59 protein-coding genes are annotated in these 56,107 nt (G+C 57.0%); 30 read left to right on the top strand and 29 right to left on the bottom strand.

Annotation, left to right across the window (positions count from 1 at the left end; all coding sequences use genetic code 11):
* The first annotated feature begins 57 nt into the window (after positions 1-57).
* Positions 58-759 carry a hypothetical protein gene (locus MOV14_RS00605; RefSeq protein ID WP_318537290.1) on the top strand — a complete coding sequence of 234 codons (702 nt, stop codon included), beginning with the start codon at positions 58-60 and terminating at the stop codon, positions 757-759.
* Here the strand turns inward: MOV14_RS00605 and MOV14_RS00600 are convergent.
* Both MOV14_RS00600 and MOV14_RS00595 read right to left on the bottom strand, forming a co-directional pair.
* The gene (locus tag MOV14_RS00600) at positions 709-1,803 is read right to left on the bottom strand and encodes a M42 family metallopeptidase (RefSeq protein WP_318537289.1); all 1,095 of its coding nucleotides are present in this window, start codon (positions 1,801-1,803) and stop codon (positions 709-711) included. The genes MOV14_RS00605 and MOV14_RS00600 overlap by 51 nt on opposite strands.
* Before the next feature lie 144 nt (positions 1,804-1,947).
* Entirely contained in the window at positions 1,948-2,259 is a 312-nt protein-coding gene (locus MOV14_RS00595; RefSeq protein WP_318537288.1) for a PH domain-containing protein, read from the bottom strand.
* A gap of 235 nt (positions 2,260-2,494) precedes the next feature.
* On the opposite strand from MOV14_RS00595, the gene MOV14_RS00590 reads away from it, so the two are divergent.
* The gene (locus tag MOV14_RS00590; RefSeq protein WP_318537287.1) at positions 2,495-3,073 is read left to right on the top strand and encodes an O-methyltransferase; all 579 of its coding nucleotides are present in this window, start codon (positions 2,495-2,497) and stop codon (positions 3,071-3,073) included.
* Between the two features lie 235 nt (positions 3,074-3,308).
* On the opposite strand, the gene MOV14_RS00585 is transcribed toward MOV14_RS00590, so the two are convergent.
* Positions 3,309-3,767, bottom strand: coding sequence for a hypothetical protein (locus tag MOV14_RS00585; protein WP_318537286.1), 459 nt, complete (start codon positions 3,765-3,767; stop codon positions 3,309-3,311).
* A 237-nt stretch (positions 3,768-4,004) separates the two neighbouring features.
* On the opposite strand from MOV14_RS00585, the gene MOV14_RS00580 reads away from it, so the two are divergent.
* Positions 4,005-4,547 carry a flavin reductase family protein gene (locus tag MOV14_RS00580; protein ID WP_318537285.1) on the top strand — a complete coding sequence of 181 codons (543 nt, stop codon included), beginning with the start codon at positions 4,005-4,007 and terminating at the stop codon, positions 4,545-4,547.
* A 265-nt stretch (positions 4,548-4,812) separates the two neighbouring features.
* Here the strand turns inward: MOV14_RS00580 and MOV14_RS00575 are convergent, their stop codons facing one another.
* From MOV14_RS00575 to MOV14_RS00560, 4 genes are all read right to left on the bottom strand, one after another.
* Positions 4,813-5,325, bottom strand: coding sequence for an LEA type 2 family protein (locus tag MOV14_RS00575; RefSeq protein ID WP_318537284.1), 513 nt, complete (start codon positions 5,323-5,325; stop codon positions 4,813-4,815).
* A 133-nt stretch (positions 5,326-5,458) separates the two neighbouring features.
* Positions 5,459-6,022, bottom strand: a complete 564-nt coding sequence (locus MOV14_RS00570) for a type II toxin-antitoxin system VapC family toxin (RefSeq protein ID WP_318537283.1) — start codon at positions 6,020-6,022, stop codon at positions 5,459-5,461.
* A gap of 29 nt (positions 6,023-6,051) precedes the next feature.
* Positions 6,052-6,579 (bottom strand): hypothetical protein, encoded by a 528-nt coding sequence (locus MOV14_RS00565; protein WP_318537282.1) that lies wholly within the window; start codon positions 6,577-6,579, stop codon positions 6,052-6,054.
* 13 nt (positions 6,580-6,592) lie between these two features.
* The gene (locus MOV14_RS00560; protein ID WP_318537281.1) at positions 6,593-7,267 is read right to left on the bottom strand and encodes a hypothetical protein; all 675 of its coding nucleotides are present in this window, start codon (positions 7,265-7,267) and stop codon (positions 6,593-6,595) included.
* A 495-nt stretch (positions 7,268-7,762) separates the two neighbouring features.
* Here MOV14_RS00560 and MOV14_RS00555 point away from each other — a divergent pair, with 495 nt between their 5' ends.
* Complete coding sequence (locus MOV14_RS00555) at positions 7,763-8,167, top strand: hypothetical protein (protein ID WP_318537280.1); 405 nt, start codon at positions 7,763-7,765, stop codon at positions 8,165-8,167.
* A gap of 509 nt (positions 8,168-8,676) precedes the next feature.
* Positions 8,677-12,273 carry a hypothetical protein gene (locus MOV14_RS00550; protein WP_318537279.1) on the top strand — a complete coding sequence of 1,199 codons (3,597 nt, stop codon included), beginning with the start codon at positions 8,677-8,679 and terminating at the stop codon, positions 12,271-12,273.
* Between the two features lie 477 nt (positions 12,274-12,750).
* Here MOV14_RS00550 and MOV14_RS00545 read toward each other — a convergent pair whose 3' ends face one another.
* On the bottom strand, positions 12,751-13,092 hold the full coding sequence (locus MOV14_RS00545; protein ID WP_318537278.1) for a hypothetical protein: 342 nt from the start codon (positions 13,090-13,092) through the stop codon (positions 12,751-12,753).
* The gene (locus tag MOV14_RS00540) at positions 13,089-13,340 is read right to left on the bottom strand and encodes a hypothetical protein (RefSeq protein ID WP_318537277.1); all 252 of its coding nucleotides are present in this window, start codon (positions 13,338-13,340) and stop codon (positions 13,089-13,091) included. Before MOV14_RS00540 ends, MOV14_RS00545 begins: the two co-directional genes overlap by 4 nt.
* A 291-nt stretch (positions 13,341-13,631) precedes the next feature.
* Here MOV14_RS00540 and MOV14_RS00535 point away from each other — a divergent pair, with 291 nt between their 5' ends.
* Positions 13,632-14,297, top strand: a complete 666-nt coding sequence (locus MOV14_RS00535; protein WP_318537276.1) for a hypothetical protein — start codon at positions 13,632-13,634, stop codon at positions 14,295-14,297.
* Between the two features lie 103 nt (positions 14,298-14,400).
* On the opposite strand, the gene MOV14_RS00530 is transcribed toward MOV14_RS00535, so the two are convergent.
* Positions 14,401-15,123, bottom strand: a complete 723-nt coding sequence (locus tag MOV14_RS00530; RefSeq protein ID WP_318537275.1) for a hypothetical protein — start codon at positions 15,121-15,123, stop codon at positions 14,401-14,403.
* Positions 15,124-15,351: 228 nt separating this feature from the next.
* Here MOV14_RS00530 and MOV14_RS00525 point away from each other — a divergent pair, with 228 nt between their 5' ends.
* The 5 genes from MOV14_RS00525 to MOV14_RS00505 all read left to right on the top strand — a co-directional run bounded on the left by MOV14_RS00525 (position 15,352) and on the right by MOV14_RS00505 (position 20,116).
* Positions 15,352-15,792, top strand: a complete 441-nt coding sequence (locus MOV14_RS00525; RefSeq protein ID WP_318537274.1) for a hypothetical protein — start codon at positions 15,352-15,354, stop codon at positions 15,790-15,792.
* A 4-nt stretch (positions 15,793-15,796) separates the two neighbouring features.
* Entirely contained in the window at positions 15,797-16,294 is a 498-nt protein-coding gene (locus tag MOV14_RS00520; protein WP_318537273.1) for a hypothetical protein, read from the top strand.
* A gap of 269 nt (positions 16,295-16,563) precedes the next feature.
* A complete protein-coding gene (locus MOV14_RS00515; RefSeq protein ID WP_318537272.1) occupies positions 16,564-16,821 on the top strand; it encodes a DUF1156 domain-containing protein in 258 nt (85 codons plus the stop codon).
* Between the two features lie 489 nt (positions 16,822-17,310).
* The gene (locus MOV14_RS00510) at positions 17,311-18,783 is read left to right on the top strand and encodes an AAA family ATPase (protein WP_318537271.1); all 1,473 of its coding nucleotides are present in this window, start codon (positions 17,311-17,313) and stop codon (positions 18,781-18,783) included.
* The gene (locus tag MOV14_RS00505; RefSeq protein WP_318537270.1) at positions 18,719-20,116 is read left to right on the top strand and encodes a hypothetical protein; all 1,398 of its coding nucleotides are present in this window, start codon (positions 18,719-18,721) and stop codon (positions 20,114-20,116) included. The genes MOV14_RS00510 and MOV14_RS00505 overlap by 65 nt, the downstream gene beginning before the upstream one ends.
* Here the strand turns inward: MOV14_RS00505 and MOV14_RS00500 are convergent.
* Complete coding sequence (locus tag MOV14_RS00500) at positions 20,081-21,193, bottom strand: SPL family radical SAM protein (RefSeq protein ID WP_318537269.1); 1,113 nt, start codon at positions 21,191-21,193, stop codon at positions 20,081-20,083. The genes MOV14_RS00505 and MOV14_RS00500 overlap by 36 nt on opposite strands.
* 469 nt (positions 21,194-21,662) lie before the next feature.
* Between MOV14_RS00500 and MOV14_RS09915 the strand changes: the two genes are divergently transcribed.
* Positions 21,663-21,797, top strand: coding sequence for a hypothetical protein (locus MOV14_RS09915; RefSeq protein ID WP_326403746.1), 135 nt, complete (start codon positions 21,663-21,665; stop codon positions 21,795-21,797).
* Positions 21,798-22,302: 505 nt separating this feature from the next.
* Here the strand turns inward: MOV14_RS09915 and MOV14_RS00495 are convergent.
* The gene (locus tag MOV14_RS00495) at positions 22,303-23,103 is read right to left on the bottom strand and encodes a hypothetical protein (RefSeq protein WP_318537268.1); all 801 of its coding nucleotides are present in this window, start codon (positions 23,101-23,103) and stop codon (positions 22,303-22,305) included.
* A gap of 125 nt (positions 23,104-23,228) precedes the next feature.
* Between MOV14_RS00495 and MOV14_RS00490 the strand changes: the two genes are divergently transcribed.
* Positions 23,229-23,516, top strand: a complete 288-nt coding sequence (locus MOV14_RS00490; RefSeq protein WP_318537267.1) for an ATP-binding cassette domain-containing protein — start codon at positions 23,229-23,231, stop codon at positions 23,514-23,516.
* Positions 23,517-23,855: 339 nt separating this feature from the next.
* On the opposite strand, the gene MOV14_RS00485 is transcribed toward MOV14_RS00490, so the two are convergent.
* The 4 genes from MOV14_RS00485 to MOV14_RS00470 form a co-directional block, all read right to left on the bottom strand.
* A complete protein-coding gene (locus MOV14_RS00485) occupies positions 23,856-24,248 on the bottom strand; it encodes a hypothetical protein (RefSeq protein WP_318537266.1) in 393 nt (130 codons plus the stop codon).
* A gap of 32 nt (positions 24,249-24,280) precedes the next feature.
* The gene (locus tag MOV14_RS00480; RefSeq protein ID WP_318537265.1) at positions 24,281-24,802 is read right to left on the bottom strand and encodes a hypothetical protein; all 522 of its coding nucleotides are present in this window, start codon (positions 24,800-24,802) and stop codon (positions 24,281-24,283) included.
* A 182-nt stretch (positions 24,803-24,984) separates the two neighbouring features.
* Entirely contained in the window at positions 24,985-25,164 is a 180-nt protein-coding gene (locus tag MOV14_RS00475) for a DUF5817 domain-containing protein (protein WP_318537264.1), read from the bottom strand.
* Between the two features lie 29 nt (positions 25,165-25,193).
* The gene (locus MOV14_RS00470; RefSeq protein ID WP_318537263.1) at positions 25,194-25,589 is read right to left on the bottom strand and encodes a nucleotide pyrophosphohydrolase; all 396 of its coding nucleotides are present in this window, start codon (positions 25,587-25,589) and stop codon (positions 25,194-25,196) included.
* 55 nt (positions 25,590-25,644) lie between these two features.
* Here MOV14_RS00470 and MOV14_RS00465 point away from each other — a divergent pair, with 55 nt between their 5' ends.
* Entirely contained in the window at positions 25,645-26,508 is an 864-nt protein-coding gene (locus MOV14_RS00465; RefSeq protein WP_318537262.1) for a DMT family transporter, read from the top strand.
* A gap of 6 nt (positions 26,509-26,514) precedes the next feature.
* Here MOV14_RS00465 and MOV14_RS00460 read toward each other — a convergent pair whose 3' ends face one another.
* Positions 26,515-27,528: a hypothetical protein gene (locus MOV14_RS00460; protein ID WP_318537261.1), complete on the bottom strand. Its 1,014-nt coding sequence runs from the start codon at positions 27,526-27,528 to the stop codon at positions 26,515-26,517.
* A gap of 435 nt (positions 27,529-27,963) precedes the next feature.
* Between MOV14_RS00460 and MOV14_RS00455 the strand changes: the two genes are divergently transcribed.
* On the top strand, positions 27,964-28,668 hold the full coding sequence (locus tag MOV14_RS00455) for an acetate--CoA ligase family protein (protein WP_318537260.1): 705 nt from the start codon (positions 27,964-27,966) through the stop codon (positions 28,666-28,668).
* A gap of 6 nt (positions 28,669-28,674) precedes the next feature.
* Positions 28,675-30,114: an acetate--CoA ligase family protein gene (locus tag MOV14_RS00450; protein ID WP_318537259.1), complete on the top strand. Its 1,440-nt coding sequence runs from the start codon at positions 28,675-28,677 to the stop codon at positions 30,112-30,114.
* Positions 30,115-30,118: 4 nt separating this feature from the next.
* Here MOV14_RS00450 and MOV14_RS00445 read toward each other — a convergent pair whose 3' ends face one another.
* On the bottom strand, positions 30,119-31,867 hold the full coding sequence (locus MOV14_RS00445) for an alpha/beta hydrolase family protein (protein ID WP_318537258.1): 1,749 nt from the start codon (positions 31,865-31,867) through the stop codon (positions 30,119-30,121).
* An 87-nt stretch (positions 31,868-31,954) separates the two neighbouring features.
* On the opposite strand from MOV14_RS00445, the gene MOV14_RS00440 reads away from it, so the two are divergent.
* The 3 genes from MOV14_RS00440 (at position 31,955) to fabG (ending at position 34,819) form a co-directional block, all read left to right on the top strand.
* A complete protein-coding gene (locus tag MOV14_RS00440) occupies positions 31,955-32,569 on the top strand; it encodes a YiiX/YebB-like N1pC/P60 family cysteine hydrolase (protein WP_318537257.1) in 615 nt (204 codons plus the stop codon).
* 103 nt (positions 32,570-32,672) lie between these two features.
* Entirely contained in the window at positions 32,673-33,845 is a 1,173-nt protein-coding gene (locus tag MOV14_RS00435) for a thiolase family protein (RefSeq protein ID WP_318537256.1), read from the top strand.
* Between the two features lie 5 nt (positions 33,846-33,850).
* Positions 33,851-34,819, top strand: a complete 969-nt coding sequence (gene fabG / locus MOV14_RS00430) for a 3-oxoacyl-ACP reductase FabG (RefSeq protein WP_318537255.1) — start codon at positions 33,851-33,853, stop codon at positions 34,817-34,819.
* A gap of 6 nt (positions 34,820-34,825) precedes the next feature.
* On the opposite strand, the gene MOV14_RS00425 is transcribed toward fabG, so the two are convergent.
* Positions 34,826-35,557 carry a helix-turn-helix domain-containing protein gene (locus tag MOV14_RS00425; protein WP_318537254.1) on the bottom strand — a complete coding sequence of 244 codons (732 nt, stop codon included), beginning with the start codon at positions 35,555-35,557 and terminating at the stop codon, positions 34,826-34,828.
* A 120-nt stretch (positions 35,558-35,677) separates the two neighbouring features.
* Here MOV14_RS00425 and MOV14_RS00420 point away from each other — a divergent pair, with 120 nt between their 5' ends.
* From MOV14_RS00420 to MOV14_RS00370, 11 genes are all read left to right on the top strand, one after another.
* Complete coding sequence (locus MOV14_RS00420; RefSeq protein WP_318537253.1) at positions 35,678-36,733, top strand: alpha/beta hydrolase; 1,056 nt, start codon at positions 35,678-35,680, stop codon at positions 36,731-36,733.
* A gap of 82 nt (positions 36,734-36,815) precedes the next feature.
* The gene (locus MOV14_RS00415) at positions 36,816-38,351 is read left to right on the top strand and encodes a class I adenylate-forming enzyme family protein (RefSeq protein WP_318537252.1); all 1,536 of its coding nucleotides are present in this window, start codon (positions 36,816-36,818) and stop codon (positions 38,349-38,351) included.
* A gap of 4 nt (positions 38,352-38,355) precedes the next feature.
* Complete coding sequence (locus MOV14_RS00410) at positions 38,356-39,141, top strand: alpha/beta fold hydrolase (RefSeq protein ID WP_318537251.1); 786 nt, start codon at positions 38,356-38,358, stop codon at positions 39,139-39,141.
* Positions 39,142-39,148: 7 nt separating this feature from the next.
* Positions 39,149-39,940: an alpha/beta fold hydrolase gene (locus MOV14_RS00405; protein ID WP_318537250.1), complete on the top strand. Its 792-nt coding sequence runs from the start codon at positions 39,149-39,151 to the stop codon at positions 39,938-39,940.
* Positions 39,933-40,694: an ABC transporter ATP-binding protein gene (locus MOV14_RS00400; RefSeq protein WP_318537249.1), complete on the top strand. Its 762-nt coding sequence runs from the start codon at positions 39,933-39,935 to the stop codon at positions 40,692-40,694. The genes MOV14_RS00405 and MOV14_RS00400 overlap by 8 nt, the downstream gene beginning before the upstream one ends.
* A 1-nt stretch (position 40,695) precedes the next feature.
* A complete protein-coding gene (locus tag MOV14_RS00395) occupies positions 40,696-41,415 on the top strand; it encodes an ABC transporter ATP-binding protein (protein WP_318537248.1) in 720 nt (239 codons plus the stop codon).
* 9 nt (positions 41,416-41,424) lie between these two features.
* On the top strand, positions 41,425-42,288 hold the full coding sequence (locus MOV14_RS00390) for a branched-chain amino acid ABC transporter permease (protein WP_318537247.1): 864 nt from the start codon (positions 41,425-41,427) through the stop codon (positions 42,286-42,288).
* A gap of 5 nt (positions 42,289-42,293) precedes the next feature.
* Positions 42,294-43,538: a branched-chain amino acid ABC transporter permease gene (locus tag MOV14_RS00385; RefSeq protein WP_318537246.1), complete on the top strand. Its 1,245-nt coding sequence runs from the start codon at positions 42,294-42,296 to the stop codon at positions 43,536-43,538.
* Positions 43,539-43,578: 40 nt separating this feature from the next.
* Positions 43,579-44,595: a 3-oxoacyl-ACP synthase III family protein gene (locus MOV14_RS00380; protein ID WP_318537245.1), complete on the top strand. Its 1,017-nt coding sequence runs from the start codon at positions 43,579-43,581 to the stop codon at positions 44,593-44,595.
* 68 nt (positions 44,596-44,663) lie between these two features.
* On the top strand, positions 44,664-46,172 hold the full coding sequence (locus MOV14_RS00375; protein WP_318537244.1) for a substrate-binding domain-containing protein: 1,509 nt from the start codon (positions 44,664-44,666) through the stop codon (positions 46,170-46,172).
* A 120-nt stretch (positions 46,173-46,292) separates the two neighbouring features.
* Entirely contained in the window at positions 46,293-46,664 is a 372-nt protein-coding gene (locus MOV14_RS00370; protein ID WP_318537243.1) for a DNA polymerase ligase N-terminal domain-containing protein, read from the top strand.
* A gap of 90 nt (positions 46,665-46,754) precedes the next feature.
* On the opposite strand, the gene MOV14_RS00365 is transcribed toward MOV14_RS00370, so the two are convergent.
* The 10 genes from MOV14_RS00365 to MOV14_RS00320 form a co-directional block, all read right to left on the bottom strand.
* On the bottom strand, positions 46,755-46,955 hold the full coding sequence (locus MOV14_RS00365; protein WP_318537242.1) for a hypothetical protein: 201 nt from the start codon (positions 46,953-46,955) through the stop codon (positions 46,755-46,757).
* A 60-nt stretch (positions 46,956-47,015) separates the two neighbouring features.
* Positions 47,016-47,858 carry a uridine phosphorylase gene (udp, locus tag MOV14_RS00360; protein ID WP_318537241.1) on the bottom strand — a complete coding sequence of 281 codons (843 nt, stop codon included), beginning with the start codon at positions 47,856-47,858 and terminating at the stop codon, positions 47,016-47,018.
* Between the two features lie 114 nt (positions 47,859-47,972).
* The gene (locus tag MOV14_RS00355) at positions 47,973-48,740 is read right to left on the bottom strand and encodes an ABC transporter permease (protein ID WP_318537240.1); all 768 of its coding nucleotides are present in this window, start codon (positions 48,738-48,740) and stop codon (positions 47,973-47,975) included.
* Between the two features lie 3 nt (positions 48,741-48,743).
* Positions 48,744-49,721 (bottom strand): ATP-binding cassette domain-containing protein, encoded by a 978-nt coding sequence (locus tag MOV14_RS00350; RefSeq protein WP_318537239.1) that lies wholly within the window; start codon positions 49,719-49,721, stop codon positions 48,744-48,746.
* Positions 49,714-50,190: a PadR family transcriptional regulator gene (locus MOV14_RS00345; RefSeq protein ID WP_318537238.1), complete on the bottom strand. Its 477-nt coding sequence runs from the start codon at positions 50,188-50,190 to the stop codon at positions 49,714-49,716. Before MOV14_RS00345 ends, MOV14_RS00350 begins: the two co-directional genes overlap by 8 nt.
* 595 nt (positions 50,191-50,785) lie before the next feature.
* The gene (locus MOV14_RS00340; RefSeq protein WP_318537237.1) at positions 50,786-52,606 is read right to left on the bottom strand and encodes an aldehyde ferredoxin oxidoreductase family protein; all 1,821 of its coding nucleotides are present in this window, start codon (positions 52,604-52,606) and stop codon (positions 50,786-50,788) included.
* Positions 52,603-53,253, bottom strand: a complete 651-nt coding sequence (locus tag MOV14_RS00335; protein ID WP_318537236.1) for a class II aldolase/adducin family protein — start codon at positions 53,251-53,253, stop codon at positions 52,603-52,605. Before MOV14_RS00335 ends, MOV14_RS00340 begins: the two co-directional genes overlap by 4 nt.
* Entirely contained in the window at positions 53,254-54,744 is a 1,491-nt protein-coding gene (locus MOV14_RS00330) for a xylulokinase (RefSeq protein WP_318537235.1), read from the bottom strand.
* Entirely contained in the window at positions 54,720-55,748 is a 1,029-nt protein-coding gene (locus MOV14_RS00325; RefSeq protein ID WP_318537234.1) for an NAD(P)-dependent oxidoreductase, read from the bottom strand. The genes MOV14_RS00330 and MOV14_RS00325 overlap by 25 nt, the downstream gene beginning before the upstream one ends.
* A gap of 6 nt (positions 55,749-55,754) precedes the next feature.
* On the bottom strand, positions 55,755-56,087 hold the full coding sequence (locus tag MOV14_RS00320) for an SCP2 sterol-binding domain-containing protein (RefSeq protein WP_318537233.1): 333 nt from the start codon (positions 56,085-56,087) through the stop codon (positions 55,755-55,757).
* Positions 56,088-56,107 lie beyond the last annotated feature (20 nt).

Genomic DNA, 56,107 nt, shown 5'->3' with positions numbered 1-56,107 from the left:
TCTTTGGGGCCAGCAAACAGGGTGTATTTATATAAGCTTTCTCACCGAAAAATCGTCATGTTTTCATGCGAAAGAGTCTTCCCGCACTTTTACCTTAAGGGGGTTGTAAAGCTAGGGGTAGCAGAGATCCCTGTTGCAATTGATACAACGCTCCTTAGGGTGCTATCGTACAAGCCTCTGCGCTTGCTCAGCGTTAGGAGGAGCGTGACGCCCGACCCTCCTGAGAAGTGCAGGGCGTCCCTGGGCGCAGGAACCCCTGTCGACCCCCTGCAGGACGCTGAGGAAGTCGTAAGCGCGCTGGCAGAATCCTACAGCGCGTCCCTCGAAGCGCTCAGGGAAAAAGCGGGGATGTACGCCGAGTACGCGGAGAAGTCGGCGCGCAGCAGAATACTCCGCTTCTTCCTGCTCCCCGCTCCCAGGGACCCGCTCACCCAAGACCCCGCTACCGCTGACCCGAAGTTCAGCCTCGCACTCCTCGCCTACTCCCTCGCAAGGGAGCTCCTGCACGCTGACGACCCCTCCCGCCTCGCTCGCGCGCAGCTACACGTCGAGAGAGCGTTCTGCCACCTGTACAAGTACGCTTTGAGGGGCGGTAAGGTAGCAGTGGTGGACCTCGCGTCCTCCTCGGAAGATCGCCTTTACACGGCCCTAGCCAACACCGATAAGGGCTACAGGGGCTTTGTCGAGCGAGTTCTCCTCAAGCCCTGCCTAGAAAAGGAGCAGTTCAGGCCTGAACCTCCCGAGCGCGGAAGCGATTAGCCGCGAAGCGTTCACAGCGTCCTCGAGCGAGAAAACCTCCGAGGGTGAGTGCGCGTACCTCGTGGGGATTGAAACCACGCCCGACGGCACGCCCTCGCGCGTCAAGTGTATTGTGCTAGCGTCGGTCGTGCCGCCCACAAGCACCTCAAGCTGGTACGGGATTCCCTCCTCCTCGGCTACCCTGACCAGGAACTCCCTGACCTTAGGGTGAGCTATGAGCCCGAGGAAGGACGTGCGCGTCGCGTCCATAACCTTGATCGCCGGCCCCCTCCCCACCCGCACCACGTAGTCCTGCTCACTAACGCCTGCTACGTCGTTCGCGGTGGTGATATCCACAGCTATAGCCATCGTCGGTTTGATCGCGAATGCCGCGACCTGAGCACCCCTGCACCCAACCTCCTCCTGCACCGTAGCGACCGCGTAGACGCTGCAAGGCAGCTTCGACCCGTAAACCCTGCTCAGCGCGTCGATGAGCACCGCCACGCCGATCCTGTCGTCCGCAGCCCTGCTCGCGACGAGCCTCCCATTAAGCCTCTCGGCCGACCTGTCCACGACGGCAACGTCCCCAACCCTTACCCCCATCTTCTCGGCCTCTTCCCGCGAGGAGGCGCCTATGTCGATGAACAGCTCCTTCAACTCCGGCACCTTCTTGGCTTCCTCAGGCGACATCAGGTGCCAGGGCTTCACCCCGACAACCCCCTTAATTTTGCCGCTCCGCGCCTTGACCCAGACCCTGTTCCCGATCAGCGTAGCCGGGTTCACCCCGCCGACAGCCGTAAACCTCAGGAAACCGTTGCTCTCGATGTGAGACACCATGAGCCCTATCTCGTCCATGTGGGCGGCGAGCATCACCTTGCAGTTCTCATCCTCCCCCTTAATCGAGGCGACAACGTTCCCCAGCGAGTCCACCTTGACGGCGTCGGCGTGCGGCTTGAACTTCTCGGCTACGAGCCCCCTAACCTCGTCCTCGAAGCCCGAAACGCCCAGCGCGTCGACCAGCTCCTTGAAGAGCTGAAAAAGCCTCTCGTACTCCGCCTCGCTCATATCGCTTCCACGCAACCTCAAAAGCTGTTAAATCGCTTACGCCCAGCCCGCCGAAGAGTTTACACAGACATCCCCAGGAAGGCGTGTAAACTTTGAAAAAGTAACCACCCGCAGGCGAAGCTCGCGGCAAGCCTTACAGGTGCGTTACGCGGGGGGCCTGTGCCTGAGCCTAGCGTCCTCGATGAGCGCTCTAACCCTCAACGGGTCAGCAACGTCCGCGAGCACCACGCTACCGGCGTAGTGTCCGGGGGCGCTGAGTATAACGGTGCCGTAGTTCAGCACCCTCCCGAATAGCCCCTGAGACACGATCGAGCCCGTGATGCTGTCGAGCCGCACCTCGACCACCCTCCTGCCGATCAAGCCGTACTTGGCGTAGACGCGGAGGTTGGTGAGCAGGTACTCGGTGGAGCGGACCCGCAGGTAAGCCCAGAGGAGGAACAGGAACCCGAGGCCCAAGATCCAGAAGGTGAGCAGGAAGAGAAGTAGGAGAGGCCAGTTCGCCTTTCAGCTCCTCCTCCCGTACCAGAGCGGCTGCTCGCCCTCCAGCAGGTGGAAGTCGGCCGGTAAGACAACCACCCTGCCGTCCACAGGGGAACGCCCACAGATCTCGCGCTGAGCCTCCATAAATGCTTAGCCCCGGAATGCTCACTGCAACGCTCAGGCATCAGTTTTTTACAGCCACACGGGTTAAATGAGCGTGGGCTATAGTCTCGACGAGGCGCTGGAGCGGCTCGAGGCCCTCTCCGACTCCCTCGGCATCCCCAGGATCACCCGCTGCGACGGCCTAGTTCTCTACGCGCTAGCATACACGTACTCCACCCGCAGAAGCAGCGTCCTCGCAGTCGACGCCGGGGCAGGCGTAGGCTACTCCACCCTCTGGATCGCCAAAGCACTCGCCGACGCCGCCGTAAGGGACGGGAGGGTATACGCGGTCGAGTCAAACCCATCCCGGTGCGCCAGGCTCAGCCAAGCCCTCGCCACCCTGAACGCGCCCCTGCAGCTAAAGGCCGTCTGCGGCGACGCCGTTTCGTTCCTTGAGGGGCTGCAGGAGCCCGTCGACATCCTCTTCGTCGACGTCGACAAGCACCTCTACACCCGCACTTGGGAGCTGGCCAGCCCAAAGCTCAGGCCAGGCGGCATAGCACTCTACCACAACGCCCACACGCCCCCAGCCAGGAGAGTACTCCAGCTCGCCAGGGAAGCAGGCTGGGCAGCCACAACCGTCGACACCGACCCCGGCCTCCTCATAGCAATCAAGCCTGAAAAATAGAGCCCAATTTTTTAGTATCACGATCATTAAGATAACGATAATTAGTATAAGGATACTAACATGCGCGGCAGGTTCGTGGACAGGGAGGAGGAGCTCGAGTACCTCGTGAGGCTATACTCACTAGTTATTATCCACCGTGCTCCCATAATTATTTTACCCTAGCTGAATACCTGACTCGTTGAGAACCTTTCGCCGCAGTGGAGAGACCAATCGATGAATGAAGGGTGCTGAGCGACTAGTCACGGGGATCGGAAAGCGAGACTCCAAACAGCTCACGCGCGATCTCCTCTAATACTTCGCGTTTCAGGCGCTCCACCGTCGCGTACTCTTCGATAAGCTTTTCGACGAATTGCCTCGAGAGCGAGCCGCCTTTTCGAGTGTGAGCGAGAAGCTTGAGGGCGAACGAGCGGTAGGCTACACGATTAACACCGATGATGTTGTTCCTGGTGAGCAGCTCGCCGAGCCTCTTGTCAAGCTCCGCCTGCTGATCGAATGCTTCGAGCTTAGACTCATCAACCCTGCTTAAGCCCTCCTCGTACCTCTTCACAGCCCTTTCGATCTCTTCATCGCTGAGCGTGCCGGCACTCTTGAGGGCTAGCTTGTACCGCATAACCATGATGTCCTTTACTGCAAGGTAGCGCCTCTTCCTCTCTTTACCTGAGACGGGTTCCTTGGGCGTTATCTTGATCGGCATAACACTCTAAACTTCGCAAACGATATAAAAATACTCTACGCTCACAGACACCAAGCCTCCAAGGCCATTGGAAAAAGCATGAAGCCAGCAGGTGAAGAGAACAGAATAGGCTTAAGGCCCTGAAAAGTCAGGAACCCCTCCTCAAGGACACACGCTCCCAAGAGAGCCGGCGCTGTCGAAGCCTCACGGGTATTCACCGGAGAGGGGTTTATTTACCACATCCTCGGGTTAGGGCTTATGGACGTCGGCAGGTTCTACCTCCTGCTGCACCCGAGGCCCGCGTACCTGATCGGGAGCGGGCGCTGGGGGGAGGCGGTGAACTTCATGGCCGCGAGCTGGGTGACGCCCATAGCCGAGGAGCCCCCGCTGGTCGGCGTGGCCGTGGGCGTGGAGAGCTACACGTTCGAGCTGATCGAGAGGTACAGGGAGTTCACGGTGAACGTCCTCCCGATGAGCCTCCTCGACAAGCTGTACCTCGCCGGGACCACGAGCGGGAGGGAGCTCGACAAGGCCTCCGCGATAGGCGCGGTGAAGGGCGAGAAGGTCTCAGCCCCCGTCGCCAGGGACGCGGTCGGCGTCCTGGAGTGCAGGGTGGTGGACGAGGTCGAGGCGAGGGACGTGAAGTTCTTCGTAGGCGAGGTGCTCGCCGCCAGGGCAGACGAGAGGCTCTTCAGCGAGAAGACCGGCTGGCGCATCGGCGAGGTCGACATACCGCTACACAACTGGGGCGCGGGCTTCTACGGCGTCGGGAAGTTCAGGCTCGCCAGGAAGAGCGCCTAGCACACCAAGCGAAACACTTTTCCCCTCGAGCAGGTTTAACGCATGCGGTGATGAGCAATCCCGATACCGACGGGTGCGGAGAGCGGCCGTAGCTGAGCCCGCGTGTGCGTTTGAGGCGCAGTCTCGGGGCCTTACCCCTCACTGTACCCCGCATGTGCAGGAGGCGCTGGCGCCTACACGCTATGTTTCTGAGGCGCTCGGAGCTTTCAGCCTGCGCGTAGAGAGCTGAGGTAGAATTCTCCTCGGACAAGCTGAGGATGGCTAGCTAGGGGTCTGCCTGCAACACCTTGGAGAACGGGAGGCTCAGGCGGCCTAGCGGCGTCTCGAGGACGGCGTTGCCCCTTACCTCCATGTGCACCCTGCCTCCCCTCAGCTTCGCCTCGATTATAGCCTGCGCGGCCTGGGCGGCCCTGGCGTACTCCACCTCCACTTGGCTCGAAACGCTCGCGTAGTCCCCGGGCGGCACCTCGAGCGCCGGCGCTGAGCCGCTAGCCGCGTACGCGCCCTCCACGTAGACGTCGTAAGCGATCGACGTCGACCTCGCGGCGACGGGATTCGGGTTCCTGACGGTGAGCACCACCTCTAGCTTGGCACTCCTGAGCCCGACCGACACGACCCTGACGTCACTGACCTCCACCTCGCAGGGCTTCAGCACCTCCACGCCCCCGAGCCTCAGGCCCGTCAAGGCGAACAACCCCAGGACGTATAGCCCGGCTAGGGCGGCGAGCAGGAGAGCCAGCGCAACCGCGACGAGCCTAAGCGCCTTCGAGCGAGGCACGCCGCACCCCACCCCAGAGGCGCGGAACCGGGATATAGGGCTTCCGCGGCTCAAAGCTTTTAATTGCGAAGACGTGTACGCCCCCCTCCCAACGGATCGTCGCGGGGACCGTGAGGCAGGCTCGCAGGCATTATCATTCCTCCTTGATAACCATAACCGTTATTCCTAAGAGCTTTTGAGCCACATTCCTCACTTCCTCGTTGAAATTCTCCGCGTCGAGAGTTAGGAAATACCTTACACCGCAGTTCTTCGATAGGATAAGCGCATATGCTAGGTGCAAAAGATCCTTGACCCTGATAGGAAGCTTAAACGAGAGTTCTATCGATTCCTTGAACAGCCTCGGTATACTTAGATCCTCGAAAATTTGTTCGAAGCTATAAAATTCCTCTGAGTCTAAGAATTGGACATTGAGACGATTTTTAATGAAGTAAATGACCAAGCTTGACAGAAACCTGCACTTATCTTCAGGACTCGCATATCCGCTAATGTCCTGAGAGGGCAACGCCACGAGCTTCCAACCTTTCTCTCGGGAAATTTTCCTGCAAAGGACGTCGCATGCTTCGGTAAGCACAAGGGAGGAGGCGCACAGCTTCTTTCCCTCACTAGTTAAGCTTTCCAGGATCTCTTTCGAGCGTCTGTGGTAAGGATCTGACTCAAATACGTAGGAAAGAAGCACGTTGGTATCCACGTAGTACATTTTACAACCACGCGAAATAAGCTAGCAAGCTAAGAACCCCATGCTTCCTTTAGGGCTGCCACTACATCAATGGGCTCTCGGGTCTTCAGAAAGACGCCCATTAGCGCGAGCGCCTTGCCCACATAGGCTCCGTGCTCCTCTGGCTTAAGGTCGTTGTACCCCGTCCAGGTAACAAATACCGGTATCCCTAACATCTTCACCTGTTCCGCAATCTTCAACCAATACTGCATTGCTTCTCTAGCGTTACAATCAAGAATAACCATTGCATAGAGCCCCAACTCCTCACTATCCCGTATTTCCACGTGCAGTAAGGGGGCACCTAGCTTTTGTAGGACGTCACTTATCGCTTCCCTTAAGGACTCCTCCATGCTAGGTGATGCATATAGCTCTGATGAGGCGAGGGCCATTATTACGGAGGTGTGGTCGATGCCTGTGACGAGCATGGGTAGCTGAGGACTTTTTGCCGCTGAACTGCTAGCGGGATCGAGCAACGTTGCCACGGGAGAGCCTTTCCTGCTACGGCTTTCTAAGAGAAGGTAGCTGGGCGGGCTCGACATCGTCATCACCTTACTACGAAGCGAGCCTAAGAGCTTCGTTTATTGCCACTATAATATCGTTTAAGATCTTATTAAAATTGCTTACGATGCCTAGCAGTTTTTCCCTAGTGTCTCTGCAGATGAAAATTAGTTCGTAGTAGACTTTCCCGCTTGACCAGCTTGACCAGATGGGTTTCACATCAAGATGAAGCCATTGAGTAGAGTTAGGGTCACCATTAGCCAGAACAAATGTTGTAGGCACGACCAGGAGCTCCACACCCATACTATCCCCCATTTTCACAGGTTTTCCAAATGTAAACCTGCTACCGCTCAGCTTGGCTTTAGCAGTCAATTCATAGAAGAGAACGCCTTTAGCTGGGTCATTACCTAAACTCTTGAGAATCTCCTCGACCTCGTCAAACACTTTTACAAGTACACCAGGATCTGAGCTCTCAACGCTGAGGGAGCGTTTAACAAGATCATAGAGTACAGAGGTAGAGCCCTTTATCGCCACGACATTTGGCTCAATGGAGAGAATGTTATAACCGCCTGTGCTAACAGGCTTTACTCTTGCTGTGATATAACCGCGCTTTCCCAGTTCGTTGAGAAGCTCTGGCAAGAGGGGATCAAGCATCCATTTGCTCATTAGGCTGATCACTTCTATAGACTCTACTTTTAACTCTACCTTCAGCGCAGAATTCGAAAACACTTCAGCTCACAGTAAGCATACTTGGCAAAACTTAATAAAGTTCACCTCGCATGTTCTCGTTTTTAACGACCACCACTCTTCTAAGCAAGCGAAGGATGAGCCCCCTCAGCCATCCACACAGCGGTCAGGCTCTCCATCCTCAGCCAGCATACATGAAGCCTAAAATGATATCTTATGAAATTTATGACCAGTTATCGTCAAAGCTGGTTGAGCACAGGTCCAGACGAAGGTCCAATGGCAAGCGAGGCGTCTCGAAGACAGGGAAACCCCCATGCCCACACTCGTTTCTGCTCAGTAAGCACGACTGGGGGGACGCCTGAGACTCGGGACTGCCGGTAATTCCTGAAAAGTGAAATCGCAGCTTAGGTCTCGCTAGAAGCGTTGCCGGGTTAGGTCCCTTGGGTGCGAGCGCTAAGCCACAACCGTGTGGCTTTCTGCGCGCCGCGCTCAGCCGCGCAACGCGTTAATCCCATGTATCTATCTATTTCTATAGTTGTGATAGTAGTGCAGAAAGAGCATAGCGAGAGTGAGGGAAAAGAGGAAAAACATGAGAGCTACGCGATACGAGAAGCCAAGCCTGCAGTAAAGAGAAGACCTAGGAGAAAACCCGCTCACCGCTCTGGGGGTCTAGGTACACCGCCGACGAGAGGTGATACCGGCATCACTCCTGTGCTGATCTATAAACCGTTCTCCAACCACCCCGAATACGGCTTCATCTACCACCGGGAGAGGGTAGCGTCCAGGACTCCTGACTTCGTGAAAATAACTGTTAAGCCTAGAAAGCTCACTCCCAGGCAGGAGAGAATAATAATCGCGGTAGCAAAGGCACTAGAGTGGCTATTCATAGGCTTCATGGTATTCTGGTTTTTTGCACTGCTATTCCACATATCACTCTTTTAACGCATTTCCTCCTCCATTCCTTTATTGAAAGAGAAGCCGCGAGTCGGGCCACTCGGGGGCGTTTTTCCCATAAATCTACGCGGATTTGAGCGCAGTGCTTGCCGGAGGCACGCTTCTGTACCCTTTGCTTTCCGCTTCTCTCATCTGTCGCCAGAGGTCGAAGCTAAGAAGCCGCGCTACGCGGGATACAGTTACTACTGGTGCCAGAGAGCTGATGTTGAAGTGGATTAAAGATTGGCATAATACGGGAGAGACGGTGGGCCTCTCACCCCTTAGTCAGGGTGAGCCTCGTCGCGATCGTAGTGACCCTAGCCTCCACCGTTTTTAGGCTACTGACGTCGAGATGTTTCGAGACAACCAGTATGAAAGGTAGTAAGTATAGATGGTGGCTTAACGTCTATTCCGAGTTTTAAAATCTAATTAAATTTAAAATTACTGGTAAGCCGTGTCAGTTTGCGAATGATTATTAGGAGAAAGGAATAAATTTTAGTGTAAAATTTTTAACACGTATGCAGAGATTTTACTCTGCATACAGAATCATTATTTTACTTTTCCTATCCATCTTGCTCCTCGTCAGCATTGTCGTCACGCAACAACAGCCGGTAGTCCCTTCTGCTCAAATCACAATTCACGACTATGTTAAAGTCGATTTAACCAGAGGATCTGACTCTGATGGCGACGGGCTGAGAGAGTTTGTCGTTGAAATAAGCATACCGAGTCTCCCGTCCGGCTCCTACGTTGACGTTATAGTTGAGAGAGAGACAGCGCAGGCTGTTTCCGCTACACTAGTTAGTCCCGACGGCAAGAGGCTCTCACCATCTGCAGTGTGGGATGGTAACTACAAGTGGACTTTGCCCTCGCCGCGTAGCGGGACATACAAGCTGTACCTAGAGGAGGCTCAGAGGGGCTCAGGAGGCGTTGTGCGGGTGATGGCCCCGGTTTATGCTATTCAAGGCGACCTCATTGCTACACCTGTCGGGAATACCGGTGCCCCGGCGAAGTGGAGTTGCTACGATCTCTTCACATCGATAGACGAGGAGGGTTACTCGCCCGTTGTCTGGCAGGTCAGCCCGCAGACGGTCAACGTGAACCCTGGTCAGGAGTTCGAGCTGAGTATAAAGCTAGATATCAGACAGTTCAGCTACCTCCCGCCTGGAATTATCTGGCAGGTCTTCCTCGTCTACTCCTGGGCCCCAAGCTGGCCGCCCCCAGAGGGCTACTACGTTAAGTTGTTCGATGGGATTCCCACCTACGGAGGTACAACTATTGCTACGTTTGTCAAGGTGAAGGCCCCCCAAGAGCCAGGGACGTACTACATCTACATCTGCGTGAACCAGCATTACGGAATACGGTACGCGCTCCAGGGAGTCACAAGGCAACCCCAGCCCCCTGCTCACGCCAAAGTGATAGTGCAACAAGCGCCACAACCACCGTCCCCCTCAATAGCCTGCGGTGGTCAGGAGTCCATTGCTACGGATAAGAGCACGTACCTACTCGGGGAAAACATCCAGATTAAGATCAACCCAACCCCCTTGTATTCGGCACCTTTACTGTATTTCATAAAGGTGTTCGGACCAGACGGAAGGGAAATACAGACAATCAACACAAGGGTGGGAGTAAACACGTATTCGCTACAAGCTGGGCCTACTCCTGGACGATACAGAGCTGAGCTCTGGCTCTGTTTGATGCACCCTCTTCAGGAGGAGCAGTGCAAAACGTGCGCATACACGTACTTTGACGTTGTCAACCCCACTAGGTCTTTGATCGTCAGGATTCACAACGCACCGGGCCTGAGGATGCCCAGCGGTGGAAGCCTAGAGATTACGCTTTACAAGTCCACCGGGAGTCGGTGGGCTTTCGTCGAGAGTAGAGTTCTCGACTACTCAGGAGGCGTTGAGTATGTTCCCGTCTCACTTTCCAACATTGAGCTCAACTCTCAGTACCTCATCGAGGTCGTCCACAGACCGTCATCGGGGCTTAGACTCCGAGAGTACTGGGGGTGGTATGAGTTCAAGTTAACAGCGAGTAACTCGACAGCTATTTTGGACTTTTACCGAATGAGACCATACATCGTGAGCGTCGTGTACCCCACTTCAGTACAACCCGACTCAACTATGTCGTTTGAAGTAACCGTGAGGAACCTCGACGTGAGGACCAGAGACCTCTACATCACGGCCATCCTCGACAAAGACCTCTCACAGCCCTTTGACGTGATGCAAAACTCCTCGGTTTTCTCTCTCTCACCTGGTGAAACGAAGACAGTCAAGGTTACGCTCAAGGCACCTAAAAGCCCAGGCCGTTATACTCCCTACGTAGTGCTAAGCCTCTACTACCCATCGGACCCCAGCGCCCACGGGACAGTGTATGATCAGTTCAACGGGATCACAAACCAGGTGGAAGTTCAAAGCCCGGCAAACAAACCCCCCGTAGCGTACATAGACTCCGTCTCGCCAAACCCTGCGACCGAGGGGGATGTTGTGAGATTCAGGGGACACGGCTATGACCCGGACGGCCAGGTCGTAGAGTGCGAGTGGCGGTCAAGCCTGGACGGCTTCCTCAGCAGCGCGTGCTCCTTTGAGACCTCAAAGCTGTCCGCAGGCACACACACCATCTACTTTAGGGTTAAGGACGACAGCGGGGCGTGGTCAAACCCCGTAAGCGTAGAGCTGACCGTTAGAAAGAAGCAAAGCCCGGCACCTCCGTCTCCCTCAAGCAAGCTCTCGGTTCAGATCCTCTCCCCGAAGGCGGACGACACCATTTACCTGCAGTCCATTTTAGTTGTCACCAGAGTTCTCGACGCCAACGGACAACCTGCGGGGGGAGTGCGTGTGCAGTTTGAGCTATCAAAGGATGGAACCATAATTGGCAGAAGCTCCAGTAAAACCAACTACGATGGCTACACGTATTCAGCCTTTGAGCTAAGTGGGAGCGGCAGCTACATTCTCTCCGTTTACGCAGTGAGCGGAGACGCGTCTGGCGTAGCTACCGTCAGCTTTAGAGCCAGACCCATAAGCATACTGGTTAAGTGGACAGAGGGCTCCGGAGGGATCATGGGTCTTAGTGCCAACGATGTCTCAGTGTTTAGTGGTAAATTAGACGACCGTCTTCAATATATTTACATAAGCGATGTCGCGAATGAGTGGGTTGAGTGGGAGCATCCCGTTCTCGGCAATCCCTCCTTAGCCTCAAAGCTTATTACAGCGCTTAACAGAGCGATAGCGAGCGGGAAGATAAGGGTCAAGGTATCGGCTAATGCCTATCAAACATTCTGCGAAGACTTTGAGTTCACGCTCAACCTCGCCGATGCGTTGTCCTCAGGATCCAGTGAGGTCGCTGTAGGTATAGGCGTTAAAGAATATACGTTGCTGAGTTGCAAACTTAAGGTAACAAGCATCAGCCCCGAGGGCGCCTACGAGGCCGCGAGAAACCTAGCGATAAAGAACATCAAGATCACAGGCGACTTGTGGAACTGGCTGAGAAGCCTCTTCGGTTGGCCGAGGGTTTACTACCTAACGCTAGAGATTCAGAACACCGGTTCTGCGACAACGGTCATCCCCACCGCAGTGCTCGTAAGCGCCAGCAAGCCGAACGCGATGCGAATAGAGGAAGCCCGGATCACCAAAGCCCCCGACGTAGGGGGTGAGGTCATGAGGCTCTACAGGGAGTTGGGCAAGCTCGCGTTCGGGATGGGGCCCGTTTCAGATCTACAAGATCTCGCTGAAAGTATCGAGAGTTACATTAAGTACGGCTCAGAGGCTTTCAAGTATGCCGTCTCCATGAAGATCGCTAACAACATTATCAACGATATGGTCTTGAAGGAAGAGCCCTATATCTGGGCCCCTGAAGCCAGAACGCGTGATGGCTTAGAGACTTTTGCTCCCCTGAGGCCAGGTGACTCCCTCGAAGTCGTCTTCAAAATCGTGGAGACAAAATCCAAGTCGCTTGAAGGCAGTGAAATTAAAGTCCTTGTGAGTTACGTTGAAATCGAGAGAGTAGCGATAATAGACGAGTTCCCCCTGCTCGAGCACATAACTAACCTGATAATGCGGGACTTAGGGTTAACCGAACAGCAAGTCGGGACAGTGTCTAAGAGCATCAATGTGTAGGTAGAACACCTGTTGTCGGTCAAAGGCACTCCCTTGGGCTAAAAGAACAGAAAAACAAACTTTTCTGTCTTCTTTTCTCGCTTTGAAACGCGTAGCCCAGGAGTAATTATTTCGCACGGCCAGAGATTTGATAGAAACCGAACAATTATTTTTCCCGAATTTCCGTTTCGGGGAATGTTGTAAGCAAGCGATAACTATTTGTCTACGATGAGTCAAGGTCCCCCTTCAGGGAGGTGAATGAGTTCCCGGTAAAGGATATGCCCCTCACAGCCCCCCACACAGCGGCCAAACTCGCTATCCTCAGCCAGCATACATGTAGCCTAGACTATTATCTATATTATTTGCGGTTATCGTCAACGCAGGTTGTGCACCGGTCCAGACGAAGGGCCCGACAGCGAACGATGTGCCTCGCAGACCGGGAAAGTCACCCTCCCCCGCACCCGCCTCAGCTTAACATGTTTTACCTCATTTTCGTTATCAGGGAGATTCAGGCGCTGGAGACTCCGGCCGGAAGACGGCCCCGTCCTTCACTCTTAAGGGCTTGTCTCCCGCCAGTCCGAGCCTAGCACCACGGATCTGCGAATCTTCCACCAGTTGTACTCGTCGACCAGCTTGGCCAGCGTCCTGCCGCCGTGCTCCTCCGAGAGCCTCCGCGCGCCTACGCTCGTCCTCCTCCACGATGAACTGGAAGGCGCACTGCTCCCTCAAGTGCCTGCTAATCTTTTCCTCCTGCTCGCGGCTTAGCCTAGCCTTCCTGTCGGCTGGGTCGGCGAACCCCAGATCCCACGACAGGGCTCTCCTGAGCCAGCTACCTTTCACGTTGCCTGCAGGTGATCCCCGAGGAGCCTGCGCTTAAGGTCGCTCGAGGAGCCGACGTAGATCACCTCGCGGCCACGCCACACAACGTAAACACCCGGCTTGCTAGGCACGGGAGCCCCCGGGCTGAAAGCCAGCTTTGGTGAGGACAACAGCTCCCTCAGCTTGCCCCCGTAGACCTCCAGCCTTTCAAACAACCCGGGATCCCCGGCGAGCCTTGCCAGTTCCTCCAGATCCTTCAAACCCTCCACGGCTCTGAAACCAGTACTTGTGCATAAATCAGTTGTGCGCGGCTAAGGGTTTCACAGGGAAGATTGCTTACCAATTCAGGCGTTTTAAGGACATGTTTCATGCTCAATTGGTCCAAGTTGGGGGGAACGCGCGGAGGGGAAATATCCTGGTCTCCGGGCCACGTGACCTTCTCAAAGCAATCGGCCTCTGTACTAATTTGGTTACGCAAATATTTGTGAAAACCCTGAAGAGCAAGTTGTATCGAGCCTTCTACTCAACTCCTGAAAGGACCGAAGCAAAGTGGAGAACTCATGATTCCTGAAAGTTTTTTAAGAAAAAAAGTAAAATTATTAATCATGCAGTATTTAGAAATGGATGCCGAAAAGAGGCTCAAAGAAGCACTTTATCATCTTAGGAACATGGAGCAGATGTATGCAATCGACCAAGAACGCTTTATCTATGAGTTAAATTGCTTTCTCATCACACTGCGAAGCATACCTGATGTTCTCCTCGAGGACTTCAACAAGAAGTACGGCCTAGGGATTAGCTTAGATGAAGAGCTAACTCCTCAGGTCTTTGAGAGGAGGGCGCAGGAGTTAAACAAGAAGGATGCTCTCTGCTTCATTGAGTGGTGGAATAAACGGGTAGGCTCGATGAGGAAAGACAGGTACGGCTCTGTCCTCTTCCGCAAAAGAAATATCTCTGTACATAGGAGAGTAGTCACTCCCGATTCCATACAAATCACACTAACGGAAACTATCCACCTTACGGACTCAGTGTCCATTAAAGTATACGACGAGAGCGGAAACCTCGTCCGCGAAGAGGAGCCCTCCCCGCCAACAACACCAGTTGTGGAAAATAGACCTCCTGAGGTGGATTGGTTCTTTAAAGAGATTCCGAAGGAAAATGTGCTTGATGTATGCAGAAAACTGTTTCAGATGCTTAAGGATTTCGTCACAGAGGCAAAAGCTTTTTAACGAACTTCTGTGAAGTCTTAATAATAATTTAATGAAAACTGGAAAACTAACATTAAGAGTTGAGGAGCTGCTGAAAATGTTTACAGCAGAGTAAACTTAGTTGTTATAGAAATGGGTCGGCTTCCTTCCAGCGTTCCTCGAAAAGCTCTCGAATAAGCCGGCAGACCTCACTTACATCCTTGATTAATGTATCTTTCTTGCCCAAATCCTTGATGCTTGTTCCAATGTGCCAGCACTTTTTACCTGCGATGATGTATCTGTCGTGAATTTTCCCACATATCTTTCTAACCTCCACTTTTAACTTTGCTTCATGCTGCAGCTTCATAGCATATTCTTTGAATACCTCAGCATCTTGAATATTGCAAGTCAGTATCCGTATTCTACTAACTTTACCCTTTAACGAAAGTAAAGGAAACAGTGTAGACTGGGAAATATAAGGATCACAGAGGAGTACTTCATCCGCCTCAACGTTCTTTTGGAGCAACTCTTCGAGAATTCTTATAGCGAAAAAGGGCTCTCCAGCCTTCATTATAATATGCCCAGAACTATCTACATCTCGTAACAACTCCTTCACTTTTTCCATACCCTTTGCCGTTAACCTTAACTGCTTATCCCTCTTATCAATTAAAGACTTCTTTTTAGCTATGAAAACAGCTTTGCTAAAACTACTTTCTTTCCTACCTAGACGGTGAACATAGAATTGCTTCGCGTGTTTATAATTCGTGCTTAATTTATGCTTCTTATGTGTGAGATAGTATATGGTAATTAGAAGAGCATCGACATTGGTTAACTGGCTAGTTCTACTTGAGTCGAGCATTTCCTCCATGTATCCACCTTATCATGAAAATAAGGGCTATGGGCATAAAAAAGTATCGATTTCACGGTTTCACAGTCATTTTCTATCCAAGAAGAAATTGAGAAATTCTCTGATACCCAGCGTTACAGGTATAGGATCTAACTGTGTATTTGAAATAAATTAATGACTACGTTGTATGGGAGCATTTCCTTGGACGTAATATTTATTAGCGACACGACTCACATAATATACTGTCGGATGAGATACATGTTGAAAAGTGACGACGTAGAGGCGTTAAAAAGAGAGTTTATAATTACAAAGGAGGAGGAAGAAGAGCGACTCAAAGAAATTCTCAAAAAAATCGTCAAGTTTGTTAAAGTCACCGAAGAAGGAGCAATAGTGTTTGAAATCAAGAACTTAGCAGGTATTGATCGAATAGGTTTGGCGCTTGCAGCACGATATGTTGCCGGAAAGCTTGTCGAAAACATTCGGCAAGAAGTTTCTTTAGATGAACTATCCCAAATAACCGGGCTTCAGGAGAAAGTCGCTTCGGCTCGAGTAAAAGACCTTGTAAATGAAGGTTTGGTTGAGCGTCTCGGTAGAGGATTGTATAGAGCACGAGGGCTTTTTGCTGTGGAAAAAATAATTGAAAAAGTTACTGAAAAATACACCCTCGGAGATTTAGAATCAGAGGAGTGATAATATGGAAGAAGAGACACAGGAAATGTTAAAGAAAATCGCCAGACAGGTTGCGGAGATAGCCAATAACGTAGGTGAAGAGTACAGGAAAGAGGCATTCGCAATAATACTTGAGTTTTTACTGCAATTAAAGAAAGATGAGTTAATACAACGTGCAAAAACACCATTAGCCATGATTCCAGCAAGCAGAGGTATAGACTTGCAACGCCTAACTCTCGTTGAGTTTCTGAAGCGAGTAGACGTGGAGTCTAATCCAGAACGCATGGTGGCAATAGCCTACTATATGAAACATAAGGAAAATATTGAGGAATTCACACTAAATGATTTACTTGAAAGGTGGAAGATAGCCGGACTTAAGATGCCTGGTAACCCCCATAGGGATTTTAAGGAAGCGATAAAAAAAGCATGGATCTCTCCAACTATGGAGGGTAAAAAATACTACATTACTAATGACGGAATTACCTTTATCGAAAGCCGTCTTGGAAGCGAAGAATCGACTTAGCTAATAGTCATAGTGGACAGATCAGCGGCTATATTCTTGGAACAAACATAAAGTATGATGAGAAAGTTTAAGGCTACTTCCGCTACTTTAAGCTGTACTCTTTATATTCACTCCGACGACTTATACTCCATGATGACCTGTGCATTGTAGTCTACAAACTCTCGTTTAATAGGGGCGACGTATATCCAAGTCCGATTGACCTATAGTATAGGCTTCCCGAATTCCCGATTTGGGAAATGTTATAGGTAAGCGATAAGTATTTATCTGCGATGAGTCAAAGGCGCAGGTTTATTGAGACGGAAGGTTTCCCCGTCAGGGAGGTGAACGAGTTCTCGGCGAAGGAGAAGGCTGGCGGCGCTAGGCCACCATTCTGGGAGATGGTCTTCTGGTGTACTAGGAAGCCCCTCATAGGCGCTAGGGCTGTCGTCGCGGCCTCACTGCTCCCCGAGGGCACGGGCCTGCGCGTGTTCAAGAGGCTGATCGGCCTCGAGAACAGGCACGCGACGCCGCACAGGAACAACCCCTGAGGATCCAGGGGTCAGCGAGGCCTTCGCCAGGGCGAGGCTCCTAGACCTCTTCGCGGGCTTTGGCTCCATACTCCTTTAAATAGTCGAGTACAGCGCGAGAAAGGCTACTTCTAAAGGCATGTTATAGCAACAAGTTGAAGAATTTGAATTTCCAGGATGTAAGTTAGGGGGCAGAGGATAGATTATTTCCTTAGTGCTTCCTCGTGCTGAAGTTGGGAACCGTTATGATGTGAAAAATTAGCAAATACCCACGCTGCTCGCGACGAAACTATTATATTCGTTTTTAACACCATTTTCGAGAAAATGTCAGAAAACTCTCAAAAGTACAGGTATTTTGCAATACAGGGTAGCGCGGCTAACTGGGCTTGGAGCTTCCGCGACATACTTAAAGAGAGTTTAAGCTCGTCAGCTAGGGATGGTTCACCGCCTCCGAATGAACTGAGAAGAAAAGAAAAATACTCAATTCTATGGGCTTTTAACAATTCAAGTATGTACAAAAACCTCGCCGCTTCAAAGGGAGAAGTTCGGGTTGCTCTTGTATCCTTAAAGCCTAAGGGTCAGAAGGGGGAGTTTACAAGGGGGGTTCTGGCCATTGGGAGAGTGTTTCCTCCTCAAGACCTAAAGGGTAATATTAGATGGGAATACTGGCCTGAGAGTGGTGAGAATGATAAGAGTGACGAGAATAAATACTGGGACTACAAGTTTTTCATCAGAGTGGAGCAGGTTGCAGCCGGGCTTTACGAGACCCTAGAGAAGCTTGAGGAACTCAGGCCTGAAGATTTCAAGTCTTCTTCGCCGCTTTTATCGGGAGTATTCTCGAAGTGGGGTCCAAGCATTATACCTCTAGTTCCGGGTAATTTAACGCAGGGCTCACTAGCCGAAATAGAAGAAAGCGTATTTAATCAAATAATGTTTTTGGCACGTCGCTTTGGGTTCCGCAACGTTGTTCCCTCTCCAACAGGGGTGTGGGATCCTAAGCCTGTTGAGGAGGAGCTAATACACCGTAATGTGGTGATTCCTAGCGGTATCGTTAAAGAGTGCATTTCCGCCTTAGCCTCTGGAAAGCACCTGTTGCTGTGGGGTGTACCGGGCACCGGTAAGACTACGCTGGCTCGGGCGATAGCTGAAGCTTATGGCTTTGACATTGTCGAGAAAACGGCTACGGCCGAGTGGTCTAGGGTAGATGTTGTGGGGGGGCCGGTTTTCGTCGGTGGTAGGGTTAAGTGGAGGTGCGGAGCACTGCTCGAGGCGGTCGCAAAGGACTACAGTAGGTTGGAGAGGGGCAAAGAGTCGGGCACCATCTTGCTGATAGACGAGATAAACAGGGCGAACCTGGAGAGAGCTTTCGGAGAATTCCTAACGATTTTCAGCGGCTCAGATCCTAATGAGTGGTTTATACCGGGCTCAATTCTAGAGGAAATCCAGGAGTACAGGGAAGACGGGGCCATCGATTCATGCGGAGAATACCTCCTTAAGAAGTGGGAGGAGAACGGAGGGAATCGGCTCGAGGTTCCGAGGGGCTTCAGGGTTATCGCCACTATGAACACCTACGACAGGAGATACCTTTTCACGCTGGGCTACGCTTTCCTCAGGCGTTTCGCGGTGGTCGAGGTTCAGAACCCCGAGGTGGGAGAGCTGGAGAAAATTTTAGCCAGGTATAGCTCTCACGGAGAAATCGTGAAGGGGGTTATGGAGTTGTATAACAAGATAAGAGAAGGAACAAGGAATGAGTTCGAAATCGGCACTGCACTTCTCGCGGATCTCGTGAAATTCGCCGAAAGCGTTTACGGCGGAAACCCCAAGGAGGCTGTTGACAGGGCGTTTAAGGCTATTATCATCCCCCAGCTGGAGGGGCTTCCCTCAGCTCACTTGAGGGCAATAAGAGAGGTTTTGGAAGATGGGGATTATGGATCGTCCCTCGGGGCTTTCAAGCGACTGTACCCCGAAGCCCTCGAGCAGTGAGGAGGAAGAAGTCAGGTTCATGGCTGAGTACACGTGGCAGACCCTGCTCGCTCTCTACGAGCGCTTCCATGTACGCGAGAACCTTAGGCTTAGAAACGTAGAAAGTGACATCGTGGTTAGTGGAGTACCTGCTGAGGCACTGAAGACTGTAGCGATACTCGGTGAGCTTTCGGATGCCGTAAGCGAGGTTCTCAGGAGACTCCAGGTTGTAACAGTGGAAGAGGTTGATGTAGAGCAGAGGGCCATAAGAGGGAGAGTTCTAACCAGTCTTGCCGCAAAGTACTGGCCCGTAGCGCTACCCGTAGTTGCTACCAAAGTGAGTCTGGAAACACCAGCTAATCTGCTTCTCGTGGTTACACTTCTCGAGGTGAAGAAAAGGGTCGCCGGGTTGCTGGAGGGCATCCTGGGGAGAGTGTCTCCCGAAATCGACCCTTTAAGGAGTGTGATCGTTGAGAAGCTCGAGAGTCTTGTCCAGCGGTGCGACAGGCTGCTGTCAGAACCCGTGCTTAAGCCTTTAACGATTAAAGCACTGAGGTTTGCAGACGATGAACGGCGCGTTGCCGAGCTTGAGGAACAAGTCCTGGAGGATTCGATGCGGAGGCCTCGGGAATACCGCGGTTATGCTCGGTTTTTAGACCTTCGCAGGGCATTGCATGAAAATTTGAGAGTCATCGAAAAAGACGTTAGGGTCCTGAGTGAGCTTCTCCCTGCTCTTAAGATATCAAGGGAGAAGCTGTACGAGCTCTATGGGTTTACTTTGGTTCTCGAGTGCATTTTTAGCATTGTTGGAGGGGGCTGTGAAGTAAAGGTGGATAGCAGCGGAAGAGTTCTCTCGATCTACAGGAACGGCGAGAGGATAGACATTTCCTATAACGCTCTACCTCAGAATGTGGAGTCGAGGCTGAGGACCGCCAGATACTACGGTATTCTTGACGGAGAAATCAAAGTGGATGGCTTGGGAGGTCTCCCGGATACGATAGCGGTTAGGCGTAGGGACGATAAGAGGAAGCTGGTTGTTATCGACTACAAGTACACGCGGGATTTAAGCTACCTGGTGCAGTCGCGGTTTAAGGTGTACTCCTACTTAAACGAGTTTAACGCTGACGCCGCGATACTAGTTGCACCGATGCCTACGAATGGCTTATACTCGGACGAGGAAGCCTACGAGCAGAGAGGCTTCTACCTTACCGCTAGGGAGTACAGCGGAGCAATAATCAAAATCGACGATAACGGCAAGATGCTCGCTCTGGTTTACGTTGACCCCCAGGAGAGTTGCCTCGAGAGGTCAAAATCCGCGCTAAGGAAAGTTCTCGAAATCTCGCTCCTCCTCTGAAGTCTTCCCGGGTCTATGGTATTTTTCCAAGTATTCGTAGTGTTCAAGTAACCCCTTTCGCAACGAAGCGAAAGGTATGGATATTAGCTCCTCCTTAGCTACGTACGTGCTTCCTTTCACATTGCCGAGGAGCTCGCGCAAAGTGGGTCTAAGCCTGTACCCGTGCATGAAGTTAATACCACAGCAATTTGAAGCCGTATCAAGGTTTAGAAACTCCTCGCGGCAAAGCGAGAACAGCAGACCCTTCCGTGAAGCTAGATCGCGGATGAGCCTGTACTTCGCGAGCCTGTAACTCTTCCGAGGCCGCTTGTGGGACCCCGAGGGGTACTTTTCCCAGAGGGACTTACTCTTCAGGTAGATGAGCAAGCGCGGGGCAAGCGCCTTAGATAAAGCGTCGACGTCATTCCACGAGGAAAACCTGTAGTACTCTGCGATCACCTGCAGTGCTCCAGCCGCCTTTACCTGATCTATGAGGTTTTCCAGCGATTCAGGGTCATCGTTGACTCCAGGGATCAACGGCTGAAGTCTAACTACTACCGGGACCCCCTCTGAAGAAAGCTTCTCAACAGCCTTCAACCTCTCTTCAGGCCGCGGAGCACCTGGCTCTAAGGCTTTGGATATTGCATTGTCTGTCGTTGTTAATGTTAGCTGTGCCACAATCTTCTTTTCCCCCGCAAGCTCCTTTACGACGTCGAGCCAGGGGGGTTCAGCAAGCAGGGTCGACTTGGTAGAGAGGAGGACTGGTATTTTGTGCTTCAGCGCAATCTTAAGCGTATCGAGCCCCAGCTTAGCCTTCCTTTCAATGGGCTGTAGCGGATCCGTTAGGGCAGACATCCTAAACGGCATCTGGATTACGGGTGTCTCGGACAATGCCTCCAGGACTTTATCCAGTGCCTCCGGATACCCCCACAGAGGCTTGGGTATGCTTTGGTAGCCGGGAAGAAGCCTCGTGTAGCAGTAGATGCAACCATGCCCGCACCCTACGTACGGGTCTAACCTGAGAATCGAGTAACAGTAAAGGCTCATGCTACGGCTTGCAGATATCACCAACTTTCCAGCTAGATCCGAGGGCCTCACGAAGACACCCTAAACCCTGCTATTATCCATGACCCAACTCTTTATATAGCAGAAAACGGGAGAAGATAACCTCTTCTCGGTCTGAAACCCCCTTGCAATCTGGCAGGCGGAAATGCTAAAATAGCGGCACCGCGTATTCACGGTGTGCGGGGAGCGCCTCTCGTGAAGAACCTAAGGCGGACACCCGCCAGCCGGCTGGCCGCGACGCCTGGGCGCGTGCTCGCGCGGCATTGTTCGCGTATTCGCTTTTCTCAGTGATCTTCGCCATAGGAGCATTGTACTATCATCCAATTAACTATGCAGCCATACTGCTGTTGGAAGTAATGTTTGGCGCTCTTCTTGGCGCTCTTTACGCTTTCTCGGTGTACCGGAAGTCGCCTGCGCCCCTCCTCTCGCCTGCCCAGCGCGCCTCAGGGATGAAGACAGCAATCGTGCTCGGGCACGCTGTAGGTGCCTCCTAGTCGCCGCGATGTACCTTCAAGGCCTCGCCTCGTGGCTCGTACTGCTCGTGGCCCTGTTCCTACTCCTAGGCGCGCTGCTTCCACTCTACCGGGTTTACCTCTCGCTGGCCGAAGACCACACGCGCGGAGGCCAGCCAGCCTAGCCGATGCCCCGACCCCCGCCGGGTTCGCCCTCATGCCCCTACTGCGGCGGGAAGTTGCCTGAGGCCCGCTAGGGATCCACGTTGATGAATCTCGTGAAGAGAACCCCGACCGGGCTGGCAGGGGTCTCGAAGAGGGCTTTGCCCCTCACCTCCACGAGCACTTGGTTCCTGTCATATGAAATTTTGTGTCGAGGCTTCGGACTCGCGTTCTCCCTTCAGCTAAACCGCCGGGCGAGCCTCTCGTTCAGACTACGCTTGACCTGGCTCCACGTGTAAACCTTCCCAGTGCCCCAGCCTTTACCCTGTGAGTACTAAGGGGTACCAGTTGGGACGAATCGCGGGTTCCAAGTACTAAAGTGAACCAATGGGCCCCAAATCACCGGGGGCTTTCTGAAGACGCTTCCGCAAGCTCCTGTGGGCTAGAGCGGGGCTCCCGGGCTAGGCTTTCTACTGATCCCTCGGAGGCTAAGCAGGAGTCAAACGCTACCATCAACTCGTGCGGGTGCTAGATTCCGGGTTGGGTGGCCTGCCTGTTCGCTACGATGAGCCAGACGCCTAGCCTCCTGGCCGCCTCCTCGAGGCCTGGGGCTCCCTGCATGCAGTAGAATACTTTGACCACCTTGCCCTGGAACTTTTCGGGCCAGCGCCTCGCCGCCTCCTCTGCTCTTTGGGCGAACCTCTCCAGCTGGGCGGCGCCGGCTCTGACCTTCGCCTCGCCGATGACGGTGATGCCGGGGGCGGTGCCGTAGATGTCGAACTCGTACTCTCTGTCCAGCTGCAGCGAGGCGAGCTCGACGGCGAGGCCCTTCTGCCTCAGGAAGTAGGCGACGACGTCCCTGGCTTCCTCCTCGAGGGTCGTGCAGTACCTCTCCTGCATGCGCCTCACATCGCCGAGCTCGCGCCTCACCTCCTCTAGCTCCTTCCTAATCGTTTCCTGGCCCTCCTTGAGATCCTTAACCTCTTTCCAGAGCTTGTTCGCCTCCTCCCTGAGCGCCTTGACTTCCTCCCAGAGTTTTTCCTGGTTTTCCCTCAGAGCCTTGATCTCCTCCCAGATCTTGGCCTGCTCCCGCTTGATTCCCTCGATCTCCTGCCAGATCTTCCTGATCTCCTCCCTCAGAGCCTTGATCTCCTCCCATATCTTCGCCTGCTCAAGCTTGATGCCCTCGATTTCCCTCCATATCTTCTCGAGGTTGGAGAGGAGCTCCGAGTAGCCCAGCGCTCCCATCAGCGCGTGCCGGAACTCCTCGTCCTCAGCGACGGTCCTCAGGATCCTCAGCCTCTCCTCCTTGCTGAGCGTTGCTCCCACGTTTTCTCCGTATAATTTTCGGAGCCGGGGTATTTAAGCTCGTGCCTCTCCTCGCCTTCGTCGCGGGGTGTTGGCCGGCTGCTCCGGGAAAAGATATATGGGTGCAGTCGGGAGCATTGTGTGGTATGATTAGGCTTGAGGGGGTTGAGGTTGCTTTTGACGGCAGGAGGGTGCTGTGGGTGCCCTCCGCGGTCTTCAGGGGTAGCTCGGTGATCCTCGGGCCGAACGGCGCGGGTAAGACCACGCTGCTGAAGGCGATCGTGGGGCTCTACAGGCCTGCTCGCGTCGTCGGCGACCCTGCTGTTCCTCTCCGTCCTGCTGATGAGGAGAGTGCGGGAAGTCAACATATACGACGTAGCCTTGGGTTAAAGTCCACTAGACCACCTTTCCTGGCGCAGGTAGGTAACGTCTAGGTCCACGCCGAACTTACCAAAGAGCTCGGCGTGGTTGTCCTTTGTCGCGGACCTCCCTCCGTACCTCGTGAACAGGTACATGGTCGCGAGCCTCACGCCTAGATCTGTGTAACAAGCGTCAACTTTCTCGGCGTTTATCACACAGATGAAGGCATTTCATGCTGGTACCGGGAACACCGGATGGTACTGCTCTAAGACCTCGGAGTACCAAACGGGACCGGTTGATCCCGGCCTCGCCTCCTTCCCCCATCACTTCCACGATCTCCCGCGTGAGCCTCCTGTTTATGATCTTGGGTTGCTGACGACCGACTTTAGGTTGGTTGTGGCATTGGTGCGTTTTCAGGGTAGTAGTAGCTTGAGGGCAAGGGGTACTAGTATCGTGGAGGCTAGGGTCACTACGATCGCGACGAGGCTCGCCCTGACTAGGGATGAGAGGTCCTCGAGCCTCCCATTGAGGTCGTCTACGCGCCTGTTCACGTCGTCAATACGTCTGTTTACGTCGTCGATGCGCGCGCTCAGGATGTCGAGCCGCTTGTCGACGTCGCTGATCCTCGAGTCGATGTACGCCGTGAGCCTCTCGATGTCCTGCTTCGTGGCCACCTCTCTGAGTGCCCCCTGGATTAGGGCGAGGCGGATTTCGGGGTCCGAGGCTAGTATCTCTGCTAGCTCGCGCCTGTAGCGCGGCTCCTCCCTGAGCTGGCGCAGGAGCTCCTCCGCGGACACTGCCCTCACGGTTTAGTGGGTTTACGGGGCTTATAAAGCTGTCAGGGCCTGCTTGCTGGCTCCTGGGTGGCTCTGGGGAGGCCTAGTGCTTCGAGGAGCTCGGGGTCGGGCTGGAGGGGCTGGGTGAGGAGGTGCTTCTTGCTCAGGTAGAGGTTCATGGGCGGGGGCTCGCCGTAGCGCTTCATGTAGGCCGCGAGCACTGCTCTCTCGACGCGGGCGGCGGTGAGGATGTCCGGGTACTGCTTGTAGGCGAGCTGGAGCTCCTCCTCTTTGACCTTGTCGATCATGCCGGTGTACTGGAGGGCTATGACGAAGGCGTGCATCCTGTCTGGTGGCCTTGCGCCCTGCCTCGCCGCCTGGAGGTGCTTGAGGAGGTTGGAGGCCACGCGCCTCTTGAGGTTCTCGGTGGATGCGATGTAGAGTATGCCCTTCGGGTCGACGGCGAGGAGGCGGGGTATGGGGACGGGCTTGCCGGAGCGCACCCAGAGGAGCGCGTAGACGCAGGGCTTCCTGGGGAGGGTGAGGGTGTCGGGCGTGACGTCCACGAGGCGGAGCACGGGCATGCTTCAGGCCTGTTTCTAGACGCTGGCCCCTCTAAAATACCCTTCCACGCTCCCGGGCTCAGATCCTACCGTAGAGGTACATGAGCAGGAGCAGGCGCCGCCTTCTCCTCCTGCGCCTCTCCTCCCTGCGCTCGAGCCTGCCCACAGCCATTCAGCTCGACGCAGGCTCTAATAGTTTGCCCTCACGAGGTGGCGCTCTTCAGGAACTCCCTGGCCTCCTCGAGGCTCTCGAAGACGCGCCTCGTGTAGAGGTTCTTCGCCACGGTGAACCTCGAGCCGCACCTGGGGCACTGCGTGGTCTTCGAGCCCGCCTTCGCTATCTTCAGCTGCCCGCAGCGGGGGCAGGAGACCACGACGTACATGCCTGATGCTCAGCGGTTGAGGGGGTATATTACCCTTGCCCCGAGCCCTCGGGGCTTCGGCGGTCCTCCCCCTGGAGGGCAGTGTACTTCACGTACCTGCCCTTGACCTTCTCGACGGGGTACCTCTGCTCGTTCAGCTTGAGCTTCTCCAGTATGGCATGCTCGAGGTCCACGCCGAGCTCGTGGGCGAGGAGCAGGAGGTATATCGCCACGTCGGCCAGCTCCTGGGACGCCATCGCCTTCCCTTCCCCCTGGCGGAGGTACTCGAGTATCTCCTCGTCCGTCTTCCACTGGAGCAGCTCGAGGAGCTCGCCGACCTCGACGACGAGCGAGATGGCGAGGTTGCGGGGCGTGTGGTACTTGGCCCAGTCGCGCTGGTCCCGGAACCTGACCACTGCTTCCTCGATCTCACGTAAGGTGGCCACGCCACGCCTACGCGGACCCAGTATATAGGGCTTCCGCGCCCCGAAAAGTTAAATTGTGACACTCGATTCACGGGGTATGCTCTGGAGCCTGCTCGCCGTAGCGGCCGCGCTGCTGTTCGCGCTCGCCGGCGTGCTCTACAGGAAGGGCGTCTCGGGCTCGAGCCTGCACCCCCTCCTGGCCAGCGGCCTCCGCGCCGGCCCCGCGTTCACCGTCATGCTCCTCGCGTTCCTGGCCTCGGGCGGCAGCATGGCTAAGCCCCTCGAGTTCTACGCCGTGGCCACGGCCTCAGCGGTCTTCGCGTTCTTCCTGGGCGACTCGCTCTTCATCTACGGGCTCTCGCGCTCCCCCGTCGGGGTCGTGTACCCCGTCGCCTACACCTACCCGTTCCCCGTCGCGCTGTTCAGCTTCCTCCTGACCGGGAAGACCCCTCGGCCCGCCGCGCTCATTGCAGCGGCCCTCGTGGCCATCGGCATGTGGGTCGTCTACAACGGCGGCAGCGGCTACACGGCGAGGGGCCTGCTAGCGGGCCTCGGCGCAAGCCTGAGCTGGGGGATGGGCATAACGCTCGCCTACATCGCACTCAGGTACGCTACCCCAGTCGAGCTGAACCTCTACAGGACTGGCTTCCTGCTCGCCGCCACCGCCCCCGCTCTGGCCAGGCGCGTAGGCGAGGTCAGGCAGGCCAGGGTGGGCTGGGTGATGCTGGGCGGGCTGATGGGCATAGGGCTTGGGCCGCTGGCCCTCTTCACCTCCATGCGGATGTCCGACGCCGTGGGCCCCTCCGTCGTGTCCTCGGGGGCCCCGGTCTTCGCGGTGCTGCTCGCGGCGCCCATACTAGGCGAGAAGGTGGAGGCGAGGTACCTGGCGGGCGCCCTGCTCGTCTCCGTTGCGACGGCCGTGGTGTCCCTGTGGGGCTGAACGGCCTCACTCCTCCGGGACGTAGCTGGGGACCCTGGCCCTCTCCTCCACCATCACCCACGCCTTCCCGTCGTCGCTGAGGAACCTCCAGAGCAGGGGCTTGTCCAGCTCCAGGTGGCTCTTGGCGAAGAGGAGGCCCCTCACGGCCTCAGCCCTCCAGCCGTGCAGTATGTCGTAGACCGAGGGGAGGAAGGCGGCGTCGACCTGGCCCACGTAGACGGCGCGCCGGTCGGCGATGAAGGAGACGCCCCACGCGGGGAGCAGGGCCAGGGCTTTCGCCACCCTAGCCGCGTCCTTGCCCTCCAGCTCGAGGGCCACCTTGACGGCCTCCTGGGGCCTCCGCTGCGCGCGGAAGGTGGTGTACAGCCAGCCCGGCAGGAAGTGGAGCTTGTAGTGGTAGCTCCTGGTGGTCTGCGCGGGGATGGGGAGCCAGAAGAGCGGCTGCAGCTTCCTGAGGAGGTCCGACGGCCTCGCGAAGGGGCCGAGCATCATCTTGCCCGTGAGGTAGACGAGGTCCCAGACGTCGGGCATGTCGAGCGGCTCGGCTCGCTTGAGCTCCGGGAGGAGGGAGTCGACGAGCTTGGGCAGCCTCTCGGCGTCCACGGGCCTGAGGCCCTGCAGCTTGCTTATCGGGACCCAGTGCTGGACCTCCTGGGCGACGAGCGCGCTCCCCTCGCCGAGCGTGGCGGCCAGGTCCCGGACGTAGTCGTCGATGATGACGCGGGGGACGAGGCCGTGGACGAGGGTGTGCTCGCCCCTGGGGGAGCTGAGGGTCATGACCTCGAGGGAGCCGTAGGGCAGCGAGCCGGGCCACGTGGCCTTCTCCGCTATGTAGACGACCCTGGCGAAGCCGAAGTAGGCGTCGTCGGGGACCATGACGAACCTGCCCCTCAACGACCACTGGTTGTAGAACTTCACGGCGGTGTTGGGGGAGACGCCGGCGAGCCTCGCGAGCTCCCTGAGGCTCCTCGCGAATGGGAGCGAGTACAGGAGGCGCATCTCGTCCACGAGAATCGGCATCGGTACACACCACCGGTACCTGCTTAAATACTGTCCGGACTCGGCGACGCCGGGACTCCTCTTCGGCTACCTAAGCTGTTCAAAGAAGCCTTGGGACCCCCCGGCGTCAGGGTCGCCTCTCAAATTTTAAAGCATATACTCGCAAGTCTCAGACTTTAGAGTCTCAGACTCTGCGTTAAGGCGTTTCCGCGGCCGGGTCGGCGCAAGGATTCCTAGGGATCGGTGCCCTTGCTTTTTCCCTGCGGGCTGGATCGAGCGTGAGTGGTGGTCTTTGATTACGACAGTTGACAGATCGCTGAGCATTCCGCGGGTGCACGGCTGTGGGGCTTTTCCCGGCTGAGGCGCAGCGGCGCTCGAGCCCCTAGCGGCGAGTTATCTCAGTTAACCTTTGGGTATTTTAGACTTTCAACGAATACACGTGTCTGGTGCTGGGGGTTGGAGTGCACTCCGTCCTTTTTGATCGATAGTGCTCGGAGTGAGGGTAGGAGCAAGCTGCTTGAGCACGAGTCGTTTTGCCTCTGCGAGCACTACGGGATACCTGTGCCCAGGTACGGGGTTGCCAGGAGCAGCGAGGAGGCCGTGAGGATCGCGAAGAAGATCGGCTTCCCCGTTGTCCTGAAGGTCATTAGCCCCGACGTTGTCCACAAGTCGGACGTGGGGGGAGTTATCCTGGACGTCAGGTCGCCTGAGGAGGTCCGCGAGAAGTACTCCGCGCTTATGAGGAACGTGACGCTGAGGGCCCCGGGCGCGAGGGTGTATGGTGTTCTCGTGCAGGAGATGGTTCCCCGGGGGCTTGAGGTGATCGTGGGCGCTACGCGTGACCCCTACTTCGGCCCGGTGGTGATGTTCGGGCTGGGTGGGGTTTTCGTCGAGGTGCTTAAGGACGTGAGCTTCCGCGTGGCCCCTCTGACGCCTATCGACGCCGGGGAGATGGTGAGGGAGGTTAAGGGTTACCGCCTCTTCGAGGCCTTCAGGGGCGAGGCCCCGAGGGACAGAAAGGCGGTTGAGGAGATAATACTGAGGGTCTCGGAGCTAATCGAGGACCTGGACGAGGTCTCTGAGGTGGACTTGAACCCGGTGATCGTCTTCGAGGAGGGGCTGGGGGCTAAGGTGGCCGACGCGAGGTTCATGCTGAGGTGATGGGCTGTGGCGAGCGGGCTGTACAGGCTGTTCCACCCGCGGTCCATAGCGGTCGTCGGCGCTTCCCGCAACCCGTCGAAGATCGGGAGCATCGTCCTTAGAAACATACTGTCCGGTGGCTTCGCCGGCAGGGTCTACCCCGTGAACCCGTCTGCGGACAGCATCATGGGCTTGGAGGCGTACGCCTCGCTCACAAGCATATCGGGGAAGGTTGACGTCGCCGTAGTCGCCGTGCCCGCGGAGAGGGTGCTGGAGGTTGTGGAGGACGCCGGCCGGGCTGGGGTCGAGTTCCTGGTCGTCCTGTCCTCGGGTTTCAAGGAGGTCGGCAACTTCGAGCTCGAGAGGCAGCTCGTCAGCGCCGCGAGGAGGCACGGGATGCGGGTGCTGGGCCCGAACATATTCGGGTACGTGTACACGCCTTCAAGGCTTAACGCGTCCTTTGGCCCCTCGAACGTCCTGCCGGGGAACGTGGCGTTCGTCACCCAGAGCGGGGCGCTGGGCATAGCGCTTATGGGCTACTCGATAGTGGAGAAGGTAGGCGTCTCGAGCATCGTGAGCCTCGGTAACAAGTCGGACATCGACGACGCGGACCTGCTGGAGTTCTTCGCGGAGGACCCCCACACTAAAACGGTTATAGCCTACATAGAGGGAGTTGAGAACGGGAGGAGGTTCATCGACGCAGCCTCAAGCTTCTCCTCCAAGAAGCCTCTGATAGTCATCAAGTCGGGCAGAACCGAGGCGGGAGCCAAGGCGGCGGCCAGCCACACGGGGTCCCTTTCAAGCGGCCCGCTACTGTGGGAGGGCGTGCTCAGGCAGGTCGGCGCGCTGCAGGTAAAGGACGTGGAGTCAGCCTTCGACTACGCGAAGCTCTTCGCCAGCTACAGCTCGCCCCCAGGCCCCAGAGTTCTAGTCATCACCAACGGCGGTGGGGCCGGGGTCCAGGCGACGGACACCCTTGCCGAGAACGGGGTATACCTCCGTGAGCCGCCGAGCGACTACGTGGAGTACCTTCGCTCCTTCCTACCTAGTTACGCGTCAACGAGGAACCCGGTTGACATAACGGGTGGCGCGTCGGACGAGTACTATTACCTGGCGCTCAAGAGGGCTCTGGAGCACCCCGAGGTGGATGCCGTCCTCGTGCTCTACTGCCAGACGCTAACAACTGACCCGCTGAAGACGGCTGAGGCGATAGTGAAGGCTGTCCTGGAGTCCGGCTTCAGGAAGCCGGTGGTGGCGGGTTTTGTGGGTAGCGAGGAGTCAAGGAGGGCGGTGAGCTTCCTGGTCGAGTCCGGGGTGCCCGCTTACCCGACCCCCGAGAGGGCTGCGAGCTCCCTGGCGGCGCTCTACAGGTACGCGAGGCTTCGGGAGGTTGTCGTCAAGAGGCTGGAGTACCTCGCGCTGGCTAGAAGGGAGGTTGAGGGTAAAAAACTCGTTACGAGTTTTTAGGTTTTTAGAGGATCGCCAACACCGCGGCCATCGTGAAGGCTACCGTGGAGGCCCTCACGAGGGTGCTCGCTAGGAGGCTTCTGTACTCCTCGTAGACGTAGCTGCCAGCCAGGGCGTGGAGGAGCTCCACGCTGCTGAAGGCGTAGTAGAGCCCGTAGGCGTTCATCGGCATGAAGGCCTTCACCACGTCGAGGTTCTCGCCGCTTATCAGGTTCAGTGCAGAGTAGTTCGCTAGGATGCCGCTCATGGCCAGCGGGTTTGACGAGATCGCCACCCACCAGGCTAGTGGGAGGACCCTAAGGGCGTACTCGAGCAGGAAAGTGGCTGCGACCCTGAGCCACGGTCTCCGGGTGGGGATGCGCTCCTGGATCAGGAGCCTAAGCACCGCTTCGTCCACGAGAACCAGCGGGAAGAGGATTACCGTTAGGTAGACCATGAGGGCGAGTCTCAGCGGATTCATCGCGTAGTTAGCTACAACCCCCGTCAGGGTCGCGTTGTACAGCACGTACACGACTATCCACACTGCCAGCACCGTGACGATGCCTGCGGTGAGGTTTCGCCTGAGGCTTCCCGCGATCCTGCCAGGTAGCGCTCTGTCCCTGACCGCGAGGATGGCTAGGGGCACTAGTAGGGCTAGGGCGAGGAAGGCGAAGTAATAGATTGTGTACTGGCCTCCCGAGAACATCGCAAACTGGTATACTCTCCAGCCCCAGTCGACGACCAGCGGGAGGATGTAGAACGCTACTGTTAGGTAGTACAGGCTTACCAGCGCTATGAGGAGGATGCCCCTCGCGGTTTTCACAGGGGCCTGCTGGGGCTTTTCTAAAGCCTGGAACTTTGAAGCCAGGTAAATCACCGCTGCGACGCCGATCAGGGTGAGGAAGCTCGCCGTCCCCGCGAGGCCTCCGAGGACGGTTGGGTCGAGGTAGAGCTTCGGGGCTCCGAGCCCGTATGACTGCAGGACCCAGCCTACGACCTCCTGGATCGTCTGCTTAGCAAACGGTATTGTGTAGTGGTCGGCTCCGGGCACGATCACCAGCTTTCTGCCAGTACCGCTGCTCAGGGAGCCGAAGACCTCGCCGGGTTTACCCTCTGAGCGCGTGGCGTAGTTGAAGAGGAGGAGCGCGGAGGAGGGGGGCGTTATTACGTCGTTCTCACCCACGATAATGAGGAGGTTTTTGGGAGAGGTCGTGTTAACCCCTCCGATCTCCCAGGAGTAGTAGGGCCCTATCATCACCACGGGGTTTACCGTTGGAACGAGGAGGCCCAGCCTCAGCGCCGCCCTCGAGCCCATGGAGTAGCCGACAACGCCTATTCTCTTCGCGTCGACGTCGTCGCGGGCGAGGAGGTAGTTGAGCGATGCCACGAGGTCGTTGGAGATGTTGGGGGCGGCGATCGGGTCCCCGATGTAGTTGACCCCTCCCTCACTGCCGTCGTGGCCCCGGTAGTTCAAAGCCAGGACGAGGACCCCGTTCCTGGCTAGCTCCGTCGAGATGGCGTTCATGGTGTCAGAGGACGCGCCCAGCCCGTGGACAACGATGACGGCTGGGAGCCTTCCCGACGCCTGGGCTGGCTTGAAGACTATGCACCTCAGCTTAGCTCCGTCGAGCCCTGTGACGAAGACTTCTTGAGCCTGCACACCCTGGAAGAGCGATGCCCTGGCTCCGAGGGAGCTGAGAAGCGCAAGGATAAGGGTGAGGGCCAGTACTGTGGCTGCTAGGAGCGCTTTCCTGTCGAGTTTTCGCCTCTGCACATGCCCATCGTTGAGTACGTTCGAATTACTTAGGTGGTATATACGTTAACCTGCAACTTTATAAATAGCAGTAGGGGTAGCCTGCCTGTGAGAAAGGGCAGAAGCATTCTCCCATGGCTTCTGGCGCTCCCGCTGATCCTCGCCCTCGTCGCACCCGCCTCCGCCTCTTCGAGCGACTCTTACCACCCCTACGGCTACTTCACCCACCCTTACCCAAACGTTGCGCTCAGACCCGGGGACATAGTCATAGGGCACTACCCTAACCAGCAGCTGACAGGCATAGGGTACTGGTCGCACGCGGGGATCCTCTACAAGTACGACCCGACTATTGGGGACTGGCTCGTCGTGGAGGCGCTGTTCGAGGGGGTTAGGGTAAACACCCTCCGCGAGTTCATGTCGAGGTACAGCGCCGTGATCATACTGAGGGTCCGCGGGGTGTCGGACAGCTACGTCGCGAAGGCCGCGAGCTGGGCTTACTCCAAGCTCGGCTACCCGTACGACTACAACGGCTACTACAAGCAGGTGAACGGGCCATCGTACTACTGCTCGGAGCTCGTGTGGGCCGCTTACATGGCTACGACTGGCGTCGATATAGACGCCTACTACTGGACTCCCGTCAACGGCTACGGGGTGCTCCCGAGCGAGATCGTCGACGACAGCGACACGTACACTATCTGGTACAGCGACCTCCTGGGTTTCTAAATTGAATTTCTTAAGTAATTTTTTCCCTGAATCCCTCCCTCGGCGTCCAGGCTAACAAGGTTAACCTCCTGGCATTTAGGCAAGCGTTGAACCTTCCTATTGGGTGGCGGAAACGGGCCAAGCCCAAAGTGTAGGCGTCGTTGGAGCGTACAGCACCAAGTACGAGTCCAGGTCGCAGAAGGAGGCCCACGAGATGATCCAGGAGGTGGCCACCGGGGTCTTCAAGACAGTGGACAAGGGGATGAGCCCCGAGGAGGTGGACCTGATAATAGTCTCCAACTACTCGGACAGCTTCGGCAACATCCTTCACACAGCACCCCTGGTAGCTCACTACATAGGCAACATGTCGGCGACAGGCTTCCGGGTTGAGAACGCCTGCGCCTCAGGCACCACAGCCGTATACCTCGCCTGGCGCATGCTCTCAAGCGGCTTGTTCAGGAACGCCCTAATCGTGGGGTTCGAGAAGATGAGCAGCGTGGGCTCGTCAGCGAAGGCTAACGAGATCCTGATGCGGACGAGTAGCCCTGAGGAGTACAGGGTCGGCGCGCCCTTCATGACGCTTTACGCGCTGATGGCTCAGGAGTACATGAGCAGGTACGGCGCGACGGAGGAGGACCTCGCGCTCGTCGCGGTCAAGAACCACGAGAACGCCACGAGGAACCCTCTGGCGCAGCTCCAGAAGAAGATAACCGTTGAAGACGTACTTAAGTCCCCGTACATCTCGAAGCCCCTTAAGCTATTCGACGCCTCCCCTCTCTCAGACGGCGCCGCGGCTTTGCTCCTGAGCTCCGAGCCGAGGAAGTACACCGACACACCGGTCTACATTAGGGGCGTCGGCATCGCCCACGACCACCCCGGGGTGTACCAGAGGGCGGACATAGCGGCCATCGACGCGGCTAGGCGCGCGGCTGAGGCGGCTTACAGGATGAGCGGTGTGAGCGCGAAGGATGTGAGCCTCTTCGAGGTTCACGACGCTTTCACCATAGCGGAGATAATCCTCTACGAGATGCTCGGCCTGGCCCCGAGGGGCGAGGGGTACAAGCTCATCCGGGAGGGGGTAACCAGCTTCACGGGCTCCCACCCGGTAAACCCGAGCGGGGGGCTTAAGGCTAAGGGCCACCCGATAGGCGCGACTGGGGTGGGTATGGTGGCGGAGGTTTTCTGGCAGCTACGCGGGGAAGCTGGGGCGCGGCAGGTGAGCGGCGCTGAAGTCGGCGTTGTTGAGAACCACGGAGGGACGGGTGCAACGTCGGTGGTTTTGGTCTTTTCGAGGTGAGGGGTATGGCGTGGAGAGTGAGGGTGTTTAGCGAGCTGTACCTGTCGGTTGAGCCGCACAAGTCCACGTGCGCCATAGCCATCGTGGAGAACGAGAGGGGGGAGAGGCTTGTTGCGCGGGTACCTGCCAGGTACTTCGGGAAGATAAAGCAGGGCGTGGAGGGCGAGGTTGTCGAGGAGTGGAGCGTGTTCGGCAAGCTCCCGGTCTTCATACCCAGGGTGCAGGAAGAGTACAGGAGGGTCGCCCTCGTCACCGGTGGGAGCAGGGGGATTGGGGCGGCGATCGCGCTGGAGTTCGCGAAGCACGGGTTCGATGTCGTGGTGGCGGACATTGTTCAGGACGCTGAGACCGAGAAGACCCTGGAGGCTATCCGGAGCCACGGCGTCAGGGCCTTCTTTGTGTACATGGACGTTTCGAAGAGCGAGAGCGTGTTCAAGGCTGTGGACGAGGCGGTGAAGCTCGCCGGGAGGATAGATGTCCTCGTCAACAACGCCGGGATAACAAAGGACACGTACCTCGAGAGGATGAGGGAGGAGGACTGGGACGCGGTCATAAACGTCAACCTCAAGGGAGCGTTCCTCTGCTCGAAGGCCGTTCTACCCATCATGAAGCAGGTGGGCGGCGGGGTGATTGTGAACATCTCGTCCATCGTTGGGCTTCTCGGCAACATCGCCCAAGCAAACTACGCCGCCTCGAAAGCCGGCCTCATAGGGCTCACGAAAACCCTAGCGAAGGAGCTCGCGCCCTACGGGATCAGAGTCGTGGCGATAGCGCCGGGCTTCGCGAAGACGAGGATGGCTCTAGCCGTGCCCTCAGCTATACTCCAGGAGTACATGCGGCGCATTCCTATACCGAGGCTCGTCGAGCCCGAGGAGATAGCGAAGCTGGTCTACCACGTTGTGGAGAACGAGGCTTTGAACGGGGTCGTGATACCCATAGACCTGGGAACCACGATAGCATCCCCAATAGCTTAGGCGGCGTTAAGAGTAGTTTTTCTCCCAGTCTTTTTTAACGGCCATCATGAAGTCTATTACTGAGCTTATAACCTTGAACTCCGCCCTCCTGAGGGACTTTATCACGCTCACCCTGGAGACCCCGAGCATGTTCGAGAGGTCAACGCTGTCCACACCCTTGGGCCAGGAGTAGTACCCCTTGCTTAGGGCGATTTTCAGCAGGTTCAACTGCTTGGGAGTCAGCCTGTTGAGCTGGGATATCATGCGGAGCACGGGGATGTAGTTCGCCGAGACGGCGACGAAGTCGTCTTCAGCCACCTCGTTGAGGTAGTACCTTCTAACGTGGTCCCTCTCCTTAACCCTGTCGAGGAAGTCGTAGAACTGCTTCTTGCTGACGAAGCCTAGGGTCCAACGCTCGACGCCGTTCCTGGCTATCCACGGCGACACGAACATGGCTCCCATTTTGACGCTGGTCTCCATAGTGTGTGTTTTAAGGATATACATGTAAACGCGCCACGTGTCTTCCGTCTTGCCGATGACCTTGTAATCCTTAACCTCAGGGATACTTGAGATGGCATCCAAGACGTTCTTCACACTAGCCTCGTCATCCCCCTTTATAGTTAGGTAGAGCTGCTCCACTCCTCTCGGGAGCTCCGAGACGTTGACGGTTAAGACGGTTGTCGTAATTCCCTCACGTTTTTCCGTGAGCTTCACGACAGGGCAGTCGTACTGCTCAATGTCAAACACTCCTATGTACATTTCATCCCGTGAATTCGTCGCAAAACTAACTTTTAAAGCTATCCATGCCCCTTTATTAAGTACGTTCTAAGCCGAAGCTCGAAGCGCTAAGCATTTATCCTATTGAAGCGCAATCTCCCCGTGACAGGGCTGAAAAACATCAAGATCCAAGTTGGAGATGAGGAGTACGCGCTCCTCCTCCGGGAAGGCGGCCGGAAGGCGATGGTTCTCGTGCACGGAAATCTCTCGAGCTCCGAAATATGGCATCCGCTCATTGGGGAAATCCCAGAAGAGTACACAATCGTCGCCCCGGACCTGTGCGGCTTCGGGGAAACGCGCTGCAACGGTATAGACGCTACCCGCGGGTTTGGAACGTTCACTGACCAGGTGCTGCGGATAATGAGCCACCTCGGAGTTGGGAAAACCGTGTTCGTAGGCCACAGCATGGGCGGGGGAGTGGTCCTCGACGTGATGTCCAGGCGCCCGGAAGTCGTCGAGCTGGCAATTCTCGTAGACCCCATGCCACCTTACGGGATGGGGGGAGTCAAGGGCCTCAACGGCGAGCCCTGCTTCCCGGACTACAGCGGCTCCGGTGGGGGTCTGATCAAGGTCTACAACCCCATGTTCCTCGGTGTGCTCGAGAAGCTTAAGAAGGGTGAAGCTCTTACCGGCGACGAGAGGCAACTGCTGGACGCCACCGTGGGCCTGTACTTCGCCCCAGGCTACAAGCCCAGCGAGAGGGTTTACGAAGCCATACTCTCGATGATGCGTAAGGCGAGTCTGGGCGACGACTTCTACCCCGGGGACTACACGCAGAGCCCTAACTGGCCGTTCGTGGCTCCAGGCACGAGAGGGGTGCTTAATGCCATGTCCCCCAAGTACTTTAACGCTAGGCCGGCCCTGCAGGCCCGCAGCAAGCCACCAGTCGTGTGGATTCACGGTAGCCAGGACCTGATGGTCTCGGACTCGAGCCCCGTGGACATCGGCTTCCTGGGGAAGAGCGGCTTCATACCAAACTACCCTGGGGAGGAGGTGTTCCCACCGCAGCCCATGTTCAGCCAGATAAAGGCTTTCCTGGAAGAGTACCGCGACCGCGGCGGCAGCTTTGAGGCGAGGATCATAGAGGGGGCCGGCCACACGCCGTTCGTCGAGAAGAGGGAGGAGTTCCTGGAGATCTTCAGGAAGAGCCTGCCGTAACGGCTATAACTTACCAGTGGTTAACCCTGTTAACTAAAAACGTAAAATCAAGACGCGCGTGTTTTCTCCCTTAGGTATTTAGATGAGCCTGAGTGCGGTTTACAGCTGTGGCAGGTGGGTCAACGACTGGATCTCGAGGAGAGCTGACATTACAGGCGGCTGGGTTGCTCTAAAGGACAATCTCGAGAAGCCCCTGCGGGTTGCCACCTTCTCGCAACTGGACAGGGATGCCGGTCGCATCGCGGGGCTCCTCCGCGAGGAGTGGGGCGTGGGCAAGGGGGACGTTGTAGCTATACTCTCGTGGAGCCGGATAGAGTTCGTCGAGGTGCTTCTCGCGTGCTTCAAGCTGGGGTGCGTGCTCGCCCCGATAAACACGCGCTACAGCAAGAGGGAGGTCTCGGAGTTCGTGGAGCAGACTAAGCCCAAGGTGGTTCTCTACGAGCGCGAGCTCGAGCAGGGTGTTGAGGGGATCAGCGTGGATAAAGCGTGCTACGACTGCGCAAGCGAGTTCAGCTTCTCTTCGAGGCAACCGCTAGAGGCATCTGCGGAGTGCTGCTTGGAGGACCCGGCTATGCTCCTCCAAACCGGGGGGACGACGGGGAAGCCCAAGTTCGCGGTGGTTAGCCACAGGATGATCCTGTGGAACGCGCTGAACACCGTGAGGGACCTGATAATACCCGGTGACGTGACGATCAACACACTGCCTCTCTTCCACATAGGCGCGTACACGTACCTCATCCCCCTCCTTATCTTCGGCGGCACAAGCATCCTGATGCACAGGTGGAACGTCGACGAGTTCATAGACCTGGTTGAGCAGGAGCGGCCATCGTTCCTCTTCCTCGTCCCGACGCAGCTCCGCATGCTCCTGCAGTCCCCTCGCTTCAAGGACGCTGACTTCTCCTCGGTGAGGTGGATAACCAGCGGGGGTGGGGCGCTGACGCGCGACCTCATCGAGAAGATATTCGAGAAGGGTGTTGTCCAGAAGCAGGGCTTCGGTATGACGGAGATGGGCCCAGGGGTGTTCGCGCTCGACCCGTGGGACGCTCAGCGCAAGATGGGCTCCATAGGCAAGCCGAACCTCCTGGTTGAGGCCAAGATCGTGAACCCCGAGGGCGCTGAGGTGCCGGCTGGCGCGGAGGGGGAACTGCTCCTCCGAGGCCCCTCCGTGTTCGCGGGCTACCTCAGGAACGAGGAGGAGATGCGGGCCCTCGTGCGTGACGGGTGGATCGCGACGGGGGATGTTGCCCGGAGGGACGAGGAGGGCTACTTCTGGATTGTGGGGAGGCTGAAGAACATAATAAGGAGCGGCGAGGAGAGCGTGTACCCCGAGGAGATCGAGAAGCTCCTGCTCATGCACCCGAAAATCAAGGATGTGGTGGTGATCGGCGTGCCTGACGAGAAGTGGGGGGAGGTGCCCAAGGCGCTGATCGTTCTCAAAGAGGGCGAGAGGATCACAAAGGAGGAGGTGGTGGAGTTCCTGCGCGACAAGATCGCCAAGTACAAGATCCCCAAGTACGTCGAGGTCGTGAAGGATCTCATCTACACAGAGACGGGGAAAGTATCCCGGTCGGCGCTCAAGCAGATGTACGGTCAGCCTCGGGACCGGTTGGAGGTGTAGAGCTATGGGTTACTACACGACTTCCGACGGCGTGAAGATATACTACGAGCTCCTGGGTACAGGTGAGAAGACTGTTGCGCTGCTGAACGGTATCGCGATGAACACCCTTGGGTGGAGGGTGCAGGCCGAGTACCTGAGGAACAGGGGTTTCAGGGTTCTCCTGCACGACATGAGGGGGCAGGGGCTCAGCGACAAGCCTAAGGGTGGCTACAGCCTTGAGAGGCACGCCCTAGACCTGAGGGAGCTGATGGAGGGCTTAGGGATCCGGAGCGCTTCGCTCGTGGGTATATCCTACGGGGGGAAGGTGGCGCTGCTCGCGGCAAGCATGTTCCCCGAGCTGATCGAGAAGGTGGTCGTCCTCAACACCTCCCACGCTGTTGACCGGGCGCTCATCGCGAGGGTTGACAGGTGGATCACGGTGTCTAGGCTGAGGTCTGGCAGGCTCCTCTGGCAGGCGATGGTCCCGGACATCTTCTCCGACAGGTTCCTCAACGAGAACTTCCAGTTCGTCGCCTCGCTGGCGCCCAACTTCGAGCTCATCGACTTCGACGCTTTCCAGGAGATGGCAAAGGCGTTCGTGAGGCTCGACCTGAGGGGGAAGCTGGCCAAGGGTAAACCCACACTCGTGGTTTCAGGGCTCGACGACAAGTTCTTCCCTCCGAGGTACTCGAAACTCATAGCCGACGAGCTTCCAGGCTCGAGGTACGTTGAGCTAGACTGCGGGCACGTGTCGATTTGGGAGAAGCCCCATGATGTGAATCGTATTGTTTATGAGTTTCTAGTCGGGTGAGTGGTGTATGGGTTCGGGTATATGGGAGTTTTTAGAGCACAAGTACGCGAGAAGCCACGACGGCTTGAAGATCCACTACGTGGCTGTGGGCCAGGGCAAACCCGTAGTCTTCGTCCACGGCCTCGGTGAAAGCTTCGCCACATGGAAGCCGCAGCTCGAGTTCTTCCCCAGGAAAGGCTTCCGCGCAGTAGCGGTGGACCTCAGGGGTCACGGGGATAGCGAGATACCGTCCAGGAGGATAACCATGGAGGACTTCGCCAGGGATGTTCTGAGCGTCCTAGACGCTGAGGGGGTCGAAAAGGCTTACATGGTGGGCTACTCCATGGGTGCGCTGGTGCTCCTCGAGCTCTACAAGATCGCACCACAGAGGTTCGAGAAGCTCGTCCTCGAGGCAACCGCACCCGAGTACCCGCCTGCAATGACAGAGGTTCTCGAGAACATGTCCATGCACGAGATCGCTCAGCAGGTGGCGGAGTTCGCGGTCTCCCCCGTGGCGCCGAGCGAGCTTAAGAGGGAGATCTACGAGATAATCTCCCGTACAGACAAGCGCGTCTACATCCAGAGCGCTGAGGCGGCAACCCAGAAGAGCTACCGGGATATCCTGAGGTCTATACAGGTTCCCACGCTCCTGATCTCAGGTGAGCTGGACTACATTTCCCCGCCTGAGGTGGTCGACGAGATGTCGAGGCTAGTGCCCAACTCGAAGCCGCTGATACTAGGAGGAGTCGGGCACATGCCCCACCGCGAGAGGCTGGAGCTCTTCAACGAGGCTGTCCTGGAGTTCCTGACCGGTGTCTAGATTGAGGGGATTTATCCTCAGGACGTCCAACCTTACCAAGAGGTTCGGAGGCCTCGTGGCGGTCAACAACGTGAACCTTGGAGTCAAGCCCAACACGATCCACGCCATTATCGGCCCAAACGGGGCAGGCAAAACCACTCTTTTCAACCTGATAACAGGGGTTCTCAAGCCAACAAGCGGCAGGGTGTTCTTTGAGGACCGGGATATCACGGGCAAGCCCCCCCACGCGATCAGCGCGCTCGGGATCACGAGGTCCTTCCAGGTCTACTCGATATTCCCGAACCTCACAGTCCTCGAGAACATAAGGCTCGCAGTGCAGGCCTCTTGGGGAAGGATGAAGTGGGACTTCTTGAGGCCCGTCACCTCGTACAGGGAGGTGACCTGGGAGGCTATGAGGATCGCCTCGATAACCGGCCTCTACGCCAGGACCGGGCTCCTTGCCCGGGACCTCACACCGGGGGATAAGAGGAAGCTCGAGATAGCCATGGCTCTAGCCGGTAAGCCCAAGCTCATAGCCCTAGACGAGCCGACGGCCGGCGTATCCACGGAGGAGGTGCCCTCCATCACCCGCCTCGTCAGGAGGCTTAGAGACGAGATGGGGAAGACGGTGGTCGTCATAGAGCATAAAATAGACGTGGTACTAGAGCTGGCCGACACTGTTAGCGTGATGAGCCAGGGTAGCATTATCGCCGAGGGGCCGCCGAGGGAGATCGTGGAGAACCGGGAGGTTCAGAGGATATACCTGGGTGAGTGAGATGGGCGAAAAGATCCTAGTGGTTGATAACCTCCACACCTACATATCGGGCTACCACATCCTCCAGGGCGTTTCCTTCGAGGTCGAGAGAGGAACGGTCACCGCGATCCTCGGCAAGAACGGTGTGGGGAAGACAACAACTCTGAAGACCATAGCCGGGATTTACAAGCCCGCTAAGGGGAGAGTGGTTTTCAAGGGGGAGGATGTTACAGGTCTACCTCCGCATCGAGTCACGCTCAAGGGGGTTAGCTACGTCCCGGCTGAGAAGAATATCTTCGCGACGCTGACGGTGGAGGAGAACCTCCGCCTCGCCTACAACGGCCCCAAGGACAGGCTACTTGAGAGGCTCGAGGTGGTGTACAGCCTATTCCCTGAGCTGAAGAAGCTCTCCCGGATGATGGCTGGTAACCTCAGCGGCGGGCAGCAGAGGATGCTTGCTATCGCCTGCGGTATGGTGCGTGAGCACGAGTTGCTGATCCTGGACGAGCCGAGCGAGGGGCTAAGCCCGATTTACGTGAAATCGTTTCTGAGGAGGCTCAAGGAGTTTAAGGATGAACACGGGAAGACTGTTCTCCTGGTTGAGCAGAACTTCGCGCTCGCCAGGGAGATAGTGGACTACGTGTACCTCATGGATAAGGGTGTTGTCGTGACGGGTTTCCCGGCGAGCGCGTTGGAGGAAAACCGGGATGTCGTAAGGAGGATTCTTGGTGTGAGCCTGTAGGTGGTGGGTATGTTTACGTGGGATTTCTTCCTTAGCGCTGTTATTGACGGGCTAGCCTACTCTTCCATGATCTACATGGCTTCCCTCGGGCTTGTGATCATCTTCGGCCTGATGGACGTTTTCAACCTCGCGCATGGGGCCTTCTTCGGCCTAGGAGCGTACCTCTTCGTAACTCTCTACTACCTTACAGGGAACTTCGTTCTCAGCGCCGCCGTGACGCTTGCCTTGGGAGCCCTCGTTGGGCTAGCCACCGAGAGGCTGGTTATCAAGCCGGTTTACGGGAACCCTCTAGCCCAGCTACTCGTCACGATGGGGCTGATGACCCTGCTGTTCACGCTGATCCAGCTTATATGGCCCACTGGCCTGACTTTCCCCGAGACCAGCAACTTCCTCGTATCGGGCTACATTGAGGTGGGCTCGCTGAGAGTCAGGGTGTACAAGCTGCTCCTAGCCTCGTTCGGTTTCCTGCTCTTCGCCGCTGTCAGCTTAGTCCTCTCGAAGACGATGTTCGGGGTGAAGCTCAGGGCTGGGACGGAGAGCAGGGAGCTCGCGGAGGTGTTCGGAATCAATGTGTCGACGCTCTTCATGGTGGCGTTCTCGTTGGGGGTGGCTCTCGCGTTCCTGGGAGGAGCCCTCGTAGCGCCCCTGACGCACGCTACGGTTGAGCTACCCGTGTACTTCTCGCTGCTCAGCTTCGCGATTCCCGTCGTCGGGGGGATGAAGAGCTACACTGGAGCCTTCTACGCTAGCCTCCTGATAGGCTTCATTGACCGCTTCACAGCCTACTTTGCCCCATGGATAACCTTCGCCATCGACCTCTTCGTTATGATCATCGTGCTCGTGGTTAAACCCGAGGGGCTGTTCGGTAGGTGATGCGAGTGGAGAGGCTAAGGCAATTAGTCCTCCCGGAAAGGTTCGTCGGCTACGCCTCGCTGACCACCCTCCTCGTCGTCCCTTGGCTGGACCGGACGCTCGGCTCAACTCTCGCCATCGCGTACGTGTGGGCCTTGCTAGCCCTAAGCTACAACGTGCTCATCGGTCTAGCGGGGATAGCCAGCTTCGGCCACGCTGTGCCGTTCGGCGTTGCGGCGTTCCTGACAGCCATCATGCTAAACGCCGGTGTGCCGTACGCGGCTACGATGATCTGCGCGGCACTGGTCGCCGCTCTAGCATACACTGCGGTGGGTGTTCCTGCCTTCCGCGTTAGGGGGCTGTACTACGCTATCCTGACCCTCGCGGTGGCGGAGGCGCTCAGGAGCACGATCGAGTCGACTGCTAGAACCACGGTGGCCATAACGGTTGGGTCGATACCAGAGCTGACGAGCGCCTTTGGCCTCTGGCTGTACCTCGCCGTCCTCGCGCTAGCTCTAGCCGTCACCTTCGTCTCAGCCGTGAACGACGTTAGGTATACTCGGAGGAGGAGAGTGAAGTGGGCCAAGACCGTCGTCTACGCGGCGATGCTCGCGCTGCTCGCCGCCGCCTCCGTTAAATCGTTCGCGGATTCGCTCGGGTTCCTCGCCGAGCTGGGTGCAGGGGCACCGTATGTCAAGGTCATCAGGTTCCTCTACCCCATAAACCTCTACCTCCTCTCGCTTCTAACGCTGTACGTCTCATACCTCGTGGTGAAGCGCATCTCCGTCTCCCCGCTCGGCGCATCGCTCCTGGCGGTTCGCGAGAACCCGATCAGGGCCTCCGTTCTCGGCTACAACGTCTTCGCGCACCAGCTCGCCGCTTTCCTCATCTCGGGCTTCTTTGCCGGCGTCGCTGGCAGCGTGTACGTTGCCCTCATACCTACGGTGATGACCGACGTCTTCTCCTCGGACAAGACGTTCACAGCCCTGGTTGGGACAATAGTAGGTGGCATCGGGACGCTACCCGGGCCCATAATCGGGGGGATACTCGTCGGCGTCCTGAGGGACTACCTCTCGGCCCTCTCGCCCACACTACTGAGCGTCGGGTGGCTCTCCATGCAGCAGGCACAGCTCCTCCCCAGCTTCCTGCTCGGCCTGCTCTACGTGGTTGTCGTGCTCTCGCTGCCCTACGGGATCTGGGGGACTTGGCTGCTTAGGGGCTGGAGGCTCAAGCGAAGGCTTGAAGCACTTCTCGGAGGGGAAACTAGTTAACCTTACTTTTATTTACAAACCATGCTTCTACTCTTAACCGATGGTAGCGAAACCTGAGATCAAGAAGTACGCGCGCATCGTGAGCACCGGGATCTCGCTGGGCAAGAACCTCGTGACCAACGACGACTACGAGAAAGTCTTCGGCCTCAAGCTCCCCGATGCCTGGAGAAACGCCCTCGAGAACAGGATCGGGATTAAGCACCGCTACGTCTCATCCCCTGACCAGCCCCCCTCAGACCTCGCCGCCGAGGCGGCGCGCATGGCCCTCGAGAACGCTAAGCTCAGCATCGACGACATCGACCTGATAATCGTGGCCACCGATACCCCCGACTTTCAAACCCCCCCGACGGTCAACCCCCTCCACTACAAGCTCGGGGCGAAGCTGAAAACAGGGGGCTTCGACATCAACGCCGCGTGCGCCGACAACACGATCGCGTTGATACTGGCAAGCCAGAGCATCATGCTCAACGAGGATGTTAACTACGCTCTCGTCGTCTCCCCCTACACCATGACGAAGTTCATCGACCCGCAAGACGTGACGGCCTCGGTCTTCTCCGACGGCGCCGGTGCGGTGATACTGGGGCCGTCAGAGGAGCCAGGCTTCATAACCGGGAAGATAATAGCGGACGGAAGCTACTACGACTACTGGGGTATATACGTGGGCGGGGCTAGGCCTGTCTCCGAGGAGGTGATTAAGGAGAAGTGGCACAAGCTGAGGTACCTGAAGCGCTACCCGCCCGACATCAACCTCCGACACTGGCCCGGGCTCGTGCAGGACACGCTCAGGAAAGCCGGGCTGACACCCAACGACATAAGCCACTACTTCGTCACGCAGGTTAACAGGGAGATGATACACCAGCTGATGAGGCTCCTAGGGCAGCCCATCGAGAAAGCCCCGACGATAATGGAGAAGTACGGCTACACCGGCTCAGCCTGCGTGTTCATGGCTCTCCACGACGCTGTGACCCAGGGGAGGATCAAGAAGGGGGATTACATCCAGTTCGTGACCTCCGGAGTAGGCTTCGTGATGGCCAGCGCGGTGTTCCGCTGGGTGTGAAAAGCCGGGGCGTGAATAGTAGTTAACCTTATCTTTATTCAACACGTTTTTCGCCACTCTAGACTCGTATGGCAAGAAAAAAGGTAGCTGTTATACTCGCACTGCTCCTTGCTCTCTCAGGGCTCTCCGGAACGCTGAGCGCGCAGCCGCAGGAGATCCGAATAGGCATCGTCACGGACAGGTCAGGGGCGCTGAGCTACTACGGCGACATGTCTATAAACGGCTTCATCCTAGGCCTGATGTACGCTCTGAACATCTCTAGCTTCGAGACCGTCACTCCCAACCTCGAGTGGAAGCTGAACTGGCAGGGGAGGACTATACACATAATCGCCGCCAGCAACGTCCCAGCGGGGCAACAGGTCCCGGACCCTGTGACGGCCACGAAGGCAGCCGAAGACCTCATCCAGAACAAGGGCGTCGAGATCCTTGTCGGCACGGCTGACAGCCCCTCAGCCATCGCTCTGACTCAGATCGCGGAGAAGTACAAGATAGTGTTCATCGTCGTCCCAGCGGCGGACCACGAGATAACGAAGACCTACCTCAACAGGTACGTCTTCCAGCTCTCTAGCACGACGTGGCACGACGCCATCGCGGGGGGCACCTTCGCGGTTAAGCTCGGCAAAACCGTCGCGTTCATCGCGCCCAGCAACTCCTGGGGCAGGTCCACCGTTGAAGCATGGTCCAGCGTGATACAGCAGAACGGGGGCACCGTTGTAGCCGACATCTACGCGCCTGTCACCACAACGGACTTCACGCCCTACATCCAGGCGCTCCTGGCCTCCAAGGCAGAGGTCTTCATACCCGTCTGGAGCGGGGCCACAGCCCTAACCCTTTACCAGCAGATAAACGCGTCCGGAGTCTACCAGAAGATGAAAGTGACGTCCGGCATCCCGGATCTCGCGACGCTGAACTTGTTGCGAATGGGCCTCTACCTCCCCAACTACCAGGGTATGATGAAGTACGCCTGGAACCTTCCGCAGAACAACCCCGTTAACAACTGGCTTGTCTCCAAGTACGTGGAGCTCTACAAGCAGAAGGCGCTGCCGACGATGGGATCCCTCCTCGCGGCCTTCCCGCTGCCCGATCTGTTTGTCGGCGAGGGCTTCGTCGCCGGCCACGCACTAGGCCTTGCACTGAAGAAAACCGGGGGCTCCACGGACTCCGAGAAGCTTATAGCGGCCCTGGAGGGTCTAAACTTCTTCTCAGTTAAAGGCCAGATCACGATCAGGAAAGAGGACCACAGGACCGTGCAGGACATGTACATAGCGCAGATAGTCTGGGACAACAGCACTCTCGCGAAGTACTACAGGCCGGAGGAGCTGCCAGACCTCTACAAGCCCCTGCTTAAGACCGGCATTTTCGCCCCCAAGTACATCGACACCGTGCAGAGTGTGACGCCTCCGATTGAGGTGAACCTCTACGCTCAGCAGCCTCAGCCCACTCAGCCTCAGCAACCGCCAGCCCAGCAACCCGCCCAGCCGGCTCAGGACTACACGATGATCATCATAGCCTTGATAGTTGTTGCAGTGGTAGTCGCGGCCGCCCTGATCGCCCTTCGCAGAAGGCAGAAAAAATAAAACTGCTCTTTTTCCCATTCTTTTCTTCTAACTCCTCAGAATACGCCATGTTAGCCAAATCTCGTTTCTAGGCGTTGCGCTTATTTCCCAGCAAATCGCAGGAGTAGTAGGCGAGGCAAGGTGGCTTCTCGTAGGGCCAGGTTTGTTGTCCACGAGCACGACGCAAGGCGCGCGAGGCTGCACTACGACCTGAGGATTGAGATGGGTGGGGTGCTGAAGGACTGGGCCTTCAGGAAGCAGCCGCCCCTGGAGCCCGGTGTCAAGAGGTACGGTGTGCAGCAGGAGGACCACGGGCTCGAGTGGCTGGACTTCGAGGGGGAGATAAAGGAGGGCTACGGGGCTGGGACGATGAGGATCTGGGACAAGGGGGAGTACGAGCTCCTGGAGTCCTCGGGCGACAAGCTTGTCCTGAGGTTTTACGGCTCGAAGCTGAAGGGGACCTACGTCCTCCTCAGGTTCAAGGACGGCTGGCTCTTCTTCAAGACGAGGTAGGCAAGGGTTTTAGCGCCCCTTGCCTCCAGGTTTGTAGTGGTGATGAGGCAAAGCCCTCCGATTGGTGAGGAGGCTGCGCCCAACTGACCGCTAGCCACCGAGTGCCCTGCTATTCGAATGGCTGTGGTCCGGCTTGGGGCCTCTGATTCGCCTCTCATGCCGACGAAGATCGGGGAGCACGTGAAACAGCTGGCTCAGCGCCACGAGCCTGCCGCCGAGCAGCAGCGCGGCAAGATACGTGAGGAGCGTCTGCGTGGTCACGGGTACTGGGCTTAAGGGTAACGGAACCACACAAGCGCCCCAGCTGCCGTGAGGGCGGCGAAGAGGGCTGAGAGCAAAAGGTCGCGGGGCTCACTGCCTGCACACTAACTCCCTTAGGAGAGAGGGGTACAGGTGCTTTTTACCTCCTTTTAAAGCGTCCCACTCGTGGAGGATCCTCACGGCCTCGTTAGCCACTCTAACGGCGTCCTCAACCCCCGCCTCTGGGACGAACTCGTCTGTCACCCTGTTGGCTAGGACGGCGAGCACCGCCCCGGCTCTGGCCCCGTAGATCGACGCGAGCGTGAACACCGTTGCGGCCTCCATCTCGAAGCTCAGCACCCCGGCGGCCTGGAGGTCGGCCATGAGGCTTGGGGACCAGCTCGGCTGGTAGCCCTTGAACCCCGGCCTGGACTGCCCCGTGTAGAAGGTGTCGGTTGAGGCGACGACGCCCACATGGTACCTCGCGCCCAGGCTCTCGGCCGCCTCTATGAGCGCCAGCGCGACTTCGAAGTGCGCTAGGGCTGGGTATTCCGCCATCACGTACTCCTGGCTGGCGCCGTCGAGCCTGACGGCCCCGGTGGCGATCACGAGGTCGCCGACCCTGATGTCACGCTGTATAGCCCCCGTGGTCCCGACCCTTATGAGCGTACCGGCTCCGACCCTCAGTAGCTCCTCGACGGCTATGGACGCGGCGGGGCCCCCGATACCGGTGGACGTGGCTGAGATGGGTGCCCCCTTGTACCTCCCGGTGTGGGTCGTGTACTCGCGGTGCCTCGCGACCTCGCGCCTCTCATCCCAGAAGCTGGAGATCAGCGGAACCCTGTCTGGGTCGCCGGGGAGCAGAACGTACGGGGCGACATCGCCGGGCTTGCACCTGATGTGGTACTGCAAGCCTCCCCCGAGGTCGGGGCTCCTGGCCGAGACACTTGCCACGAGTGGCTGGGGAGTAGCAGGCTAAAAAACATTATTTTGCTGTCTGCTCGCTACAGCTTCGAATAGAGAAAGAGTAGGTTTAGAAAAAGGGGGTTGTGATTGGGGCTACGGGTTTTAGTCCTCGATTGTTGCCCTCTCGAAGGATCTGACGCCTATGAAGAGCAGGATGGCCGTTAGGGCGAGCAGGAGCGCGATGTCCTCGGCTGGGTCGAAGTAGGATACCCCGGTGAGCCAGAACCGCATGCCGTCCACGGCGTAGGTTGCGGGGTTGAAGTAGGCTATCGCCTTCATCCAGTCGGGCATCGTAGTGAGGGGGTAGAAGATGCCGCTCATGAAGAGCAGGGGCATCGTTATCAGGTTGACGATCATCTGGAAGCCCTCCATGCTCGAAAGCTTCACAGAGAGGGCTATGCCGAAGCTCGCGAAGCCCAGGGAGAGGAGCAGCCCGTAGAGGAACGCCGGTATCACGCCTGCGGGGTTGAGGCCAGGGGCTATCAGGAAGACCAGCGCGAGTATCACCATGGCCTGGAGGTTCACCACCAGCGCGTCGCCGAGCGCCCTGCCCAGGATCACCTCCGCCCTGGACGCGGGGGCGACGAGGGTCTCCTTGAGGAAGCCGAACTGCTTGTCCCAGATCACCGACACCCCGCTCATGAAGGAGCCGGTCATTACGGTCATGGCGACCATCCCTGAGGCGAGGTAAGTTAGGTAGTCTAGCCCCCCGAACATCGCCCTGGCGCCCGGGAAGCTGAAGGCCCTGCTCCACCCCATGCCGAAGAAGACCAGCCATATCAGTGGCTGGACGATGGTCATGACGAGCCTGGACCGCGCGTTTACGAACCTCTTCACCTGCCTGTATACCATCGGAACTACTCCCTTCATAACCTACCACCTCCTATGCGGCGGCCTGGGCCCGCCCTCCTCAAGCGAGTCGCGGAGCTCGCGCCCCGTCAGGTGGATGAAGACCTCGTTGAGAGTGGGCCTCTTGTACGTGACCTCCACAATCCTGAGCCCCTTGCTTCCGGCGAGCTCGAATATCCTGGGCAGCGCGGTTGAGGCGTTCTTGACCACGAGCTGCACTGTGTTCCTTGAGACGGGCTTGCAGTTCTCGATGAAGTCGGCTTCAATGCAGGGCGTGGCCTCGATGTGGCCGTCGAGCTTGAGGTAGACCACCTCGTTGCCGAGCATCGACTTCAGCTCCTCGGGGGAGCCCTCGGCCTTTATCTTGCCGTGGTCCATTATAGCTATGCGGTCGCACAGCTGGTCCGCCTCGTCCATGTAGTGCGTCGTCAGGAGGATGGTCATGCCGTGCTCCTTCTTTATAGCCGTTATGTAGTCCCATATCTTCACCCGCGTCTGGGGGTCCAGGCCTATCGTCGGCTCGTCGAGGAACAGTATATCGGGCTCGTGGAGGAGGGAGCGGGCGATCTCGAGCCTCCTCCTCATGCCCCCGGAGAAGTTCTTCACAAGCTTGTTGGCGTAGGGCTTCAGCTCCACGAAGTCGAGGAGCTCGTAGATCTTCCTCTTCAGCTCCTCCCCGCTGAGCCCGTACAGCCTGCCGTGGATGTACATGTTGTCGTAGGCCGTGAGCTGGTTGTCGATGCTCGGGTCCTGGAAGACGATGCCTATGCGCTTCCTCACCTCGTGGGGCTGCTCGACCACGTCGAAGCCCGCCACGAGCGCCCTACCGCTGGTGGGCCTCAGGAGCGTCGTCAGGATGTGTATGGTGGTTGTCTTGCCGGCGCCGTTCGGCCCCAGGAGGCCGTAGATCTCACCGCTCTTGACCTTGAAGCTTACGTGGTCCACTGCCGTCACGTCCTTAAACCTCTTAACTAGGTCCTCCACGACGATTGCCTCACTCACCGCCACCACCCCTCAGGATACCCAAAACCCTGTACTCGAAGTCCATAATAGCCCTCCTGAGCTCCTCAACTTGCCTGTCACTCAACCTATCCATACTCCCCAGTACCTCGTCAACAACCTGGAAGACCCGGGAGAGCCCCGAGTCGTTAAAACGCCTGAACGATCGGGCGAGCCTCAAAACCTCCTCAACCTGGCTGCGGTGGCTCTCGAGAACCCTCCTCCCCTCCTCGCTCAAGCGGTAGACCTTCACAGCCTTACCACCCCTTTCAACCTCATCGACCTCCACCAGCCCGCTCCTAACCAGGCTCCTGAGCAGTGGGAAGAAGGCGCCACTGCTCGGCATGAAGCCCGTCAGCTCGCCGAGCCTCCGCATGATCCCGTACGCGTGCGTAGGCTCCTCGCTGAGTATCTGGAGCACGAGCAACCTCAAGCCACCCCGGAACCTGCTCTTGAACCGAAACCTCTGCATACATGTCTGCAGACAGTCTATAGACATTACTTTATAAACCTTTCGCATAAGGGAAGCTATCCCTAGACCACTCAGTATTTATCCCTCCGCGGCGGATTCAATGAAGGATGATTGAAGGTCTGGAGCCCTGAACAGTGATGAGAAACTTTAACCCTGAATCCCAACATATCTTCGAAGCTTTCCGGAAGAAACAGCTCTGCCCGGCGGTGAAAAGAACCCCTTTCACTTTCGAGTAGTTGGAACCCGGCAGAGCTCTAACGATGTATCTGACCTTAGCGAAGCTAGCGTGTAGGAGTAAGCCGTATACGCATCGTATTCTTCAGTCTTCGAGCTCTGGGAGCTACCCCGCCTTCGAGTAGTTCTCCAGAACCTGGTGGGTTCACAGAAGCGATCAGGAAAAGTAACGCGAGGACCGTTAGCGAAGCCACCACACCTTTCGGCTAGTACCCGCCCGCGAAATCCAGCGCTAAGCTTAACCCTTCAACCTAATCTAATACTTTTCCTGTTCCTTGCTAGTTAACAGTCCAGCCTGGAGCACAGCAATCTGCGGCTTTCGACCTTGTCTATGCCTTGTGCCAACAGTATGGCTCAGCCTTCAAGCGTGCTTGGACAGAATGGACTTGTACTCGGATAACCCTAGGGATAGAATCTTCTCATCTGTTGGCCGACCCTCCGCGTCCCATCCTCTAAGGGCGTAGTACTCGTCAAGTGCGTGGTCGAGCTCTTGCTTCGGCGTCTTCCCCGCTATCGGTCCAGAGCTGTAGGGCTGAAGAACTATCTCTGGTAGACGGTCGTCCCTCCTGGTAACGCCAAGGGCGTTATTGATCACCCTCTTTAGGGTGAAGGACCTGTCACCTAGAATGAACACCGCCTTGGAGTCTATGTCCCATCCTGTGGCTAGCGAGAGTAGCCTTGCAAGCTCGGAAGACTTGAGGCCTGTGAAAATGCACAGCAGAGCGGAGTTGAAGACTTCCCTTAGGTTCTGCATGGCAATCACGACAGAGGCTTTGCCCTCGAGCGTGTGAAACTCCCCTGGACCTATTCCAAGTTCTGGATCCTCGAAAGCTCCCATGTCTGCTAGGTAGGAGTCCGCTCGCAGGTGGCACGCCCCCCTGGGGCCTGTTGCGTAGCTCAGCGCTACCGAGTAGAATGCTCTAGGGTCGTGCATTGGGATTTCGAGCCCCTTCACGTGAGCCGCGATCTCCTCGGGTACACCGAGCCTCTTGGCCGCTACCCTGACGCCCTCTGCCAGGGTATCGCCGAGGCCCCTCCTGTAGGCTATGTCAACGATCATACTCTTCAGCGCCTCCCCGTCACCCCACCGAGGCTTCATACCGCTCACGTAGCCCCTCTCGGAGGAGTAGTTGAGGAAAGCTATTGTGACACCTGTGGATATCGTGTCAAGCCCAAGGTCATTGCACAGGTGGTTCGCCTCAACCACCGCCTTTATGTCTGCTACGAGGTTTAGCGAGCCCAGGCTGGCGAGCGTCTCGTACTCAGGACCGTCCACGATTCCTCCTTCTACGCGCACTCTGCGGCCACAGCCTATCGGGCACATGTAGCAGGCGAGGGGCTCTACTTTGAACACCTCCCTGAGGCGAGATCCGCTAAGCTGCGATGGATCGAACTCGAGGCTGGTGAAGTACTTCCCGGGAATGTCGCCGAAGTCGTAGCCGATGTCGAAGTAGGAGGCGGTTCCGAGTTCCCTCATGGCCTGCGCGGAGAGAGAGGTCGCTATCTTGCTCCAGAGCTCTCGCGCGTACGACTCGAACTCCTCTGTAGCAGCTCCAATTACGCCATCTCCGATAGCGGCGATAGCTTTGAGCTTTTTCGAGCCCATTACAGCTCCTAAACCCGTTCGCGCGGCCGCTCTCCCAGCGTCATTTATGATAGCCGAGATCTTCACCAGGTTCTCGCCTGCGGGTCCTATGCACGCTACACTGGCACTTGAGCCCAACTCCTGCTTGATCAGCCTTTGCGTTGCATATGTGCCTAACCCCCAGAGCTCCTTAGCTTCCCTAATCTCTGCTCTCCCGTCCGACAGGAAGATATAAACGGGCGTCTCACTGACACCGGTAACTACGATACCGTCAAAACCCGCGAGCTTCATTTTCGCCCCGAAAGCACCACCAGAGGTGGCTTCACCCCAAAGGCCCGTTAAGGGAGACCTCGAGGAGACCGAGTACCTGTTTGAAGTCGGGGCGCGGGTAGCGGTAAGGGGCCCAGTCATGAAGATCAAGGGGTTCTCAGGGGAAAGAGGGGGTGGCAGGCTTGGGCGCGCTTTAACATACAGGGCGGCTGAGAGCGATGCGCCCCCTAAAAACGATCTGAGAAGATTCTCGTCTGGGGTCCAATACTCTACCTTTCGGTTCGAGAGATCTATCAGCGCAACCCTCCCGGCATACGGCAACTTCATCTAGGGCTCCACCTCCTCGCTTCGTAAAGCTCGCGCTCGAGTTCGACCACCTCGCTTGGTAGTTCATGTGGAGCGCCCAGGAGGCTTGCCAGCACGTATACGAGCGCGGCTCTCTCGAGGTACACCATTGCGTCGAGAGCCTCCTCGAGGCTGGACCCGCACGTCAACGCGCCGTGATTGGCAAGCAGAACCGCGCTTTTCCCGCCAAGCGCTCTGACCACATTCCTGGCGAGCTCCTCGGTTCCTGAGGGAGCGTAGTCAGCGACCTCTACCGTTCCCCCAAGGTAGAGCACTGTTTCCTCGAGGAGCGGGGGGAGGCTCCTTCGAATAGCGGCAAGCACCGAGGAGTAGAGTGGGTGTGCATGCACGATTGCCCGCACGTCCTCCCGTGCATCGTAGATCGCAAGGTGCATCCGCGCCTCAACGGAGGGGTTACCGCGACCCTCAACAACGTTAAGGCTACGATCCACAACAAGAACATCCTCGGGCGATAAACGAGCCTTCTTCACCCCGCTTGGTGTTATGAGGTATAGGTCGCCCTGGGGGACCCGAACGCTGATGTTCCCGCTGTAGCCGTAATTCAGGTTTCTTTCCTCGAGGAACCTGAAAGCCTCCACGATGCCCTTCCTCAGCTCTGGGTATAACAATCAGATCACCTCCCTGTAAAACTCCAGCCAGTTATAATAAAGCGTGTTGTACTCCTGGCACTCCCCTTCAGGGGGTCTGACCCCCTCAACATCACTTACTGCGGCTACAGCCTCGCCAACCGACCTAAACTCGCCTAGCGCTTGCATCGTCAGAGCCAAGCAACCTAGCGCTGTGCCGTTGTGCTGCCTCGTGAACCTCGTCTCGAAACCCATGACGGCGGGCAGAATCTTCCGGAAGCTCTGAAGCCTTGTCAAGCCCCCTGTTACGCCGAAGAACGGCGAGGCTGCTCCAGACACGCTCCTGAGTTGCTCGTAGTTAGCCCTGACCGAGTAAGAGATGGATTCCAGGAGGCTTCGAGCGACGTCCCGTATTGCCACCTGCTCCTCGTGGAGCGAGAACTCGGGGACTCTCACGTAAATGTCTACGTCCTGCTCTCCTGTTTTCCTAGCGTTCATCACTGAGGCTCCGTGCTTGAATCGGACCCCCCGTGACCCCGGAGGAGACGACAACACAAGTTCGTCGAAGTACTCGTAGTCCCCGGGCCTCAGAAGGAGGCTCTCCACAAACCAGTCAACCACTCCACCGCAACGACCTGTATTACTCTCTAAGATCCAGTGCCCTGGGATTACGTGGACGCTCGTCCACATGCGCATCTCAGGATCTACGCGAGGCTCACTAAGGACCTGAACCACCGGGCAGGTTGCGCCCGCCACTGCACCGGCAACGCCAGTTACTGTCGCGCCAAAAGCCAGTGAAGCAACGTGGGTGTCCCCGCCGCACACGACAACGGGCGTTTTCTCGGGTAGGCCAGTTTTCCTGGATAGCTCGGGTGAAATGTTTTCGGATACGAGGCCCGGTTCGCTGATCTCCGCAAGCAACGCGGGGTCTACCGCGAAAGCCTCCAGCGCTACCTTGCTCCACTCCCGACGCCTTACGTCGAGGAGCATGGTGCTCGAAGCGCTGGAGAGCTCGCTGGTAACCCTCCCCGTGAGCCGTAACACAACCCAGTCGAGGAGCGTTATCACGTGAGCTATCCTCCGAGACTCTTCCTCAGCGTACTCGCGGAACCACTGAAGCCTCCCTGGTACGAAGAGCTGTGGAGGGTACTGTCCCGTGGACTCATAAACCCTGCGCAACCGGTCTTCAGCCAGGTCGATCGTTGCCAGAAAGCCTCTGGCGTCGATGTTCGGACCTACGTAAATTTCGTTCAGGTCTCTGTCGAGGAAGCATGCACCCCCACGCTGAGCAGTTACCCCTATTGCCCTCAGACTGAACTTCCTTCCGCGGAGCTGCTCGAGTACCTCTGAAATGGAGGTGTAGAGATCCGAGGTGAGCGAGTCAACATCATACTGCAGGATAAAGGGGAATTCTCCGCGCAAGATTCTCGGCACGCGTCTAGCCCCAGCGACAGCTCTCCCCTCTCGCGTTAGGGCTAGTGTCCTCAGGCACGATGTCCCAAGGTCGATTACCAGGAAAACCTCTTTCTCCATCTCTCCCAGACCTCCGGGTTCAGCAAGCGCCTAGGCTTCTCGCCTTTGAGGGCGAGAGTCAAGTCCTCGACAACCATCCAGGACTGCCTGTGAACAGTCTCGAGGGTATTGCCGCCGATATGCGGGGTGACCACGACGTTGTCGAGCTTGAGGAACCTGTTAGAGGAATCCACAGGCTCCTCCGTGAACACGTCCAAACCTGCTCCTGCGATTCTGCCCTGGGCTAGAGCCTCGTAGAGAGCGTCCTCATCCACGACAACCGGGTTAGCCAGGTTTAGGAGTATCGCTGTCGGCTTCATTAAGTCGATCTCCCTCTTGCCGATCAGGTTCACCGTCTCAGGGGTGGGAGGGACGTGCAACGTGATGATATCGCTCTCGCGGAGGAGCTCCTCGAGGCTTACAAGCCTAACCCCCAGCTTCTCCGCTTTCGCACTATCGACGTAAGGGTCGTATGCGAGGAGCCTGACGTTGAAGCCCGCAAGTAATTCGGCAACACGGCTTCCTATCTTGCCGAGCCCCACTATGCCGACAGTTTTCCCAGACAGCTCGCTACCCTCCAGCTCAGACCTGAGAGCTACAAAATCTTCGAAGCTGGAAACCGTAAACCCGCCCCGAAGTCTACGGTCGGCTCGCACAACTTTCCTCAGAACTGCGAGCATCAAAGCTACGGTCAGCTCTGCTACGGCGTTCGCGTTCCTCCCAGGCGTGTACGTGACGAGAACCCCCCGCTCGGTGGCCTTCGCAAGGTCTATGTTCTTGGAGGGGTCGTTTCTGCAAATGCTCACGATGCTGAGATCCGAGCCATCCAAAACCTCCGCGCTCACGCGCTCTAGCTCGACGATAAGTACATCGTATCCTTCACGCCGCACGCGCTCTAACAGTTCCTCCTCCGAGAGTACGTAGTGCCTGTCAAACCAGCTCTCGTACCTGACCTCGAGGTGCTTCCCAAGCTCAGCTAGAGCATCTTTCGCGAAGCGCGCCGTCACTAGTGCCTTCCGAGGCATGTTTCCCTAGAGCAGCAACTTCCTCATTTTTAGGAGATCGCTCATGGAGCCCTTAACTGTTATCCTGCCAAGTTGGTACTCTCTGATAGGGTTCGCCTTCTTGCTCATTATATCCGTGAATGTTGTGGACGACATAGTTATCCGGATATCTCCTTGGCCTTGTGCGCCCTCAATTACGCTTTTGAGAAGCCCATTCTCAATATTGAAGGTGTAGCTCTTACCTACATCGGGAAACTCGAAGATCACCACCTTTGTGAAACCAGAAAGCGACTTCACGACCTCCGGATCTTCAAACCTCTTCTTTAAAAGCTCTATACTTCTTTCTAAATCCTCGCCCATACGATTATAATCCGACTTAG

This window comes from Infirmifilum sp. NZ (assembly GCF_022693705.1).
In the GTDB taxonomy this organism is placed as follows: Archaea; Thermoproteota; Thermoprotei; order Thermofilales; family Thermofilaceae; genus Thermofilum.
Note: the sequence above shows the minus strand (reverse complement) of the source record. Positions and strands in the feature narration are given on the sequence as shown.

Excerpts from the sequence above, each read along its gene's own strand:
- MOV14_RS00605 (WP_318537290.1), top strand. The coding sequence starts at position 58 with ATGTTTTCATGCGAAAGAGTCTTCCCGCACTTTTACCTTAAGGGGGTT.
- MOV14_RS00600 (WP_318537289.1), bottom strand. The coding sequence starts at position 1,803 with ATGAGCGAGGCGGAGTACGAGAGGCTTTTTCAGCTCTTCAAGGAGCTG.
- MOV14_RS00590 (WP_318537287.1), top strand. The coding sequence starts at position 2,495 with ATGAGCGTGGGCTATAGTCTCGACGAGGCGCTGGAGCGGCTCGAGGCC.
- MOV14_RS00585 (WP_318537286.1), bottom strand. The coding sequence starts at position 3,767 with ATGCCGATCAAGATAACGCCCAAGGAACCCGTCTCAGGTAAAGAGAGG.
- MOV14_RS00580 (WP_318537285.1), top strand. The coding sequence starts at position 4,005 with ATGGACGTCGGCAGGTTCTACCTCCTGCTGCACCCGAGGCCCGCGTAC.
- MOV14_RS00570 (WP_318537283.1), bottom strand. The coding sequence starts at position 6,022 with ATGTACTACGTGGATACCAACGTGCTTCTTTCCTACGTATTTGAGTCA.
- MOV14_RS00565 (WP_318537282.1), bottom strand. The coding sequence starts at position 6,579 with ATGTCGAGCCCGCCCAGCTACCTTCTCTTAGAAAGCCGTAGCAGGAAA.
- MOV14_RS00550 (WP_318537279.1), top strand. The coding sequence starts at position 8,677 with ATGCAGAGATTTTACTCTGCATACAGAATCATTATTTTACTTTTCCTA.
- MOV14_RS00535 (WP_318537276.1), top strand. The coding sequence starts at position 13,632 with ATGATTCCTGAAAGTTTTTTAAGAAAAAAAGTAAAATTATTAATCATG.
- MOV14_RS00530 (WP_318537275.1), bottom strand. The coding sequence starts at position 15,123 with ATGGAGGAAATGCTCGACTCAAGTAGAACTAGCCAGTTAACCAATGTC.
- MOV14_RS00525 (WP_318537274.1), top strand. The coding sequence starts at position 15,352 with ATGAGATACATGTTGAAAAGTGACGACGTAGAGGCGTTAAAAAGAGAG.
- MOV14_RS00520 (WP_318537273.1), top strand. The coding sequence starts at position 15,797 with ATGGAAGAAGAGACACAGGAAATGTTAAAGAAAATCGCCAGACAGGTT.
- MOV14_RS00515 (WP_318537272.1), top strand. The coding sequence starts at position 16,564 with ATGAGTCAAAGGCGCAGGTTTATTGAGACGGAAGGTTTCCCCGTCAGG.
- MOV14_RS00510 (WP_318537271.1), top strand. The coding sequence starts at position 17,311 with ATGTACAAAAACCTCGCCGCTTCAAAGGGAGAAGTTCGGGTTGCTCTT.
- MOV14_RS00505 (WP_318537270.1), top strand. The coding sequence starts at position 18,719 with ATGGGGATTATGGATCGTCCCTCGGGGCTTTCAAGCGACTGTACCCCG.
- MOV14_RS09915 (WP_326403746.1), top strand. The coding sequence starts at position 21,663 with ATGTACCTTCAAGGCCTCGCCTCGTGGCTCGTACTGCTCGTGGCCCTG.
- MOV14_RS00490 (WP_318537267.1), top strand. The coding sequence starts at position 23,229 with ATGATTAGGCTTGAGGGGGTTGAGGTTGCTTTTGACGGCAGGAGGGTG.
- MOV14_RS00480 (WP_318537265.1), bottom strand. The coding sequence starts at position 24,802 with ATGCCCGTGCTCCGCCTCGTGGACGTCACGCCCGACACCCTCACCCTC.
- MOV14_RS00475 (WP_318537264.1), bottom strand. The coding sequence starts at position 25,164 with ATGTACGTCGTGGTCTCCTGCCCCCGCTGCGGGCAGCTGAAGATAGCG.
- MOV14_RS00460 (WP_318537261.1), bottom strand. The coding sequence starts at position 27,528 with ATGCCGATTCTCGTGGACGAGATGCGCCTCCTGTACTCGCTCCCATTC.
- fabG (WP_318537255.1), top strand. The coding sequence starts at position 33,851 with ATGGCGTGGAGAGTGAGGGTGTTTAGCGAGCTGTACCTGTCGGTTGAG.
- MOV14_RS00425 (WP_318537254.1), bottom strand. The coding sequence starts at position 35,557 with ATGTACATAGGAGTGTTTGACATTGAGCAGTACGACTGCCCTGTCGTG.
- MOV14_RS00415 (WP_318537252.1), top strand. The coding sequence starts at position 36,816 with ATGAGCCTGAGTGCGGTTTACAGCTGTGGCAGGTGGGTCAACGACTGG.
- MOV14_RS00410 (WP_318537251.1), top strand. The coding sequence starts at position 38,356 with ATGGGTTACTACACGACTTCCGACGGCGTGAAGATATACTACGAGCTC.
- MOV14_RS00405 (WP_318537250.1), top strand. The coding sequence starts at position 39,149 with ATGGGTTCGGGTATATGGGAGTTTTTAGAGCACAAGTACGCGAGAAGC.
- MOV14_RS00395 (WP_318537248.1), top strand. The coding sequence starts at position 40,696 with ATGGGCGAAAAGATCCTAGTGGTTGATAACCTCCACACCTACATATCG.
- MOV14_RS00390 (WP_318537247.1), top strand. The coding sequence starts at position 41,425 with ATGTTTACGTGGGATTTCTTCCTTAGCGCTGTTATTGACGGGCTAGCC.
- MOV14_RS00380 (WP_318537245.1), top strand. The coding sequence starts at position 43,579 with ATGGTAGCGAAACCTGAGATCAAGAAGTACGCGCGCATCGTGAGCACC.
- MOV14_RS00375 (WP_318537244.1), top strand. The coding sequence starts at position 44,664 with ATGGCAAGAAAAAAGGTAGCTGTTATACTCGCACTGCTCCTTGCTCTC.
- MOV14_RS00355 (WP_318537240.1), bottom strand. The coding sequence starts at position 48,740 with ATGAAGGGAGTAGTTCCGATGGTATACAGGCAGGTGAAGAGGTTCGTA.
- MOV14_RS00345 (WP_318537238.1), bottom strand. The coding sequence starts at position 50,190 with ATGCAGAGGTTTCGGTTCAAGAGCAGGTTCCGGGGTGGCTTGAGGTTG.
- MOV14_RS00340 (WP_318537237.1), bottom strand. The coding sequence starts at position 52,606 with ATGAAGTTGCCGTATGCCGGGAGGGTTGCGCTGATAGATCTCTCGAAC.
- MOV14_RS00330 (WP_318537235.1), bottom strand. The coding sequence starts at position 54,744 with ATGGAGAAAGAGGTTTTCCTGGTAATCGACCTTGGGACATCGTGCCTG.
- MOV14_RS00325 (WP_318537234.1), bottom strand. The coding sequence starts at position 55,748 with ATGCCTCGGAAGGCACTAGTGACGGCGCGCTTCGCGAAAGATGCTCTA.
- MOV14_RS00320 (WP_318537233.1), bottom strand. The coding sequence starts at position 56,087 with ATGGGCGAGGATTTAGAAAGAAGTATAGAGCTTTTAAAGAAGAGGTTT.